The sequence below is a fragment of the Aquisalinus flavus genome (assembly GCF_014640095.1).
Lineage (GTDB): Bacteria > Pseudomonadota > Alphaproteobacteria > Caulobacterales > Parvularculaceae > Aquisalinus > Aquisalinus flavus.
Genome location: NZ_BMGH01000001.1, coordinates 393,252 through 450,922, shown reverse-complemented (window position 1 = coordinate 450,922; position 57,671 = coordinate 393,252). Strand labels below are relative to the sequence as shown.

At 61.9% G+C, this 57,671-nt stretch carries 36 protein-coding genes and 1 tRNA gene (2 of these 37 cut by a window edge); 16 read left to right on the top strand and 21 right to left on the bottom strand.

Annotated features, from left to right (window positions below; genetic code table 11):
* Positions 1 to 743, bottom strand: the beginning of a protein-coding gene (locus tag IEV88_RS02095; protein WP_188159637.1) for a hypothetical protein. Its footprint begins 820 nt before the window's first position; 743 of the gene's 1,563 nt are visible here — the first part of the coding sequence; the start codon lies at positions 741 to 743; its stop codon lies beyond the left edge, outside the window.
* Positions 744 to 895: 152 nt separating this feature from the next.
* Between IEV88_RS02095 and IEV88_RS02090 the strand changes: the two genes are divergently transcribed.
* From IEV88_RS02090 to IEV88_RS02080, 3 genes are all read left to right on the top strand, one after another.
* On the top strand, positions 896 to 1,624 hold the full coding sequence (locus tag IEV88_RS02090; protein WP_188159636.1) for an RDD family protein: 729 nt from the start codon (positions 896 to 898) through the stop codon (positions 1,622 to 1,624).
* A 138-nt stretch (positions 1,625 to 1,762) separates the two neighbouring features.
* On the top strand, positions 1,763 to 3,640 hold the full coding sequence (locus IEV88_RS02085; protein ID WP_188159635.1) for a M2 family metallopeptidase: 1,878 nt from the start codon (positions 1,763 to 1,765) through the stop codon (positions 3,638 to 3,640).
* A gap of 111 nt (positions 3,641 to 3,751) precedes the next feature.
* Positions 3,752 to 4,102 (top strand): hypothetical protein, encoded by a 351-nt coding sequence (locus IEV88_RS02080; RefSeq protein WP_188159634.1) that lies wholly within the window; start codon positions 3,752 to 3,754, stop codon positions 4,100 to 4,102.
* On the opposite strand, the gene IEV88_RS02075 is transcribed toward IEV88_RS02080, so the two are convergent.
* The 6 genes from IEV88_RS02075 to IEV88_RS02050 all read right to left on the bottom strand — a co-directional run bounded on the left by IEV88_RS02075 (position 4,075) and on the right by IEV88_RS02050 (position 15,752).
* The gene (locus IEV88_RS02075) at positions 4,075 to 4,641 is read right to left on the bottom strand and encodes an HNH endonuclease (protein ID WP_188159633.1); all 567 of its coding nucleotides are present in this window, start codon (positions 4,639 to 4,641) and stop codon (positions 4,075 to 4,077) included. The two genes, IEV88_RS02080 and IEV88_RS02075, sit on opposite strands and share 28 nt — an antisense overlap.
* A 367-nt stretch (positions 4,642 to 5,008) precedes the next feature.
* Positions 5,009 to 5,212, bottom strand: a complete 204-nt coding sequence (locus tag IEV88_RS02070; protein ID WP_188159632.1) for a cold-shock protein — start codon at positions 5,210 to 5,212, stop codon at positions 5,009 to 5,011.
* Positions 5,213 to 5,436: 224 nt separating this feature from the next.
* The gene (locus tag IEV88_RS02065) at positions 5,437 to 7,641 is read right to left on the bottom strand and encodes a hypothetical protein (RefSeq protein WP_188159631.1); all 2,205 of its coding nucleotides are present in this window, start codon (positions 7,639 to 7,641) and stop codon (positions 5,437 to 5,439) included.
* A gap of 66 nt (positions 7,642 to 7,707) precedes the next feature.
* Positions 7,708 to 8,388 carry a DsbA family oxidoreductase gene (locus IEV88_RS02060; RefSeq protein ID WP_188159630.1) on the bottom strand — a complete coding sequence of 227 codons (681 nt, stop codon included), beginning with the start codon at positions 8,386 to 8,388 and terminating at the stop codon, positions 7,708 to 7,710.
* Between the two features lie 40 nt (positions 8,389 to 8,428).
* Positions 8,429 to 10,216 carry a sulfite reductase subunit alpha gene (locus IEV88_RS02055; RefSeq protein ID WP_188159629.1) on the bottom strand — a complete coding sequence of 596 codons (1,788 nt, stop codon included), beginning with the start codon at positions 10,214 to 10,216 and terminating at the stop codon, positions 8,429 to 8,431.
* A gap of 10 nt (positions 10,217 to 10,226) precedes the next feature.
* On the bottom strand, positions 10,227 to 15,752 hold the full coding sequence (locus IEV88_RS02050) for a glutamate synthase-related protein (protein WP_188159628.1): 5,526 nt from the start codon (positions 15,750 to 15,752) through the stop codon (positions 10,227 to 10,229).
* Between the two features lie 430 nt (positions 15,753 to 16,182).
* Between IEV88_RS02050 and IEV88_RS02045 the strand changes: the two genes are divergently transcribed.
* A complete protein-coding gene (locus tag IEV88_RS02045; RefSeq protein WP_188159627.1) occupies positions 16,183 to 16,605 on the top strand; it encodes a Fur family transcriptional regulator in 423 nt (140 codons plus the stop codon).
* Between the two features lie 163 nt (positions 16,606 to 16,768).
* Here the strand turns inward: IEV88_RS02045 and IEV88_RS02040 are convergent, their stop codons facing one another.
* From IEV88_RS02040 to IEV88_RS02030, 3 genes are all read right to left on the bottom strand, one after another.
* On the bottom strand, positions 16,769 to 19,054 hold the full coding sequence (locus IEV88_RS02040; RefSeq protein ID WP_188159626.1) for a TonB-dependent receptor family protein: 2,286 nt from the start codon (positions 19,052 to 19,054) through the stop codon (positions 16,769 to 16,771).
* A gap of 123 nt (positions 19,055 to 19,177) precedes the next feature.
* Entirely contained in the window at positions 19,178 to 19,840 is a 663-nt protein-coding gene (locus tag IEV88_RS02035; RefSeq protein ID WP_188159625.1) for a glutathione S-transferase family protein, read from the bottom strand.
* A gap of 2 nt (positions 19,841 to 19,842) precedes the next feature.
* Complete coding sequence (locus tag IEV88_RS02030) at positions 19,843 to 20,556, bottom strand: type 1 glutamine amidotransferase (protein ID WP_188159624.1); 714 nt, start codon at positions 20,554 to 20,556, stop codon at positions 19,843 to 19,845.
* Positions 20,557 to 20,676: 120 nt separating this feature from the next.
* On the opposite strand from IEV88_RS02030, the gene IEV88_RS02025 reads away from it, so the two are divergent.
* A complete protein-coding gene (locus IEV88_RS02025) occupies positions 20,677 to 21,450 on the top strand; it encodes an enoyl-CoA hydratase (RefSeq protein ID WP_188159623.1) in 774 nt (257 codons plus the stop codon).
* A 172-nt stretch (positions 21,451 to 21,622) separates the two neighbouring features.
* Complete coding sequence (locus IEV88_RS02020) at positions 21,623 to 22,297, top strand: hypothetical protein (RefSeq protein ID WP_188159622.1); 675 nt, start codon at positions 21,623 to 21,625, stop codon at positions 22,295 to 22,297.
* 73 nt (positions 22,298 to 22,370) lie between these two features.
* Here the strand turns inward: IEV88_RS02020 and IEV88_RS02015 are convergent, their stop codons facing one another.
* Both IEV88_RS02015 and IEV88_RS02010 read right to left on the bottom strand, forming a co-directional pair.
* The gene (locus IEV88_RS02015; protein ID WP_188159621.1) at positions 22,371 to 24,563 is read right to left on the bottom strand and encodes a 3-hydroxyacyl-CoA dehydrogenase NAD-binding domain-containing protein; all 2,193 of its coding nucleotides are present in this window, start codon (positions 24,561 to 24,563) and stop codon (positions 22,371 to 22,373) included.
* A 21-nt stretch (positions 24,564 to 24,584) separates the two neighbouring features.
* Positions 24,585 to 25,793, bottom strand: a complete 1,209-nt coding sequence (locus tag IEV88_RS02010; protein WP_188159620.1) for an acetyl-CoA C-acetyltransferase — start codon at positions 25,791 to 25,793, stop codon at positions 24,585 to 24,587.
* A 243-nt stretch (positions 25,794 to 26,036) separates the two neighbouring features.
* Here IEV88_RS02010 and IEV88_RS02005 point away from each other — a divergent pair, with 243 nt between their 5' ends.
* The 3 genes from IEV88_RS02005 to IEV88_RS01995 all read left to right on the top strand — a co-directional run bounded on the left by IEV88_RS02005 (position 26,037) and on the right by IEV88_RS01995 (position 27,533).
* On the top strand, positions 26,037 to 26,822 hold the full coding sequence (locus IEV88_RS02005) for a BON domain-containing protein (protein WP_188159619.1): 786 nt from the start codon (positions 26,037 to 26,039) through the stop codon (positions 26,820 to 26,822).
* Between the two features lie 3 nt (positions 26,823 to 26,825).
* Entirely contained in the window at positions 26,826 to 27,338 is a 513-nt protein-coding gene (locus tag IEV88_RS02000) for a helix-hairpin-helix domain-containing protein (protein ID WP_188159618.1), read from the top strand.
* A 118-nt stretch (positions 27,339 to 27,456) separates the two neighbouring features.
* Positions 27,457 to 27,533: transfer RNA gene (locus IEV88_RS01995), tRNA-Ile, on the top strand.
* A gap of 153 nt (positions 27,534 to 27,686) precedes the next feature.
* Here IEV88_RS01995 and IEV88_RS01990 read toward each other — a convergent pair.
* The gene (locus IEV88_RS01990; protein WP_188159617.1) at positions 27,687 to 28,283 is read right to left on the bottom strand and encodes a TetR/AcrR family transcriptional regulator; all 597 of its coding nucleotides are present in this window, start codon (positions 28,281 to 28,283) and stop codon (positions 27,687 to 27,689) included.
* A 145-nt stretch (positions 28,284 to 28,428) separates the two neighbouring features.
* On the opposite strand from IEV88_RS01990, the gene IEV88_RS01985 reads away from it, so the two are divergent.
* From IEV88_RS01985 to IEV88_RS01975, 3 genes are read left to right on the top strand one after another with little or no spacing between them, the layout of a single operon-like run.
* Entirely contained in the window at positions 28,429 to 29,664 is a 1,236-nt protein-coding gene (locus IEV88_RS01985; RefSeq protein WP_188159616.1) for an efflux RND transporter periplasmic adaptor subunit, read from the top strand.
* 21 nt (positions 29,665 to 29,685) lie between these two features.
* On the top strand, positions 29,686 to 32,868 hold the full coding sequence (locus IEV88_RS01980) for an efflux RND transporter permease subunit (RefSeq protein ID WP_188159615.1): 3,183 nt from the start codon (positions 29,686 to 29,688) through the stop codon (positions 32,866 to 32,868).
* 18 nt (positions 32,869 to 32,886) lie between these two features.
* Positions 32,887 to 34,305: an efflux transporter outer membrane subunit gene (locus tag IEV88_RS01975; RefSeq protein ID WP_188159614.1), complete on the top strand. Its 1,419-nt coding sequence runs from the start codon at positions 32,887 to 32,889 to the stop codon at positions 34,303 to 34,305.
* Between the two features lie 110 nt (positions 34,306 to 34,415).
* Here IEV88_RS01975 and IEV88_RS01970 read toward each other — a convergent pair whose 3' ends face one another.
* The 4 genes from IEV88_RS01970 to IEV88_RS01955 all read right to left on the bottom strand — a co-directional run bounded on the left by IEV88_RS01970 (position 34,416) and on the right by IEV88_RS01955 (position 41,002).
* Positions 34,416 to 35,927: a tryptophan halogenase family protein gene (locus tag IEV88_RS01970; protein ID WP_188159613.1), complete on the bottom strand. Its 1,512-nt coding sequence runs from the start codon at positions 35,925 to 35,927 to the stop codon at positions 34,416 to 34,418.
* Positions 35,928 to 35,961: 34 nt separating this feature from the next.
* Positions 35,962 to 36,993: a cupin-like domain-containing protein gene (locus tag IEV88_RS01965; protein WP_188159612.1), complete on the bottom strand. Its 1,032-nt coding sequence runs from the start codon at positions 36,991 to 36,993 to the stop codon at positions 35,962 to 35,964.
* A gap of 25 nt (positions 36,994 to 37,018) precedes the next feature.
* The gene (locus IEV88_RS01960) at positions 37,019 to 37,750 is read right to left on the bottom strand and encodes a SapC family protein (protein WP_188159611.1); all 732 of its coding nucleotides are present in this window, start codon (positions 37,748 to 37,750) and stop codon (positions 37,019 to 37,021) included.
* 195 nt (positions 37,751 to 37,945) lie between these two features.
* On the bottom strand, positions 37,946 to 41,002 hold the full coding sequence (locus IEV88_RS01955; protein WP_206711317.1) for a TonB-dependent receptor: 3,057 nt from the start codon (positions 41,000 to 41,002) through the stop codon (positions 37,946 to 37,948).
* 634 nt (positions 41,003 to 41,636) lie between these two features.
* Here IEV88_RS01955 and IEV88_RS01950 point away from each other — a divergent pair.
* Positions 41,637 to 43,523: a glycoside hydrolase family 2 protein gene (locus IEV88_RS01950; protein ID WP_188159610.1), complete on the top strand. Its 1,887-nt coding sequence runs from the start codon at positions 41,637 to 41,639 to the stop codon at positions 43,521 to 43,523.
* A gap of 186 nt (positions 43,524 to 43,709) precedes the next feature.
* Positions 43,710 to 45,221, top strand: a complete 1,512-nt coding sequence (locus tag IEV88_RS01945) for a tryptophan halogenase family protein (protein WP_188160511.1) — start codon at positions 43,710 to 43,712, stop codon at positions 45,219 to 45,221.
* Here IEV88_RS01945 and IEV88_RS01940 read toward each other — a convergent pair.
* The 4 genes from IEV88_RS01940 to IEV88_RS01925 form a co-directional block, all read right to left on the bottom strand.
* The gene (locus IEV88_RS01940) at positions 45,218 to 46,732 is read right to left on the bottom strand and encodes a tryptophan halogenase family protein (RefSeq protein WP_188159609.1); all 1,515 of its coding nucleotides are present in this window, start codon (positions 46,730 to 46,732) and stop codon (positions 45,218 to 45,220) included. The two genes, IEV88_RS01945 and IEV88_RS01940, sit on opposite strands and share 4 nt — an antisense overlap.
* 131 nt (positions 46,733 to 46,863) lie before the next feature.
* Positions 46,864 to 49,620 (bottom strand): TonB-dependent receptor, encoded by a 2,757-nt coding sequence (locus IEV88_RS01935; protein WP_188159608.1) that lies wholly within the window; start codon positions 49,618 to 49,620, stop codon positions 46,864 to 46,866.
* A 301-nt stretch (positions 49,621 to 49,921) separates the two neighbouring features.
* Positions 49,922 to 52,330 (bottom strand): glucan 1,4-alpha-glucosidase, encoded by a 2,409-nt coding sequence (locus IEV88_RS01930; protein ID WP_188159607.1) that lies wholly within the window; start codon positions 52,328 to 52,330, stop codon positions 49,922 to 49,924.
* A gap of 70 nt (positions 52,331 to 52,400) precedes the next feature.
* Positions 52,401 to 54,491: a glycoside hydrolase family 97 protein gene (locus IEV88_RS01925; protein ID WP_188159606.1), complete on the bottom strand. Its 2,091-nt coding sequence runs from the start codon at positions 54,489 to 54,491 to the stop codon at positions 52,401 to 52,403.
* A gap of 439 nt (positions 54,492 to 54,930) precedes the next feature.
* Here IEV88_RS01925 and IEV88_RS01920 point away from each other — a divergent pair, with 439 nt between their 5' ends.
* Both IEV88_RS01920 and IEV88_RS01915 read left to right on the top strand, forming a co-directional pair.
* The gene (locus IEV88_RS01920; protein WP_188159605.1) at positions 54,931 to 56,796 is read left to right on the top strand and encodes an alpha-amylase family glycosyl hydrolase; all 1,866 of its coding nucleotides are present in this window, start codon (positions 54,931 to 54,933) and stop codon (positions 56,794 to 56,796) included.
* 69 nt (positions 56,797 to 56,865) lie between these two features.
* Positions 56,866 to 57,671: the 5' portion of an alpha-glucosidase gene (locus IEV88_RS01915; RefSeq protein ID WP_188160510.1), read on the top strand. Its footprint extends 787 nt past the window's final position; 806 of the gene's 1,593 nt are visible here — the first part of the coding sequence; the start codon lies at positions 56,866 to 56,868; its stop codon lies beyond the right edge, outside the window.

The window sequence follows — 57,671 nt, the reverse complement described above, 5'->3', positions numbered from 1 at the left end:
GTGATCGCGGGCATCGTCGAGGGGCCGACGCGCATGCCGCTCTGGGCGGTTGACACATCCAGCAAACCGCCACTCGCCGTCGCGGTGAAAAGAGTCGCGATCGTCGGTATCGTGATCACGGCAAGGGCGACCTTCAGGATCTGCTCCAGGCCGTCGATCGGCGCCTTGAGCATGGGGACCCAGCCGAGCAGGAGATCCTTGAACAGGACCAGCAGGGCGGCTGCGCACAAGGCGTAGAAAATTTCGTTCTTCATGAACCATGGCAGGCCTTCATCCTCGAGAATCCATCCGCACCGGGCACGCTTGACGACGTTGACCGCGAGGAAACCGAACATCGGCGACGCCGACAGCCCGAGCGTGCCGGCGAGGCTCTGGCCCAGGGCCTCGGAGCGGGCAATGTCAGCACCGCCGACGGCACTATCGCATTCGATCAGGTCCCGTCCGGTGATCAGCCCGCCCGCAAGCGCGGCCAGCGACGGATCAAGGCCGAGCCCGTCCACCACATCCTGCGTGATCATATCCGGCAAGCTCTGCTGATAGGAAACGCGTTGCAGCGGTGATTCCGCCGCTGCCGCGGACAGCGCCGCGCTTGGCGCAAGGCTCTGGAGAGCGGTGTGCTGGGCTCGGGTGACAACCAGGGCGATCATCGCCGCCACGGCCAGGAATGCCAGCAGGAGCACCACCATGCGGAGCACACCGGAACTGCCGGGCGCCTTTATTTGTGACACTTTTGTCAAATACATGATTGACCCTCCCCTGCCTGCGACCATTGTTGACCAATATTCGCCCGGCTTTCAATAAGGAAAACTGATCACGTCTTGCGTTGACATGTTGCCAGCCTGGGGAAACCGACCTAGTTTTGATGCAACGAGCGGATCGCATGGGGAGAGAAGTGATGTCCGAATCCTTGCAGCAAGTTGCTGATCAGCAAGGGAATGTCCGCTACGGCTATGGCGGGTTCTGGTGGCGAGCTCTCGCCTTCCTCATCGATTTCATCATCGTCACGATTGCAACGAGTATCGGCTCGGTCCTGTTTCTGATCGTGCCGATCCTGTTGCCACTGGCGCCGCTGATCATTGATGCCGCCTATTCCATCTTCATGGAGAGTTCTCCGACGCAGGGCACTGTCGGCAAGATGATTTGCAGGCTGAAGGTCGCCGACATGGGCGGGCAGCGTATTTCGGTGGGCAAGGCCGCCTTGCGCTATATCAGCAAATGGCTGTCGACCATTCTTCTGTTCATCGGCTTCCTGCTTGTGTTCTTCAACAAGAGAAAACAGGCCCTGCACGACATGATGGCAGGCACCGTCGTTCTGCGCGTGCAGGAGGACAGGACCTTCGCCGACCCGATTGCCGGATATCATGCGCAGCAGACGCAAGCGCGCGCCTATCAGCCTTCGCCAAATCCGGCTCCGCCAACGGCTCAGGCATCGGCGCCCGCAGCCATTGCGGTCCCGCCGCAGCCGCAGCAAGTGGCCGGTAGCACGCCGCAACAGCGGGCGCCGAGCGAGGATCCGGCAGGGCCGACGCCGGGCAATCATCCGCCTGAAGACGGTATCGCGCCGCAAGACGATCCCGCGCGCCAGGATCCATCGCCTGATGCCGGTCCCTCGAGGCCGGCATAATACCGGCTGGTTCAGGTCCCTCGTTACCGCGTCTTCTGCACCGGGCTTTTGCGCCGGTCAGCATATCGTGCTAGATTCGCGCGACATTCTGCGGGTCGGCATTCGGCCACCGCTGAAAAGCCATTCAGAGGACAGTCCATGATTTCAGGAAACAAGACACTGTACAAAGCACTGGCCGGGGTATCCGTGCTGGCGCTGATCGCCTGTTCCGAACCGGCGGTCGAGGATGATACGACGACTGACGCCGCCGAAACAGCGACCGAAGAAACGCGCGAAGCTGCTGGCGAACCGACCGTCGAAGAAGCCGAAGCCTTCGTCGCCGATGCTGAAGCGAAGCTGGCCGAGATGTCGGAGCGCGCCTCGGTCATCGCCTGGACCTATTCGACCGATATCACGCCCGAGCATGAGCAGGCCTATGCCGATATCGACGCGGCCTCGACCAAACTGTCGGTCGATCTCGCCAATGGCACGAAGCGCTTCCAGGATCTCGACCTGCCGCCGGTCCTGCAGCGCAAGATGAACATCCTGCGCGGCGGCATCACGATCCCCGCGCCGTCGCGCGATGGCGCGGCGCAGGAACTGGCGCAGCTGAACACCGCCCTGTCCTCTGCCTATTCCACCGGCAAGATCCAGTTCGAGGGTGAGACCGTGCCTCAGGCCGAAACGGAACTCCTGATGCGCAACCTGACCGATCCGGCCAAGCTGGAAGAGGTGTGGACCAAATGGCGCGAGCAGGCCAAGCCGTCGCGCGATGAATATGCGCAGATGGTCGAACTGGCCAATGCCGGCGCCCGCGAGCTCGGCTTTGACGATGTCGGCCAGATGTGGCGCTCGGGCTATGACATGGACGCCGATGCCTTCGCGGCGGAGGTCGACCGGCTGTGGGGCCAGGTCCGTCCGCTCTATGAAAACCTGCAATGCCATGTGAAATACAAGCTGAACGAGGAATATGGCGACGAGATCGTGCCGCTCGACCAGCCGATCCGCGCCGATCTGCTCGGCAATATGTGGGCCCAGCAATGGGGCTCGACCTATCCCCGCGTGAAACCCGAGACGCCGGCGACCATGACGTCGATCGATCTCGACGCCCTGCTGGTCGAGGCCGATTACACGCCGGTCTCGATGACCGAAACGGCGGAGGAATTCTTCACCTCGCTCGGCTTCGCACCACTGCCGGAGACATTCTGGGAGCGCTCGCAATTCGTCCAGCCCGAAGACAGGGAAGTGGTCTGCCACGCGTCGGCCTGGGACCTCGACAACCGCGAAGACCTGCGCATCAAGATGTGCATGACGGTGGGTGCGGAAGATTTCCGTACGGTCCATCACGAGCTGGGGCACAATTTCTATCAGCGCGCCTATATGGACCAGCCGCACCTGTTCAAGAACGGCGCCAATGACGGCTTCCACGAAGCGATCGGCGACATGATCGCCCTGTCGATCACGCCGGAATACATGCAGCAGATCGGCCTGCTCGACGACGTTCCGGGCACGGAAGGTGACCTCGAGCTGCTGATGCAGCAGGCGCTCGAGAAAGTCGCCTTCCTGCCCTTCGGCCTGCTGGTCGACAAATGGCGCTGGCAGGTTTTCGCCGGCGAACTGACACCGGAAACCTATAACCAGGGCTGGTGGGATCTGCGCGAGGAATATCAGGGCATCCGCCCGCCGAACGAGCGCCCGGCCGATGCGTTCGACCCCGGCTCGAAATATCACGTGCCGAACAACGTGCCCTATATGCGTTATTTCCTCGCCCATATCCTGCAGTTCCAGTTCTACAAGGCCGCCTGCGACCAGGTCGGCTGGGAAGGCCCGCTGCACCGCTGTTCGTTCTATGGCTCCGAGGAAGTCGGCGAGCGTTTCAACGCGATGATGGAAATGGGCCAGTCGCAGCCCTGGCCCGACACGCTGGAAATGTTCACCGGTACGCGCGAGATGGATGGCTCCGCCGTCATCGCCTATTTCGCGCCGCTGAACGAATGGCTGGAAGAGCAGAACGCCGATCGTACTTGCGGCTGGTAATCACGCTGTAAAACAGACGCCGAGACAAGCCCCGCCGGACCGGCGGGGCTTTTTTCATGAACCGGGACCCTGCGCTGGTGTTCATGACCGGTCAGCCAGAACGGAATGCACATGACGGAAAGCCTGCTTGAATGGAGCGCGACGATTACCGGTATCTTTGCCGCGGTTACGGTGTCGCTGAATCTCGGTGCCCGGATCACCGGTCTCGGCTTCATCGTGTTTACCGTTTCATCGGTATGCTGGGTTGTCGTCGCCCTGTTGTCGAGCGAGACGCCGCTGGCGATCCAGAACGGCGTGCTGTTCGTGATCAATTGCGTCGGGATTTACCGCTACCTGATCTTCAAGCCTGCCGGAGAGGATGATGGCGATAACGGTCATGACGTCCAGCATGGCCATGTCGCAAAAATGGCGGCCGTCGACGAGAAAGAGGCCGCCTACGGCTCCAGTTCGACATCCCAGTAGAGATAATCCTGCCAGCTCTCGTGCAGATAGTTCGGCGGAAAGGCGCGGCCCTTTTCATTGAGCTCATACATGCTTGGCTGCCGCGGCGCATGATAGGGATGCATCTTCGCCTGTACCGGCATGCGACCGCCCTTTCTCAGGTTACAGGGCGAACAGGCGGCAACGATATTGCTCCATGTCGTCTTGCCGCCGCGCGAGCGCGGGATGACATGGTCGAAGGTCAGCATGTCGCGATTGGTATCACCGCAATACTGGCACGAGAAGGCATCGCGCAGGAACACGTTGAACCGGGTGAAGGCCGGCGTGCGGGCATGATTGACATATTGCCGAAGCGCGATGACCGAGGGCAGCTTCATCTCGAAATTCGGCGAGCGCACCGTCGTTTCATATTCGGCGACGACGTCGACGCGGTCGAGGAACACCGCTTTCAGGGAATCCTGCCATGACCATAGCGACAGCGGAAAATAGCTCAGCGGTCTGAAATCGGCGTTCAGGACCAGGGCGGGACAGCCATCAGGTGCATGCCGGATCACCTGCATCTCAGCGTCTCCCTTCCCTGTTAAAACCATGTCTTGTGGTGTCAGGGAAAGGTCTCCCGCTCGGTCCCAGGCTCAATCCCCGTACAGGGGGCCGGACGCAATGGCGGCGACGCAAACTGGTGTCAGTTGAATAGCTGAACCCGAGCACTCCTCTGATCTGAAGGGTGAATTTACCCTTCTAACCCTGCATTCGCAACCTAGCTGATTCTATGCGAAGGATTTTTGACAAAGTGAGCAAAAAGATGGGGTTATGCAAAATTGCCACAGCCGCCTGGCGGATACGGCCATGCCCGATGCTCCAGACAAAACAAAAGCGCGGAAGAATTCTCCCGCGCCTTGCTTGCGTTTCGTCTGGCAGACGGTCGGCTTAGTCGGCAATCAGATTGCCAGCGGCCTGACGGCCACGGTTTTCGATGAGGTCGTAAGAAACCTTCTGACCCTCTTTCAGGGTCTGCATGCCGGCTTGCTGAACGGCGGAGATGTGGACGAATACGTCCTTGCCACCATCAGACGGTTCGATGAAGCCGAAGCCTTTTTCGGTGTTAAACCATTTTACGGTTCCAGATGCCATTTGAAGTCTCCTCAAGACTGGGGCGGCGAGCCCGATTTCAAGTCGCAAAATTGTCTTGGGTCGTCTTCAAGTCTGGCCGGTAGAACTGGTCTTCTTGGCAGGCGTGGCCAAAACAACACGGGGGCTTATTCCCGATTTGCCCTTTTCCTATGACCGAAAAGGCCGAAGGCTGCAAGGGATTTCTTGTAAAGCTTGTGTGTCGCACAGAGCCGATCCTGCAATACTTACCGCGTGTTAACCCTGTTTCCCGCAGCCGGATAAGTAATCAGGAATTGCGGCCGGGTATAGATGCCAGCAGCGTTGGACGGATCGAACAGCCGGCTGTCGCGTTGGGTAACCGCCAGCGCCTCCGCCGCGTCGAGGCTGACGCGGGAGCGGGTGACGGCATGGGTCATGGCCAGCGCCGCATAGGCACTGACCACATAGCCCGTGCCATCATCGGGAAAATTGTTCAGATAGGCAGGGTCAACGCTGGTCAACGCCATTGCGCGCATCCACGATCCGACAGGGGACTGGGTGCCCGGCTCGTTCAGCATATGGGCATAGGCGGCCCCTGCCGAGGGCGAGGCGCCGGTCGCGAGGAAGCGCCCGGCCTGATAGTTTTCCGCCCATCGAACGAGGGCGGCAGCATCGGCTGAGCCGCGCAGCGCCTCATGCGCCAGGACCATCACCATGAAATCATTCTGCCATGGCGGCACGGCGCCAGCGATGGAATAGGATGTATCCTCGAACCAGCCCTCTGTCTCCCCGGCGGCATCGAGGAAGCCGCTGTCGATATATTTGCGCTTCATATGGGTGAGCGAGATGTCACGCGCCGTGCGAAAATAGCCCTTCATCGGGTCGCCATCCGGCAGCAGGAAGGCGGCGGCAGAAACATCGCGCAAGGCCCAGGCGCGGCCGCGCAATTGCAATTCCTCGCCGACCATCGGCTCGCCGGGAGCGTTGACATTGCGCAGATCCGGCCAGATCGCGGCGATGACCCAGGCTGCCTCGTGGGCCAGCTCGCGGGCAAAATAGGCGTCGCCCGTTGCGAGATACGCGGTGTAGGTCATCAACGGCTTGTGGGCGGTGTCGAGCGACCAGCCGCCATCGGAGCCCATGAAATAAGCCGACGGGATCCGGTCATCGCCGCGCCATTCCTCGGTGCCGCGATCCTCGGCCCAGAACCATGGACGGCCTTCGACCTTGACCGGCAGGCCGGTCGCATCTTCCGCGTAATGCCACGGGATTGCCCCGGCCCGGCCCGCCATGGCGAGCATCAGCTGTTCGGCCCTGGCGCTCTGGCTCTTCAGCCACATCACGTCCCAGGCGGGCAGCGGGCCGATATCGGCGCGCCCGCCGGTCGATGGCATGTAAGGCTCAAGCAGGCCGGGCGTGAGCACATCCGTATCCTGAGCGAGGGCGGCGAGGTCCGCCGCGATCTTCGTCTCGGCGACGCCATAGCCGAGATCGAACGGCATGACCGCGCCCGCCGCGATCAGATAGGCGGGGTCCTGCTCGACCCGCCAGCCGGATCGCGCGGTGGTCTCGATCACCGTCGACCAGTTCGACCCGCGATAATGCTCGATATCGTCATACCGCGCGATGACCTGATCGCCATCATGGACAATGACCGTGTACGTCATGTCGCGCATGCCCGGGGCGAAGGTCTTGTGGTTCTCGAAGGTCAGCCGCGTGCGCGCCGCGCCGCCAGCATAGACGCGATGATCTGCGCGGACGCTCAGCAAGGGGCCGATCTGCTTGGTATGGCTTTGCTCACGCGCGAACGGCCCGGACAGCCAGGACGTGCCGCGCTGGGCGGACAGCGACAGGAGGTCGAGTTGGCCGGCGAACTCGCTGCGATCGGCGCGGCGCCCGACAATGCTGACGGTGAGCTGGCTGCGGTCGCTGGCGCTGTGCGGTGTGGCAGGCCCCGCAGGCACGCGCAGCAGCATCGCCTTGTGGCGGCCCCGGTCGAGGCCAGTGAGGTCGGCGGTCAGGACGGCGTGGCGCACCGAGCCATCGCCATGGGCCGCCTTCACATCGGCCTGCACCGGGAAAAGCCGGTCGCCGACGCGAATGGCGAGATGGTCGCCGGGGATCATGTCGCCTGCCGTGAAGACCTGGCCGAAGGTGAGATAGGGCAGATCGGCGTCGCGTGCCGTGCGATCGAGATTGAGGCCGGTAATCTCCCCTGCCCGCTGCGGCTTCAGGAAGTCGGGTGTCTTGAGGATGCGGCCCGCGGACGGCACGGCCTGTTCCGGCTGCGGGCGCAAGGACTGGGCGCCGTCGACCTGTTGCAGCTCGACGCCCTGCGCCTGCAGGCGTTCGACGGCGCGGCGCTGTTCGGGGGTGAGACCGGAGAGATCCTGCGCCGCGATGGGGGCAATGAGCAATCCTGTCAGAAGCAGGCAGGTGCCGAAAAGGCCGGTCAAGCGGATGCGCATCATCCCGCGTCTCCAATCGAGGAAAAATCCCATACTCGCCGGAGCGCTGCAAGCCTCATGCCGGGAGGGTTAATCCTCATCCTCAAGGTCCGGCGGCTCGGTTTCCGCGGCGACCTGGCGGATCGTCTCCAGCAGCTGGTCCGGCGGCAGGGCGCCGGCAAAGCCGGCCTGCTCGTTGACGATGAAAGTCGGCACGCCGGTAACGCCGCCGGCACGGAAGGCCTGCGCCTCCTCCTTCACATCGTTGACATCCTCGACCGACCCGAGACGGGCCAGCAATTCGGCCTTGTCCATGCCGGCCTCGGCGGCGACGGCGGCGAGCACCTCGTGACTGCCGAGATCGAGGCCGTGCTTCCAATAGGCATCGAACAGCGCCTCGACCACGTCGCGCTGGAGATTGTCCTCATGGGCCCAGCGGATGACGCGATGGGCATCGAGCGTGTTCGGCGCGATCTCCGGCAGCGACGGGTCAAGGTCGAGGCCGGCGACGCGGGCGGCCTCGAGCAGGGCGCTGTGCATCTGGTCGAGCTGCTCGGCGGAGAATTTGGCGGCGAGATAGTCCTTGCGGTTACGCCCCTCTTTCGGTGCGTCGGGCGCGAGCTGATAGGGCCGGTAGCGGACCATCAGATTGTTGGAAAAGGACAATGCCATCAGCGCGCGGTCGAGCGAGCGCTTGCCGACATAGCACCACGGGCAGACAGGATCGGAGACCATGTCGAGGATGAGAAGCGGTTTGGATGGTTCTGACATGAAAGCGGTCTAGCCGATAACCCGCCAGACCGGAAGCCCGTCAATAGACGTCGCGCAGATAGCGCTTGTCCTTCTTCATCTTGCCGACATAGTCCCAGGCCGCATCGTCATTGATGCCGGCTTCCTTCTCGATGATCTTCAGCAGCGCGGCGTCGACGTCTTTCGCCATGCGGGTCGCATCGCCGCAGACATAGAAATAGGCGCCCTCTTCCAGCCATTTGAACAGCTCAGGCCCGTTCTCCTTCATGCGCTGCTGGACATAGATCTTCTCTTCCTGGTCGCGCGAGAAAGCGAGGTCGAGCTTGGTCAGCACGCCCTTGTCGTGCCAGTCGAGCATTTCCTGCTCGTAGATGAAGTCCGCCTTGCGCTTCTGGTCGCCGAAGAACAGCCAGTTCCGGCCCTTGGCGCCCGCCGCCTCGCGGTCCTGCAGGAAGGCGCGGAAGGGTGCGATGCCGGTGCCGGGGCCGACCATGATGACCGGCGCATCGAGGTCGGATGGCAGGCGGAACGCCTTGTTCGGCGACAGGAAGATCCCCGCCGTGCCCTGATCGCCAATACGGTCGGCCATGAAGGTGGAACAGACGCCGCCATGCTGGCGGCCATGGCTGTCATAACGCACCGAGGCGACCGTGAGATGGATATGGTCCGGATCGGCCTTGGGCGAGGACGAGATCGAATAGGCCCGATGCTGCAGCGGCTTGAGCAGGTCGAGATATTGCTGGAGGTCCCAGGTCACGACCGGGTACAGATTGAGCAGGTCGAGCTGGTCCTTCGACCACAGGTAATCGTCGATCGCTTCCTTGTCGTTATTGTCGACGATGTGCGACAAGCGGCTGTCATCGGCCTGTGCGGCGACGGCAGTGAGGAAGTCGCGCGACGGCATGCAGATTTCATAGTCTGTGATCAGCGCATCGCGCAGGGACTTGCCATCGCCCGCATCGGCGTCCGGGTCAAACCCGAGCCGCTTGATCGTCGCGTCTGCCAGTTCCGGATTGTTGACCGGCATGACGCCAAGCGCGTCGCCTGCCTCATACTCGATCTCGCTGTCGCCAAGGGCGAATTCATAATGGCGGATTTCCTTGGCCGAGCCCTCGCCCGACAGGAGCCGGTTGGTGGCGAGTACCGAGGTGTACGGATTTTTCCGGTTCCACTTGGCGCGTTTGGATTTTGTCTCGCCGACCGGCACGTCCTTGGAGGCTTCCGGCACACCGGCTGCGGGTGCTTCCTTGCCGAATTTGGAGATCTCCGGCAAGGCGCTGGAGAACCATTCCTGCGCCTTGTCCTCGTAATCGACATCGCAATCGATACGGTCGGCGATGCGATAGGCACCGAGCTGCTCGAGACGCAGGTCGATCAGCTTGCCGGCCTGGCAGAACTCGTCATAGCTGGTATCACCGAGCGCGAGCACGGCATAATGCGTCTTCTCCAGGCGCGGCGCGGTCTGGGACAGGATCGCATCCCAGAACAGCTGCGCGTTATCGGGCATCTCGCCCTCGCCATAGGTGGAGACGCAGATCAGGACCCGTTCCATCTTCTTCAGGTCGGCGATCTCGATATCGTCGAGGGCCATGACATGGGGCGCGAGGCCGTACTGACTGGCGTTCTCCGCGACTTCCTCGGCGACGCTCTCGGCATTGCCGGTCTGGCTGCCATAGAGAATGTGGACCGGCTTCAGGGCTTGCGCCGGGGCGGCCTCGTCCATCTGTGCAAGGCGTGAGTTCAGCCCGGCGAAATAGCCATTAAGCCATGCCTTCTGATCCGGGGAGAACGGTGCCTCCTCCGGAAAGAACAGCGTGTTGGCGAAAAGCTTGTGGTTCTGTGCACCCATGACCGGCTCCCTAACTCGCCGCCCGGGCGATATCGACACTCGCCTCGCGCGCAAACAATTCCTCGAAGCCCGGCAGCGGCGACAGGCGCTCGCGGTTCTCCCGGTCCTTCAGCATAATCCAGCCATAGGTGCCGTGGGCATACATGGACAGGACGTTCCGCCGGCTGAGCGCTTCCTTGTAATCCTTCAGGCGCTTGTCGGAGACGAGCACGCCGAGCTGTTCGTCGGAATAATTGCCAAGCGCCGCGCGGGCATATTTCATCAATTGCTGCATCAGCGCGAAGTCTTCGGTCAGGATCAGCTTCTTCATCGCCTTTTGCACTTCCGGGTCCTGCGGCGCTGGCTGGCCCGGCAGGCGGGTCATGGCAAGGCGCGTCGCCATATGCATGACCGTGTAGGAATTGAGCAGCACATAGGTCTCGTTCGCCTCGGCAGACCCGAAAGCGGGCGTGAAGCCGGACATGACGTTCTGGCCGTCGCGCCAGGCGATCTTGAATTTGCGCAGCTGGTATTTGCACAGCGCCGTCGCCATTTCCTCGATCATCTGCTTGCGCGAATGATGGCGCAGGATGTCATAGGTGTTCTGGCTGCCGGCAAGCGCGCGCGGCAGGAGGTAGCGGAAATGGCGTGCCTCGGTATCCCAGTTCTTCAGGATGCGTTTGGCGCGGGAAGAGTTCGTCAGCTTGACATGCTCTTCCAGCAGCATCACCACGCTTTCGCGCATGATGGCGGCTTCCTCGGTCGCATCGCCGAGGTTCAGCAGCAGGACGGAGTCAGCGCTGTAGCTATGCTCCAGCAGGCCTTCCGGGTCGTACTGGAAGGCGAAGCCGCCGGACATGCCATTGCACATCCCCTTGCCGAAATGGCTGAGATTGATGACCGTGCCGTTGGTCATGTATTCACAGGCGAAGTCGCCAACGCCCTCGACCACGGCAACGGCGCCGGAGTTCCTGACGGCGAAGCGGTCGCCCGCCTCGCCATTGACGAACAGCTTGCCGCCGGTCGCACCGAACAGGGCGAAATTGCCGATAAGAACGTTGCCGCCCTGCTCTTCCCAATTGCCGCCACCGGGCGAGGACATGGCGAGCGTACCGCCGGAAAGCCCCTTGCCGACGCCGTCATTGGCCGTGCCGGTGTGGATCATCAGGACGCCGTCATTGACGAAGGCGCCGTAGGACTGGCCGGCCGATCCGGTCGTCTCGATACGGATCGTGTCCGGTTCGAGGAAGCGGCGGCCGCGGTCGTCGGTCTTGACCGCAGGCAGCCTGTCGGCGGTTTCCTGATCCATCTGGTGCTGCAGGATGCGCTCCAGGTCGATCGACATCTGCCCGCCGACGGTCTTGTTCGGGTTGGACAGGACGAATTCCGGTCCCTTGAGAGTGATGCTCTCCTCGCCATCCCGGAACAGCGCCTGCTCGATACGCTCGATCATCATGTCATCGACGTCGAAATTGGCCTCGAGATAGACCGGCTTTTCGACGCGCACTTCCTCGACCGGGTGCAGCATGGCCCTGAGGTCAAGCTGGCCGACCGTGGACGGATGGCTGAGCAGATGCAGGAGGTCCGAGCGGCCCCGAGCCTCGCGCAGCGAGCGCAGGCCGAGACGGCCGAGATGCTCGCGCACCTCATGGGCAAGGTTGATCAGATATTGCGCCAGGGCACGCGGGTCGCCGTCGAACACTTCCGGATTGGTGGTCAGGCCCGCCGGGCATTTGACGTTGCAGTTCTTGGCCATGACGCATTTCAGCATCATCAGCGCTGTCGTGCCGAATTCGAAGGAATCCGCGCCAAGGAGTGCCGACTTTACCACGTCCGAACCGGTCTGGTGGGCACCGGAGGCACGCAGGATGACTTTTTGACGGATGCCATTGACGCACAGCGCCTGGTGCACCTCGGCAATGCCGATCTCTGCCGCGCGGCCGGTATTTTTCAGCGAGGTCACGGCAGCAGCGCCGGTACCGCCGGTATTGCCGGCGACGTTGATGACATCGGCACCCGCCTTGGCGACGCCGACGGCAATCGTGCCGATACCTTCGGACGAGACCAGCTTGACGATGACGCGGACGCGGGCGGCCTTGGCATCGTGGATCAGCTGGGCGAGATCCTCGATCGAGTATGTGTCGTGGTGCGGCGGCGGCGAGACGAGCTCGACCCCGGGCGTGCCGCCACGGGCCGCGGCGATCTCGACGGTGACTTTCTGGGCCGGCAATTGCCCGCCCTCGCCGGGCTTGGCGCCCTGGGCGATCTTGATTTCGAGTTCCTTCAGATTCGGATCGGCGAGATAGCCGGCCCAGACGCCGAAGCGGCCAGAGGCAAGCTGCTTGATCGCGCTGGCGCGGATCGTTCCGTAGCGGGAGAAATGCTCCCCGCCCTCGCCCGAGTTCGACAGCCCGCCGGCGATGTTCGTACCGTGGGCGACCGCCTCGTGCGCCGTGGCGACGAGCGCGCCATGGCTCATCGCGCCGGAGGCGAGCGTCCTGGTGATTTCAGACGCCGGCTGGACCTCGTCCAACGCAACGGTACCGGGCGCGGAATAGAGATGAGTGAAATAATACAGCGCTGACCCCTGTGCCTGCAACTCGACATAGTCGTCGACATGCTTGGCATAGAGGATGTCATCGCCAAAGCGGTTGCGGATCGCATGGGCAAGCACGGTCAGCCGGGCATAGTCCGTCGACAGCTGGCCAGTGAGCTTCAGCTCGAAGACGCCGTCACTTTCGGGGCGGCAGTCAAGACCGCGCACGAGGAAGCTCTCATTGCCCTTGACGTCATGTCTGGAGAGCTCGTCCTCGAACTCTTCTTCGGTGGTGCAAAAGCGCATGTCGGCCGGGAAGCCGAGCACATCCCGCAGGGCGGCAGGGCGCTTGTTGCGCTCTTCAGTCAGGATACGGATGAACTCGCGATAGCGCGGGGTGATGTCCTGGGCGTTGATCTCATCCGGCGTGCGGCGGCCGAAACCGGAAAATTTATAGCTTTCGGCGTCCATCCCGAAGGAATCATTCAGGCCCTGCAGGGTGAGAAGCCGCATGGAATCGGCATCTTCGTCATTGGCAGGTTCGAGCGTGTCGTCCTCCGGCTCGCGCCTGGCGGGGATGGCAATTGCCTCTTCCGTCATCTCGACGAAGCCGCGCACGGCGGTCGTGCCGTAAGAGTGGCCCGCGCCCTCGGCGCGCTCCTTGAACAGGCCGAGCAGCGGAATCTCGTCTTCATTGCGCACGCGCCGGGCACGCTCGTGCCAGTCGGCAGAGGACCGCACGATCGTCTCGAAGCCGACGCCGCCGACGGGCGAGACCATATTCGGGAAGAATTCCTTCAGCACAGGATCGCTGGTGTCGAGGAAGTTCGGCTCGAAGAATTCACCGCCGATATAGCTTTCCGCCGTACACAGACCGACCTTGCCCATGGTCTTCATCAGCGCCTTGTTGGCGGCCTTGACGAAGCGGTTGATCGCGCGTTCGACATCGTCGGGGAATTTCTGCTGGGCGCGCCAGAAGACACTGACAGGGCAGATCGCCGATGCGCCGAAACCGAGCGCCACAGCGACATGGTGGGACGAGGCGAACTGGCCGGATTCCAGCACGAGGGAGGCCGAGAACCGCAGGCCCTTCTGGATCAGGCGCTGATTGGCCCCGGCAACGGCGAGCAGCCCCGGCAGCGGCGCCAGTCTGGCGCTCATGCACAAATCGCTGAGCACGATAATGCCGGCCCCGGCGCGGACTTTTTCCTCGACCTGGTCAAAGACCTTTTCCATGGCGCCGAGGATCGCCGCGGCGTTCTTCGTGGTGTCGCCATAGACCGGCTCGTAACAGATATCGATCTGCTCGACGGTGACATCCTTCTGCATGCGGATCCTGGCAAGGTCGCCGGACTTGAGGATCGGTGTCTCGACAACGATCTGCTTGGTATCGAAGACGTTGAAGGACGGCTTGGGGCCGAGCGCGACGCGCAGGGTCATGCCATCGGCCTCGCGCATGGAATCGAGCGGCGGGTTGGTGACCTGGGCAAAGCGCTGGGAGATGAATTTGGCAACGCCGCCTTCCTGGTCGGACAGGGCATTGATCGCCGCGCCATAGCCCATGGCGGAGACTTTTTCCGAGCCTGACTGCAGCATCGGGTCGAGCATGAACTTGAAGCTCTCCTGGTTCAGGGCGCAGGAGACGAAACGCTGGGCAATGGTGAAATCCGGATCGTCCGCATAGGCCTCTTCCGGGGCCGGCGGCAGGTCGATCAGATTGGTGCGGCTGCGTGCCAGAAGCTCGGCATAGTTTTCGCGCGTGGCCAGCATTTCCAGGGTTTCGAACGAGTTGTAGGCACGCTTTTCGGCATGGCTGTACCAGAGCATGCCGCCGGATTCGATTCGGCCGCGGCGGATCACATCATGGGGCGGGAAATCGATCTGGCCGGCCTCCGACGTCACGCAGAGATAGTCTTGCGTTTCCACGGAGCGCAGCGGGCGCAGGCCAAGACGGTCGAGACGCGCGCCGACAACCTTGCCATTGCCGAAGATCAGCGCCGCCGGGCCGTCATTCTTTTCCTCATAGAGAGAGAAATATTCCAGCATGGCGCGCACTTCCGGTGAATAGCGGGAATCGTTTTCCCACGCCGGCGGCATCATCGCGACGACGGCAGTGACGAGGTCGAGACCGTCCTCGATGGTGCGGCGGTAAAGCGTCTGGTCGAGGCGGGCGGAGTCCGACTGGCCTTTCGGCGAGATGATGCGGCGGCCCTTCATCCGGGCGATGGCATCCTCCGACAGGCGGTTTTTCTTGTCGGTGTTGAGCTCGCCATTATGGGCCATCAGCCGGAACGGCTGGGCCATGATCGGATGCGGCGCGGTGTTGGTCGAGAACCGCGTGTGGAAGAAGATCGTATTGATCTCGTGATCGCTGTCGGCGAGATCGTCGAAATAGGGAATGATCTCGTGCGAGTTGAAGCGGCCTTTCAGCACCTGCGTGCGGGCGCTCATCGACAGGGGATAGAGACCGGCGAAGCGCGTGTCTGTATAGGCGACCTGTTCGATCTCGAGCAGCGCCTGGTAGATCAGCGCATCGAAAGCATGACCATCCTCATCCTTCGCCGCCTCCGGGCAGCGGAAGATCCACTGGCGGATATTGAGCTGGTGATGACGGGCAGCCGGGCGCAGCGCGGCCATGTTCGCCGGCAGATCGCGAATGGTGATGACCTCGATGTTCTGACGGGCAAGCGCCTCGTCGATCAGGGCAGCCGCCTCCTCGTGCATGGTCCGGTCATCGGGCATGAAGAAATTGCCGACGCCGAAATCGCCAAGACACATCTCCGGCTCGCCGGCGATCTTGCGGAAGAATTTCTCCGACAGGTCGATGGAGACACCGGCCCCGTCGCCGACGCCCTCGGAACTCATGCCGCCGCGATGGGGAATCGAACACAGGGCCTGGTGCGCCTTGACGAGAACGTCATTGCTCTGAACGCTGTCCTTGCGAGTCAGGAAGCCGACGCCACAGGCGCTATGGTCCGCATCCGCATCATAAAGTCCGATAAAATTCCGTTTGTCAGTCACGTATTACTCTATCCAGTTAGGCCGCTCTGTTACGATCAGTCTCGGGTCGTCATATATCTTTTTTATGGGCGCAAAAAACCGCCAGAAGCGCGCCAGCACACAATCTGTTTGTGTGAGACGGTCATCGTGCGGTGTAGTGATGTCGCCTGTTTTCGTTACGGCAGCCATAGCCTCAGGGTCAGCAAGGAGAGCCCGTCAGGCTGAACATACCGCCGTGGTTGGCTTCTAGTTATAGATTATGCCAAAATCCGTCAAGAAAAATGCATGTTTTCGCTACGCCGAATGGTCGCACCGCGACGCTCGGCCAAAAGCGCCGGAAAGATAGTTTTCCCCATAGACGGGATTTTTTGTGTCCTCCCCTCTTATGGCGCGACCCCAACCATGATATAACATTGATATAACATGAGGAAACAGACACGGGGACACACTGATGGCACATGACCACCACGACGACGATTTCATGGGTTCGCTCACCAAGAACGAGGCGCTGGTCTACAGCGCGCTGAAGTCGGCCGGGCAGCCGCTGAAGGCCTATGACCTTCTGGACATCCTGAAATCCAAGGGCGTGCGCGCGCCGATGACCATCTACCGCGCGCTCGAAGGGCTCGAGGGCAAGGGCCTCGTCCACAAGCTCGATGCGCTGAACGCCTATGTCCTGTGCAATCACGATCAGCCGCACCAGATCCAGTCATTTCTCGTCTGCGAGAGCTGTTCCAACGTGGAGGAGATCGACACCGGCGTGTCCGCCACGCCGTCGGTCGAATCGAACATCAAGGCGGTGGTTGCCGAAAAAGGCTTCCGCATGGAAGCGGCAAGGCTGGAGATCAAGGGCCGCTGCTCGCGCTGCGCGTGAGCGTGATACCGGCGTCGCTCATGGTGCCGGTTCCCGCTCCGCAACCGGCATGTTCATTGGGCGTCATTCTGTGACCGCGCTTGATCGCCATGGCATGAAAGTAGCGACGCGTTTGTAGCGCATCGCTGCCATGTTGTTGACGATCCCTGTCAGGGACGGTCCGTCAGAAGGTGAATTTCACGCCCGCAAACGCCGTGCGCGGCTTGCCGGGACGGGCACCGGCCGGTGCGAAGGATACGAGATAGGTCTCGTCGGTCAGGTTCTCGACGCTGCCAAACAGAGAGGCCCATTCGGTCAGAATGACTTCGCCGGAAAGGTCGAACAGCGTCCGGGCATCGATTGCCTGCGACGCCGGAATGGCGCCCTGGCCGGCAACGGCGCGGGCCTCGCCGACATGGTTCATGGCAAGCGTGCCACGCCATTTTGCGGTTTCGATCCCCGCCGACAGCGTAAGTTGGCTGCCGGGCAGATAGGGCAATTCGTCGCCCTGCGTCACATCTCCCCAGGGTTCGAAATCGGAGGCGAAGCCGGTTTTGAACTCGGCGTCGGTATAAGTGTAGTTCACCGAGAGCGGCACCGACACGGGAAGCTCGAAGAATTGTCCCGCATCATATCCGGCGGTCAGTTCGAAGCCCTTGATGTCGACTTCACCGCCATCGAACTGATCACCGATCGTACAGCCGCCGCCGGTCGAGGCGGTGCAGGTGCCCAGAAGATTGGAGTAATCGCTGAAGAAGCCGAGAAGCTGGAAATAGGCCGGGTCGGCGTTGAAGCGCATACCGCCTTCGTAGTTCCAGGAACTTTCCTCATCCGCCGTCGAACCGGGCGACGGGTTCGAAAAGCCCTTATGGGCGCCGGCAAAAAGCTGCCATTTGTCGGTGACGCTATAAAGAAGGCTGGCACCGGGGATGACGACGTCGATGCTGCTCTCGCGAACCCTCGTGGGTGTGGTGCGGTCAGGATCATCGCCAGCCCAGTCTGTGCGCATCAGATCGATCTTTTCATAGCGCAGGCCGGGCGTGAAGGTGAAACGGCCCCAGTCGATCGTATCCCTGATGAAGACCGCCAGCGCCTCGGCTTCGCCGAGCCGGTTGGCCTGACTGCCCGGCGCCGCATCCGTGGTCAGCACCATGGCGCCATTGTCCATCCGGTAGCCGTCCTGCTGCTGGAACCGGTCTTCCTCGTCTTCATGATAGCGTACCGAGATTTCCACCTGGTGGTCCGCACCGGCGAAACTGCCGCTCAGTCCGAGCACGGATTGAATGCCTCGTGCCTCATAGGCGCGGTTGTTGTTGCGGACCCGCAAGGCGTCGTCCGGGCTGACATATCCCGCTGCACCGACGAGATTGTCATAGGCCTCGGCGTTGGCGCCGGTCGGGTCGCCGAGCACGCCCGCTATGGACTTGTAGCTCCCGTCGCCGCCGAGAACGTCCTGCAGCTTGTACCAGGCGCGTTGCGTTTCGGTCTTGTAGGCGATCGTTGTCAGGTCGATACTATCTGAGAAGGCAATGCGGTGCGAAGCCTGCCAGGTCTTGTGATCGACCATGATCTGGTCGAGCTGGCTGCCGCTATAGCGGCGATAGGGATCGGCGTTGAAGTCCGCCAGGGTCAGGCCGAGATAGGTCTCGTCGGAGACCTGGTCGGAATTCTGGATTTTCAGCTCCAGCGATTGCGGCATGGCCACGCCTTCGCCTGAGCGGAGCGCCAGCTTGGCCACATAGTCGTCGATCTCGAAGCCTGTCGGGCCGCCGGAATCGAGCGTCTTGAAGCCATCGCTCTCGTCGCGGATATACTCAAGCGAGGCGCCGACTTCCAGGGCCTCGCCGGCAGGCATCCATCCGCCGGCCTGTCCGTGGACCCGCATGAAGCCGTCCTCCCCGGCAAAGGCATTGACGAATCCACCCAGCCCCTGCTCGCGCTCCGGGATCGGCGTCGAGAAGAGGTTGATTGCGCCGCCCACGGTCTGCGGACCGTATTTGATTGCGCCCGGGCCCTTCACAACTTCCACGGAATGGACGCGCGCCATGGTCGGGAAGTAATAGGCCGCCGCCGCAGAATAGGGGGCCGGCGCGATCGGCACGCCGTCTTCCATAAGGGCAACTTTCGACGTGCGGTCATTACCCGATCCGCGGATGCCGATATTCGGCCGCAGGCCGAAGCCCTCTTCTTCCTGGATGTAGACGCCCGGCACCTGCCGCAATATCCGGTTGATGTCGCCATAGCTGAATTTGGCGAGTGTCTCGGCGTCGATGAATGTTGCCGAGCCGGCAATGTTCGCTGCGTCGCTGCGCGAGCCGACAACGATGATTCGGTCGATAATCTGCGTCGTATCCTCGGTCTCGGCGCCTGTCGCCGCAGCAACCGCTTCTTCGGCGAACGCTGCAACCGGCGCCGCGAGAAGCGCGCTGGCGCACGTAGCAATGAATAATCCGGATTTGTAGAACCGCATGACGTCGCCCCTTAAAACACTTCGTGCTGAATCGAGGTGACGTCATGCAGGATAAAAAATGAGAATGCAAGCGATTATCAATTGCACTTTTCCGGGTGCAAATCTGCCGCAGGGCGGGCTGTGTCAGCCCCTGTACCAGCCGGCGTCCGCTTCCTTTTTGGCGCCCTCGCCCCATTCCTGCATCGCCGGCAGGGTCCACATCGCTTCGAGATAATTGGCGATTGGCTCTGACACCCTGAGCGGACCATAGGTGCGGAAGCGCGAGACGACCGGTGCATACATGGCGTCGGCGATGGAAAACCGCCCGAACAGGAACGGCCCGCCCAGCGATGCGCCATGGCGCTCCAGCGCGTCCTCCCACAGGGTGACGATGCGGGTGATGTCTTTCCTCACGCCAGGCCCGCCCCACAGGCCCTTGCCTTCCTTGACGAAATCCATCGGCCAGGTGCCGCGAAGGCTGGAAAAGCCTGAATGCATTTCTGCAGCGAGGCAGCGGGCCAGTGCGCGTGCCTTCTGTCCGCGAGGCCACAAATGCTTGTCTGGGTAAAGTTCGGCCAGATATTCGGCGATGGCGAGCGAGTCCCAGATATAAGTGTCCTCGTGGATGAGGCATGGCACGAGACCGGAGGGCGACACATCCTTGATCGTCGCGCGGCTGTCCGGCTGGTCGAGGCGGATCATCTTTTCGGTAAAGGGGATCTCGAAATGGGTCATCAGCACCCATGGCCGTAGCGACCAGGAAGACAGGTTCTTGTTGCCAATGATGAGGGTGAAATTTTCGGCCATGGTCAGGCTCCCGTGTTGAAGAAAGTGGCGATCCAGCGGGCGATGGTCTCCCGGTCCGAGCCGTGGGCAAGGCCAGGTCTGGCCAGCGAGCGGACCTCGTCCGGGATTCGGTCGGAACGAAGCTCCAGCAGCGCGAGCGCGTAATCATGGGTGAACTCCGGATGCATCTGGAAGGACAGCCCCCTGCCGCCGGCATAGGAGAGTATGCCATTGGGGCAGAAGGCCGAGCCGCCGAGCCGCACGGCGTTCGCCGGGGCGTCGATCACCTGGTCCTGGTGGGAGACGGCGCAGGCAATTCGCGGCAACGCCTCCCCGACCATGTACGGGGCTGTTTCGATCATCTCATAGGTGTGGATGCCCGCGCCCCAGCCCTTCTCGGACTTGCGCACCGTGCCGCCGAAAGCATGGGCCATGATCTGGTGGCCGAAGCAGATGCCCGCGACCGGCGTCTCCGCCGCGATCGCGGTGCGGATGAAGGCCGCCAGAGGCTCTATCCAGTCATGATCCTCATACACCCCGGCGGGTGAGCCGGTGATGAGGAAGCCATCGGCAGCGCCAGGATCGGGCAGATCGCCAGTCCTGTAGACGGGATAATCCGTCGTTTCGAGGGCGGGGAAATACGGCGCGAGCATGGCGCGGAACATGTCCGCATAGGTGCCATGCGCCTCGTCGAGGCCTTCCGGCGGCATGCCCGTCTCGATAATCGCGATCTTCATGCGCCGCCGCCCTCTCCCGTGCTGCCAACTGCCACAAAGCCTTGCCTCCACCTGCCCCACTGCGTCAAGTAGGGACGGACCAGACACGACCTGAAGGAGACCCCTTGCGGGGACATTGCCATGAGCGAGCAGATCGATATCACGACCCAGGACGGCATCCTGCGGATCGCCTTCAACCGCCCGGAAAAGAAAAATGCGATCCTGCCCGAGATGTACAGGGCGCTCGCCGATGCCTTCGAACGATTCGAAAAAGATGACCGCCTGCGCGTGCTGCTTCTGGAAGGCCGCGGCGACACCTTCACCGCCGGGAACGACATGGCATCATTCTTTGCGCCGGAACCGGACGACCTGGAATCCTTTCCGACCTTCCGCCTGATGATGTCGGCAGCGCGCTGCGACAAGCCGCTGGTTGCCGCCGTCAACGGCCCGGCAGTCGGCATCGGCGTGACGCTGCTGTTGCATTTCGATTTCATCCTTGCCGCCGACGGCGCGACCTTCCAGACCCCTTTCGTCAATCTCGGCGCGGTACCGGAGGCCGGCTCCTCGCAGCTCTTCCCGGCGGCGATAGGCTGGCGCGGCGCGGCGGAATTCCTGATCGCCGGCGACCGGATGACGGCGACCCGCGCCGAGCAGCTCGGCCTGATCAACCGCGTCGTCTCTCCCGGCGCCCTGACCGACCAGGCGCTGGCGGTCGCAAGGCGCATTGCCGAACGCCCGCCCGAAGCGGTGCGCCAGACCAAGCGCCTGATGAAGGGCGATCACATGCCGGGCATGGAAGCGCTGATGCGCGAAGAGATCGTGAAATTCGGTGAACGGATCAAGTCGGCCGAAATGCGCGAGGCGGTGTCGGCTTTCCTGCAGAAGCGCAAGCCGGATTTCTCGAAACCGGGCTGACGCAAAAGTTCCCGTATTGCTGCTTTTTAACGGGCCTTGAAATGCCCCTCATGGGGCAGCAATACCCTCGTATCGGCACAATCCTGCCTTAGTTGGCTCCAATCTGTATTGCATCGGAACGAACGCCGTTTTGGCATGTTTGCTCTGTATTCTGATTAGACAGGAGACCATCATGACCAAGTTTATGAAATACGCCACTGCCTTCACATCCGCTTCCATTCTCAGCCTGACCGGTGCCATGGGCGCTGCAATGGCGCAGGAGGTTCAGGACGGGACGGCACTGACCACCGAGACTGAAGCTGCCGTCGAAGCGCAGGTTGAAACGCAAGCTGCGAGCGAAACCGAAGTTGACGGCCTCACCCGGGACGAACTGACGGAAATCACCGAAAACCAGTTTGCCGCCGCTGACGAAAATGCCGACGAATTGCTGGACGAAGCCGAGTTCGAGACTTTCACCCGCGGTGTCTCCAACACCATGGTCGATGACTATGCCGTCAATCTCGACATGTCGATCGCTTCAGCCGGCACGCGCATGGGTGTCGATATCTCCTCTTCCGGCGCCGTCGCCGACATGATGGAGCGCGACACCAGCGACTTCTACGAGGACGCCGACAGCGAGGATAAGGTTGCGGCGGCTGCCAGCGCCCGCTTCGCTGAACTCAACACAGACGGCGCCGTCGATGCGACGGTGCTGGTGTCCGAAGGCACCACAGCCTTCAACCAGGCTGACGCCGATGGCGATGAGCTACTCATCGACAGCGAGCTTGACGCTTTCGCCGAGAGCTTTACCGGCCTTGATGTGTCCGCCGAGCAGGAAATCGAGACTGATACCGACGCTGCCGGCTAACGCTCGCTCGCACTAACCAAAAAAGCCCCGCCAGACCGGCGGGGCTTTTCTGTTGTCAGTTGTTGTGGGGCGGTTACGCAGCGGCGTAGAACTTGCCACCCTCTTCCGCCTTTTTACGGAACGATGCCGGCGGGGCATAACGCTCGCCATGCTGCTGGGCGAGGGCCTCCGCCTTGCGCACATATTCCTCGACGCCGATCGTGTCGATATGGCTCATCGGACCGCCGGTCCATGGCGCAAAGCCCCAGCCGAAGATCGCACCGAGATCGGCAGACTGCGGATCATGGACGACATCGTCACTGTAGCATTTGGCAACGGCGGCAAGCTGTATGAACAAGAGGCGTTCTTCCACTTCCTCAGCACTTGGCTGGGTGTCGGCGAGCGGGAAATGCTCGGTCAGGCCCGGCCAGATATATTTCTTGCCGCCATCTTCCGGGTACTCGTAGAAGCCACCGCCGGACTTGCGGCCCTTGCGGCCGAGCTCGACGACGAATTTCTCCAGGAGGTCATCGACGCCGGTCGGCTGATAGGCATCGCCCATCTCCTCGCGGGCCGACATCATGATCTTGTAGCCGAGTTCCTGGCTGGTCTCGTCCATCAGGGCGAGCGGGCCGACCGGCATGCCGAGATTGCGGGCGCAATTGTCGATGAGAGCCGGGTTGATCCCCTCCTTCACCATGCGCGCCGCCTCGTTGAGGTAGGGCACGACGACGGAGTTGCAGTAGAAGCCGCGCGTGTCGGAGACGACGATCGGCGTCTTCTTGATCGCCTTGACATAGTCGAGGGCGGCGGCCAGCGGCAGGTCGCCGGAGGCGTCGCCGGGAATGATCTCGACGAGCGGCATCTTGTCGACCGGCGAGAAGAAGTGGATGCCGATGAACTGGGTCGGGCGTTCGGAATTCTTCGCCAGCGAGGTGATCGGGATGGTCGAGGTGTTCGACGCGAAGACGACATCCTTGCCGATCACGGCTTCGGTCTTCTTGATCACATCGGCCTTGACCTTCGGGTCCTCGAAAACGGCCTCGATGATCAGGTCCACGTCCTTCAGATCGTCATAGTCCGCCGTGGTCTTGATCCGGGCCAGCATTTCCTCGGACTTGTCCTTGGTCATCTTGCCCTTGGAGATGCCCTTGTCGTTGAGCTTGCGGGAATAGTCCTTGCCCTTTTCCGCCGCATCGACATCGCGGTCGAGCAACACGACCTCCATGCCGGAGCGGGCCGTGACATAGGCAATGCCTGCGCCCATCATGCCGGCGCCGAGAACGCCGACCTTTTGCAGCTTGACCGGTTCGACCGATTTCGGCCTGGCCATGCCCTTTTCCGCTGCCTGCTTGTTGATGAACAGGGTACGGATCATGTTCTGGGTCTGGTCGGACAACAGGAGCGAGGTGAAATACTTGCTCTCGATGCGCAGCGCGACATCGATCGGCACGATCGAGCCCTCATAGATGCAGGACAGTATCTTGTCGACCTGCGGCATGTTGTGGAAGGTCTGCTTCTGGGCCATCGCCGCAGAGCCTGCAAAGATCGGCACGACGCGCGGGTCCATGGCACCCTGCCCGCCGGGGAACTTGAACCTGGCCTCGTCCCAGGGCTGGCGCACTTTCGGATTGGCCCTGACCCATTCCTTCGCTTTCGCGATCAGCTCGTCATGAGGAACAATGTCGTGGATCAGGTTCTGCGACTTCGCCTGCTCGGCCTTCATCGACGACCCGGTCGTGCACATCTGCATGGCGTTCTGGATACCGGCAAGGCGCGGCACGCGCTGGGTGCCACCGGCGCCGGGCAACAGGCCGACGAGGACTTCCGGCAGGCCGATCTGGACCTTGGGGCTGTCCGACGCGACACGGTAATGCGAGGCGAGACAGACCTCCAGCCCGCCGCCGAGGGCGAGGCCGTTGATCGCCGCCGCGAACGGCTTGGTATAGGCGCCCTTGGACAGGTCTTTCGAGGCCTTGCCGCCCGTCTCCATCTTGCGGAACAGCTTATTCAAGCGGGTCGCGCCTTCATATACTTCCTGCACGGACGGGTTCTCCGAGGAATCGCCAAGCATGCGCAAATCGGCGCCGGCCATGAAGCCGCTATCCTTGCCGGACGCGATGACCGCACCCTTGATGTCGTCATTGGACAGGACTTCATCGACCGCCTTCTCGAAATCCTCGATCAGCTGAGCATTCCAGACATTCATGGACTGGTCCGGCAGATCGATGGTGATCAGGGCGATGCCGTCGCTGTCAACGTCGAATTTGATGGTTTCATATGACATGATATATCTCCGTACCCTGAATTAAATGCGTTCGATGACGGTTGCCGTGCCCATGCCGCCGCCGATGCACAGCGTGACAAGCGCGGTTTCCTTGCCGGAGCGCTCCAGCTCGTCGAGCGCGGTCGACAGGATCATCGCGCCGGTCGCGCCCATCGGGTGGCCCATGGCGATCGCGCCGCCGCAGACATTGATCTCGCTATGATCGAGGTCCATCGCCTGCATGTAGCGCAGGACGACCGAGGCGAACGCCTCGTTCAGCTCCCACAGGTCGATGTCCTTCTTGTCCATGCCGGCGCGCTTGAGCAGTTTCTGGGTCACGAATTCCGGCCCGGTCAGCATGATCGTCGGCTCCGAACCTACGGAGGCCATGGCGCGGATCTTCGCGCGCGGCTTCAGGCCCAGCTTCTCGCCGATCTCCTTCGAGCCGATGAGGATCGCCGCGGCACCGTCGACGATGCCGGACGAGTTGCCGGCATGATGGATGTGGTTGATCTTCTCAAGTTCGGGGTATTTCTGGATCGCCACATAATCGAAGCCCGGCATCTCGCCGAGCATGGCAAAGGACGGGTTGAGCGCGCCCAGCGTCTGCATGTCGGTGTCCGGACGCACGGTCTCGTCACGGTCGAGCACGGACAGGCCGAGCACGTCTTTCACCGGGACGATCGAGCCCTTGAAGCGGCCCTCTTCCCACGATCTGGCGGCGCGCTTCTGGCTTTCGACCGCATAGGCGTCGGCATCGTCGCGGGAGATACCGTATTTGGTCGCGATGATATCGGCCGAGATACCCTGCGGCACGATGTAGTTCTTGATCGCCACCGCCGGGTCGGACACCATGGCGCCGCCATCGGAGCCCATCGGCACGCGCGACATGGATTCAACGCCGCCGCCGATCGCCATGTCGGCCTCACCGGACATGACCTTGGCCGCGGCCATATTGGTCGCTTCCAGCGCCGAGGCGCAGAAGCGGTTGACCTGAACGCCCGCGGTTGTCTGGGCGTAGTCGGCCTGCAACACGGCGGTCCGGGCGATGTTCGCGCCCTGCTCGCCGACCGGCATCACGCAGCCGAGAATGACATCGTCGACATTCTCCGTGTCGAGATCGTTGCGGTCGCGGAGCGCCTCCAGCACCTGGGCGGCAAGCTGGACCGGGGTGATTTCATGCAGGGCGCCATCGGGCTTTCCCTTGCCGCGCGGCGTGCGGACGGCGTCGTAAATATAAGCGTCAGCCATGACGGATATGTCCTTTCCTGGAGCTGTTCTGGACGTGGGGCGCGGACGCCTTGTGGCAAGCCCGTCCCGTATTTGCCAGAAACCTAGGCAAGCCGGTACCGGCTTGCAATGCTGCGATGCAGTTGGCCTGCAGTCGGCATCGCCCCCGGGGACAGGCAGCTGGCCTTTGGGCACAAGGGCTTACGCAGGATCGCCGCCTATTGTATAGGAAGCCCCGCAACCCCTGGAGGACGTGACAGGCTGATGACGCTGAAGATACTGGCAGGCACGGCGCTTTTCCTGCTGCTCGGCTATGGTGGCATCCACAGCCAGTGGCCTGCGCGGCTCGGCCTTGACGGGACGGGAGTCGAGACCGCCGAGCAGGCCCTGCGCGAGGCGGCGCTGGCGCGCCTTTCCGATGCCGGCATCGCCTGGGCAAATGTCACCATGAATGGCCAGAAGGCGGTGCTTTCCGGCACCGCGCCGGATGCAGCAGCCGCCGAGCAGGCCGCGGCCGTGGTGCGCAGGTCGGTCTGGGCCGGCGGCTATGTCGGTGGCGGCATCACATCGGTCGATATCTCCCGTGTGCGCTTCGAGACCATGCAGGACGCCGCCCCGCCGGTCGCCGCACCCTTTACCTGGTCAGCGAGCGTCATCGATGGCGAGGCGGTGACGCTGGTCGGCTTCGTGCCCGACGACCGGGTAAGGCTGGCGCTGGTGGCAGAAGCTGAAAGCCTGTTCGGGGAACCGGTCGAAGACCTGATGCAGGTTGCCCGCGGCGCGCCGGAGGGCGACTGGACCCGCGCCGCCAGCCTGTCGCTCGCCGCCCTGAGCCAGCTGGAAACCGGCCAGGTCGACGCCACAGATGCCAGGTTCAGCCTGAGCGGGCTGGCTGTCGATGACGCCGCCGCAGAGCGGGCCCGCGAGCCGCTCGCCGCCTACCCCGCCGGATTGACCATTACCGTGGCGATCAATCTGGTGCCCGATGGGCTGGTGGAAGGCCAGCCTGCCCGCGACCGCGAAGCAGATGAACCAGTGGCAGGAGAATAGACGATGATCTGGCTTGCCTGGCACATGTGGATCCTGCTCGCCCTTGCCTTCCTGCTCGGGCTGTTCATGGGCTGGTGGCTGTTCTGGAAGCGGGAGCACCGCCCGGATGAGACGACCGAGGCCAATCCCAGCCGGATGGCGCCGGAACACTCGGCGCCTCGGACAAAAGTCCCGCCGCCGCCGGCGCCAACGCCGGTCATGATGAGCCCGGCCATGCCGGTGCTCTACGACCGGCCGGACAAGGGCGACCCGGACAATCTGCAACGGATCAGCGGCATCGGGCCACGCTACGAAAAGCTGCTCAACGAGCTTGGCGTCTTTTACTATGCGCAGATCGCCCACTGGACGCAGCAGGAGATCGCCTGGCTCGACAACCGGCTCGGCTTCCCCGGCCGCATCGCCCGGGACAAATGGCAGGAACAGGCGCGGCTCCTGCTGCTCGGCGCCAGCGTCGGCCCGACACGCCGCACGCCCGCCAACAAGGCCGACAAGGATCCGCCGCACGAGCCGGTTTAGGCGCCAGTCGAGGCGGCTTTCAGGCTTTCCTTTCAGGCTTTCAAGGGCGGAGCGAAGCTGCTATAGGGCAGAATTCTCCGGGACCGGCGGCCACGCTCTCCGCCGGGCCACACTAAGGGGGTCTGTAGCTCAATTGGTTAGAGCTGGCGGCTCATAACCGCTAGGTTGGGGGTTCGAGTCCCTCCGGACCCACCACTGTCACTGGCGCGAAGCCGCCCGCCAACCGCGCTAGTCGGGTGGCTAGGATGTCCCTCCGGCCGCTACCATCCCGAGATGATCTGCAAGACGCAGGAGAGATCGTCAGACGCAACAGGAACCAGCAGCGAGTGCCCGCCAACGCCTTGGCTGTCACTTGTCGCTGAGGATTTGCCCGATCACGCTTTCAAGCACCGGCAACACCGCCTTGTGGTCGAAACCAGGATTGCGGAGGATGCGGATGGCAAGGCCATTGAGGACGGAAAACAGTACCTCGACCCGCGCCTCGGCATTGTCGAGGCCCATGCGTTCCCCGATAAGCTCCACGAAACCGTTTCGCATATAGGCGTCGAGTTCGTGAACGATGCGGGCGATCTCGGGATTGCGCGCGGCTTCTGCGAGGATCTCCAGCATCAGGACGGAGTGAAACGTATCGGCCAGGTGACACGCCGCTTCGTCGATCTTCGAGATCAGGGCCGAATGCAGCTCATCGGCGGTAAGACTGCGGAAATAGGCGAGCTTTTCGTTCGCCTTGATCTCCTCCTCGCGCACGATGGCGGCGATGATCTCGTCCTTACTCGCGAAATAGTGATAGATGTGGCCGACGCTCATCTTCGCCGACTTGGCGATGCGCGACATGCTCGATCCGTGAAAGCCCTCTTCCACGAAACACCGTGCAGCAGCCTGTAAGGCCTGATCTTTTTTGGAGACTGGTGCGGCTTCTGCGGCCTGATCGTCTGTTATTACCATGATTTCTGCCTATATGCCGTCGCGTCAACGGTCAATTTTTTTGCACTGCAGCGATTGACAATCGCAAGGAAATATTTAGATCGAATGTTCATTCTAGACCGAATATCTGATTATCCGGTGCAATTTCAAGCGGGAATAACATTACATGCCAGCCAGCTACGCTCTCCCCGTCCAAAAACATTCTGTCAAAGCCGGCGTCGCAGCCGTGCTCTCCCTCGCCCTTCTCGGCGCAGGCCTGAGCGGTTGCGGCGACCCGCAATCCATGGCTCAGGCACAGGAAGGACCACCGGCGCAGCAGGCCACGCCGGTGGAGACGGTCATGCTCGAGGAGGCGAGCGTCGAACTCGCGCAGACCCTGTCGGGCCGGGCGAGCGCCTATCGTATCGCCGAGATCCGGCCGCAGGTGACCGGCCTGATCGAGGAGCGCATCTTCACCGAGGGTGAGGAAGTCACGGCTGGCGATCCGCTTTACCGCATCGAGAACACTGATTATCGCGCCGCCCTCGACAGCGCTGCCGCGTCCCTAGCCCGGGCACAGGCCACGGCGGACGTCACCCGCCAGCAGGCCGCCCGGTTCGAGCGCCTCGTCGAGAACAACGCCGTCAGCCAGCAGCAATATGACGAGGCCGTCGCCGCCGCGCGGCAGGCAGAGGCCGATGTCGCCATGCAGCAGGCGGCCCTGAAGACCGCCCGCACCAATCTCGACCGCGCCATCATCCGCGCCCCGATCGACGGTCAGATCGGCCGCTCGACCGTGACGGAAGGGGCGCTGGTCACCCAGAACCAGGCGCAGGCACTGGCGACCGTCCACCAGCTCGATCCGGTCTATGTCGACCTGACCACCTCCTCATCCGACCTTCTTGCCTGGCGCCGGCAGATGGCCGAGGGGCGCATGGCCGCGACCGGCGAGGGCAAGATACCGGTGACGATCACGCTGGAAGACGGCACCGTCTACGATCGCGAGGGCGAACTGGAATTTACCGAGGTCAGCATCGATGATCGCGCCGGCACCGTCGTGATCCGCGCGACTGTGCCGAACCCGGACAATTACATCCTGCCCGGCTCTTTCGTCCGCGCCAGCCTGCCGGTCGGTGAATACGAGAACGCAATACTGGCGCCCCAGGCTGCGGTACAGCGCACGCCAAAAGGTGAAGCCTTCGCCTATGTCGTCAGCCCCGAGGGCACGGCGGAGCAGCGCATGCTGACCGTCGAGGCCGCCCGCACCGGCGACTGGATCGTCACCAGCGGCCTTTCCGAAGGTGAAGAACTGATCGTCAGCGGCCTGATGATGCTGCGCCCCGGCGCCCCGGTCGCCGTGGCCAGTGACGCGGCGCCGCAACAGGGTGGCCCGTCCGGCGCCGGCCCGAACGCCGCAAACTAGGCAGAGCAAGGAAGATACATCATGGCCAAGTTTTTCATCGACAGGCCCGTGTTCGCCTGGGTCATCGCGCTCGTCATCATGCTGGCGGGGATCATCTCCCTGCGCCTCCTGCCGGTCGCGCAATATCCCGATATCGCGCCGCCGAGCGTCAGCGTCTCCGCTGTCTATCCGGGCGCGTCCGCCAAGGCGGTCGAGGACTCCGTCACCCAGATCATCGAACAGCAGATGACCGGCCTCGACGGGCTGGAATATTTCTCCTCCTCCTCGTCATCGTCCGGTGCGTCGAATGTGACCCTCACCTTTGCTGGCGGGACAGACCCGGACATTGCGCAGGTCCAGGTGCAGAACAAGCTCGCCCGCGCCACGCCGCTGCTGCCCGAACAGGTCCAGCGCCAGGGCATCACCGTGGCCAAGGCCAATGCCGGCTTCCTGATCATCGTCGGGCTCGTCGCAAACGATGAGAGCTATGGCTATACCGAGGCTGACCTCGCCGACTATGCCTCCTCAACGCTGATCGACCCGGTCAGCCGCATCGATGGGGTCGGCAATATCCAGCGCTTCGGCGCGGAATATGCCATGCGCGTCTGGCTCGATACCGACAAGCTGACCCAGTTCAACCTGGCGCCATCAGACGTCGTGCAGGCGATCCGTGAACAGAACACGCAGGTTTCTTCCGGCGCCATCGGCGCGGCCCCCTTCGTCGAAGGCCAGCAGATCACCGCGACAATCACCCTGCAATCGCTTCTGCAGACGCCGCAGCAATTTCGCGACATCACCCTGCTGACGACGGACGACGGCGCAAGCGTTCGGCTGGAAGATGTCGCCCGCGTCGAGGTCGGTGCAGCCGAATACAGCCGCATCGCCAAGTGGAACGGCAAGGTCGCGACCGGCTTCGCCGTACAGCTCGCGACCGGCGCCAACGCGCTGGAGACGGCGGAAGCGGTGCGCGAGCGCGTCGCCGAACTGACCGAGAACACGCTGCCGCCCGGCGTCGAGATCATCTATCCGGTTGACTCCACGCCGTTCATCGACAAGTCGATCCACGAAGTCGAGAAGACGCTCTACGAAGCGGTCTTCCTCGTCTTTCTCGTCATGCTCGTCTTCCTGCAATCCTTCCGCGCCACGCTGGTGCCGATGATCGCCGTGCCGGTCGTGCTGCTCGGCACCTTCGCGATCATGCTCGCCTTCGGCTTTTCCATCAACACGCTGACCATGTTCGCCATGGTGCTCGCGATTGGCCTGCTCGTCGACGATGCCATCGTCGTCGTGGAGAACGTCGAACGGGTGATGGCGGAGGAAGGCCTGTCGCCGCGAGAGGCGACGCGCAAGTCTATGGACCAGATCACCGGCGCCCTGGTCGGCATCGCCGTGGTGCTGTCGGCCGTTTTCGTGCCGATGGCCTTCTTTCCGGGCAGTACCGGGATCATCTATCGCCAGTTCTCGATTACCATCGTCTCAGCGATGATCCTGTCTGTCGTCGTCGCCATCGTTCTGTCGCCGGCGCTGTGCGCGAATCTCTTGAAGCATAAGGATGCCACGCATGAACCCGGCCAGAAAAAAGGCTGGCGCGGCGTCGCCGCCCGTCCCGCCGACTGGTTCAACCGGTCCTTTGCCGGCCTGACCGACTGGTATGCGGCGACCGTCGCCCGCATTCTGCGGCGCCGCTGGCTGTTCGTCGGTGTCTTCGTGCTGTTGCTGGCTGGCGCCGGTCTTCTCGCAACCCGCATCCCGACCTCCTTCCTGCCGGAAGAGGACCAGGGCAGCGCCATCGCGCTGGTGCAACTGCCGCCATCCGCTTCCATGGAGCGTACGGAGGAAGTGATGGAGGAGATCCGCACCTATATCCTCGAAGACCAGGGCGACGCAGTGATGGGGCTCTTCACCGCCTCCGGCTTCTCCTTTGCCGGCCAGTCACAGAATATGGGGCTCGCCTTTATCCGTCTGAAGGACTGGGAAGACCGCGATATCAGTGCCCAGGAACTGGCAGCCCAATCCATGGGACGGTTTTCGCAGATTACCGAGGGCATGGTCTTCACCATCGTGCCGCCGCCGATCAGCGAGCTTGGCAACTCCTCCGGCTTCGATCTGTATCTTCAGGATGTCGGCGGCGTCGGCCACGACGCCCTGCTCGATGCCCGCAACCAGCTGCTCGGCATGGCCGGACAGAATCCGACGCTGATGGGCGTGCGTCCCAATGGCCAGGAAGACAACCCGCAATACAATATCAGCGTCGATTTCGAGAAGGCGCAGTCGCTGGGCCTCAATATCGCCCAGGTCAACTCGACCCTGTCGGTCGCGATCGGCGGTCTCTATGTCAATGACTATATCGATCGTGGACGGATCAAGCGGGTCTATGTACAGGCGGATGCGCCGCATCGCATGATGCCGGAAGATATCGCCGACCTGCGCGTGCGCAATAATGATGGCGAGATGATCCCGCTCAGCGCGTTCACGACAGCGGAATGGACCTATGGCTCGCCGCAGCTGCAACGCTATAACGGCGTGCCGGCCCTGAACATTCAGGGCCAGGCCGCCCCCGGCTATTCCTCGGGCGAGGCCATGGACGAGATTGAGAATATCATCGCCCAGCTGCCGCAAGGCATCGGCTATGAGTGGACCGGCCTGTCCCTGCAGGAACAGACGTCCGGCAACCAGGCGCCCCTGCTCTATGCGCTGTCGATCCTCGTCGTCTTCCTCTGCCTTGCCGCGCTTTATGAAAGCTGGACGGTGCCGATTTCGGTTCTCCTGATCATGCCGCTGGGCATTATCGGCGCGCTGGTCGCCGCCTCGTTCCGCGGCCTGTCCAACGACATCTTCTTCCAGGTCGGCCTGTTGACCACGATCGGCCTTGCGTCGAAGAACGCGATCCTGATCGTGGAATTTGCCAAGCTGCTGGAAGAGGAAGGCAAGGAGCTGATCGAGGCGACTCTCGAAGCCGTCCGCATGCGTTTCCGGCCGATCCTGATGACCTCCCTCGCCTTCGGCTTCGGTGTCATCCCGCTTGCCCTGTCGACAGGTGCAGGTGCAGCGGGCCGGGTCGCCATCGGTTCCGCCGTGCTCGGCGGCATGATTGCCGCGACGGTGCTCGGCGTCTTCTTCGCGCCGCTGTTCTACGTGATCATCCGCAAGCTGACAGGTGCCAAGCCGCTGAAAAAGCCGGGCGCGGAAGATGAACCCGCCGCCGCGCTGCAGCCGGCAGAATGATTGAGAGGATATCAACCCATGAACAAGATCCTTGCCCTTGCCGCCGTCAGCGCGATTGCCCTGTCGGGCTGCGTCAGCCTCGCGCCTGACTATGAGCGCCCGGACGCACCCGTGCCGGCATCCCTGCCTGTCGGCGAAACCGGTGCCGCCCCTCAGGGAAGCCTTGCCATCGCCGGGGCCGAGTGGCGCACCGTCTTCACCGATCCGGCCCTTCAGGACGTGATCGAGACGGCGCTCGTCAATAATCGCGACCTGCGCGTGGCGACGCTGAACGTGCAGGCCGCCCGCGCCCGCTATGGCATTACCGGCGCGGCGCGCTATCCGTCTTTATCGGCCAGTGCCAGCGCAACGGAACGCGAGGTGTTCGATGATGGCGGCTCTGCGCAAGACCCGTCCATCGCCTTCCAGCAGGTCGATCAGGCCTCGGCGCAACTGGCGACGACGGCCTATGAACTCGACCTGTTCGGGCGGGTCAACTCCCTCAACCAGCAGGCGCTGCAGCAATATTTTGCCGCCGAGGAAAACCGCCGCAATGCAGAGCTGACCCTGATCAGCACCGTTGCCAATGCCTGGATCAGCCTCGCCACCAATGAGCGCCTGCTGGCCCTCGCCATCGACACCGCCGATGCACAGGAAGAATCGCTCGAGCTGACACAGCAATTATTCGACGCCGGTGCTGCCAATGAACTCGATTACAGCCGGGCGCTCGGTAGCGTCGAGACCTCCCGCGCCGATATTGCCCGCTTTGAAGCGCTGGTCGCCCAGGCCCGCAATGCGCTGGTTCTGCTGACCGGCGCGCCGGTGCCGGAAACGGTGATGGACGAGGCGGCCTTGCTGCCGGCCCCGGTCAATACCGACCTTGCCGTCACGCGCTCGTCGGATGTGTTGCTGGCACGGCCCGATGTCCTCGCCGCCGAACGCACGCTGGAAGCGGCCAATGCCAATATCGGCGCGGCACGCGCGGCGTTCTTCCCGCGCATCACCCTGACCGGCAGCGCCGGCTATGCGTCGACCGAGCTGGACGGACTTTTCAGCGACGGCACCGGTGTGTGGAGCTTCACGCCCTCCGTCAGTGTGCCGATCTTTACCGGCGGCGCCAACCGGGCCAATTTGAAGCTAGCCACGGCGCAACGCGACATCGCCCTCGCCCGGTATGAGCAGGCGATCCAGTCTGCCTTCCGCGAAACAGCCGACGCCCTTGCCGTCTCGCAGACGATCGACCGGCGCATCGCATCGCTGGAAAAATTCGTCAGTGCCAATGAGCGGGCGCTGGAGCTGTCGGAACTGCGCCTGCGCGAGGGGATCGATTCCTATCTCTCCGTCCTCGATGCTCAGCGCACGGTCTATCAGGCTCGCCAGGCCCTGATCGCAGCACAGCAGGAGCGCGCCGCCAATGCCGTGGCGCTCTATCTTGCCCTCGGCGGTACCGGGCAATAGATCGCGACAACCGCGCCATGGGCCGGCAGTTTCGCCACGGCATCGGCGATCTGGAAAGACAGTGGAAACAGGAAAACCAAGAAAGAGGCCGGGGCATGTCCCCGGCTTCTTTATGCGCGCTGCATGACGGCGTCGTTGGTACTACCGTTGGCGCAATAGCGTTCGATAAAGGCCTGGTGGGTCGGCATCTGACCAACCGCCCTGGTAATGTTTTCTTTCATCCGCACCAGTGTGCCGCGCAGCTGGTCGTCCGTCATCAGCGCGCCCATGCGGTGCCAAGCTTGCGGCATCATCCGCTGGCCCATCATCACCTGCAGCCATGAATCGACGCGGAACAAGTCGTGCGGGTCCGGATGTACGAGAGCTGATTGCCTGAACAGCTCGATGCGATGGGCAAGACTATCCGGAATAGCCATGTCCCGGCACCGCTGCCAGAACGGGCTGTCATCGCGCTCGGTTGCCTTGTAATGCAATACGATGAAATCGCGAATGCACTCAAGTTCCTTGATCATCAGCTCGTTGAAGTGATCGCGGGTCGGCTCGCTGATCCCGCCAAACGGGAAGCATTTGAGTAATCGCGTAATGCCGATCTGGATCAAATGGATCGAGGTGGATTCCAACGGCTCGATGAACCCGGAGGACAGACCGAGGGCAACGCAGTTCCGGGTCCACATGCTTTTGCGCCGGCCGGTTCGATAGCGGATCATTCGCGGCTCCGTCAGTTGCTCGCCCTCGATATTTCCGGCAAGCCTGTCCCTCGCGGCATCGTCGGACAGGTACTCGCTGCAAAAAACGAGACCGTTGCCAACACGATGCTGCAGCGGGATGCGCCATTGCCAGCCAGCATCGTGTGCCATGGCGCGGGTATAGGTCAGCGGCTCTGCGACGGACTGCGTCTGCACCGCCAGCGCGCTATCCGTCGGCAACCAGTGGGTCCAGTCTTCGTACCCGGTCTTCAGTGCGTCCTCGATCAGCAGGCCGCGAAAGCCGGTACAGTCGATGAAAAGATCGCCCTCGATCCGCTCCCCGCTCTCAAGCACCAAGGCAGCAATATCACCGCTCTCGCCATCGAGATCGACCGTCGCGATCTTTCCCTCCTGACGTCTGACGCCGTACTGTTCGCTGAAGCGCCGCAGAAATTGTCCGTAGGCGGTTGCATCGAGATGAAAGGCATAGCTCGTCGGCGCTTTCTCACCGGTGTAAAACCGGCCGGCCTCTGCGGCCTGCAGTTCGAAGCAATACTCCCCGAACTCACCGGCAAACCCCTTCTCTCTCGCTTCGAGCCAGAGATTCTGGAAATCGCCCATCCAGTTACCGCGCCCGACCGTCCCGAAGGAGTGGATATAGCGGTCACCGACTTCGCCCCAGTTCTCGAACGCGATACCGAGCTTGAAGGTCGCGTTGGTCTCACGCATGAAATCGCGCTCGTCGATACCCAACAGGTGATGGAAGGTCCGCATCGTCGGGATCGTTGCCTCACCCACGCCGACCGTGCCGATATCGTCGGACTCGACCAGGGTCACGTCGAGCAGCGTGCCGAGAACTTTGCCGAGTGCTGCTGCGACCGTCCATCCGGCGGTTCCCCCGCCGGCAATGACCACTTTTCTTACTCGATGTTCCACGCCATTCTCCTGCCTCGATCTTTCCCCTTAAGGACTACCTGTTCATTTTTTGCAAAAGCATGGCCCTCAGGCGCCGTGCCTTCATGTCGTCCATCGGCCCGAGATTGCCTTGGGCCTCTTCGGGCAGATGCGCCGCAGGCCGATCTGCCGGCCCGAAAACATAATAATCGAACACCGCCTGCCAGCCGCGCTTTTCATGCACCGGCCGGTCGCGCAGACTGAGCAGCGCGTGCAGCATTGTGTTTTGCGGCGTATCCATAAAGGCTGGTGAGGTGTTCCACCAGTAATTGACCATGGCGTTGAAGTCGGACAAGGCCTCGACATGGTGCCACCACATGGAGGGATAGAACAGGACATCGCCCGGTTCCATTTCAGCCACTTGCCCGGCGGCCTCTGCCTTGGAGAAATCGGGGAAACGGTCATGATCGGGGTTGCGGAAATCGACCATTGAAACCACTTGCCCGCCGGGGGTCGGCTCGAGCGGCCCGGGATACAGATTGGCAATCTGGTCCGGCGGGAACAGGGTGAAGCGCCGATTGCCGACCATGCAGCAGGCCATGTTGTTGGACATGTCATAATGGCATGTCGCTGTCGTGTGGTTGCCGAGCCAGATGCTGACGGTCAGCGTGTTCTGCTCGAACATCTCATCGTTCAGTACCAGGCCATTTTCATCACGAAGGCCAGGCAAATAGGTCTCGAGATCGGTCGAGCCGATATACAGATGGTCGGCATCCTCCTGCCCCAGCGTTTCCAGCACATCGCCCAGGAACTGTCCCAGATCCTCGCGCCTGGCCGTGAAGTTCAGGCGCGTTGCGGTCTCGTCATAGAAGAACCTGCCGCCTTCGGCCGCGGGCTGCCGCGCCCCGACAACAGGCTTGCCGGAATAAAACCGCATCAGGTAATCGACGGCAGCAGCGGCGGAGTCCCTTCCCGCCTGCACCAGCGGCACATCGCGCAGGACGCCCTTGAGAAGCGCCGGTTTGCCTGCCGCCATCAGATCGCGATAGGGAATGGTTTCGGCCGTCAGGCCGGTTATCTCTTCGGTGCGCTTGTCGATCTTGACCATTTCAAATCGCTCCGCTTGCGGATAATCAGGACATACCCTGGGCACGCAGGGCGTTCTTCATCTCGATCAGCCGGTTTATATTCGGCAGGGAACTCAGCACCATATAGGCAAGGCGCAGGGCGCCGGACCTGTGCAGCTTCTCAAGCGCCTGCGCATCGAGCGATGTCAGCTTGTCCTCATCGATAGTGTGGAAATCGGGAATGGTGTAAGCCGTCTCGCGATCAAGGCGCACTTCGATGTTTATCGGCTCGATCAGTCCAGCTTCCTCGAACGCGGCAAACATTTGCGGCAGGTATCCAATACCGCGATCAATTGCCTGCAACATGGTGCTGACACGCTCCAGGTAAGGCGAATTGCCGCCATGCACGAGAAATACGGGCTGGCCCTCGGTTTTACTGACACGCCGGCTGTCGAGATCCACATGGATCATCGGCTCCGACGGCTCACCGGATGGCGCCTTGCTATAGCCGATCATGAAGGGCCCGCGCTGATGGATCAGCGGCACGTGGCGGGCATCCCAGCTTCCATTCTCCCTGAGAAAAAGGTTCTCGTTCCTGTCAAGCCCCAGCAGGGCGATGGCTTGCCACTGATCCTCGGCATCCTTGCGGAAGAGGATCGGATAATCGCGCTGGATCTCGACGAATTCAGTCGGGAAAACCGGCGCAATATTGACGCTGTCGCCGTACTCGGCGCCATAGCGGGTGATCACCTTCAGGTCTTTATGGTCGATATTGTTCAATAATGCCGTGTTGGGCATAAGAGCATCTCTCTGTGCATTCTGTTGCGGCCAGGACGTTCACGGGTCACTCCCCGCGACTGCGATGTCATACCGACAGTATAGAGAAACTGGCGATAACTGTATATGCGGCGAAAAAGGCCGCTGCAAGCAGCGGCCTTTCCCGATTCGTGAAGAATGTCCCAGCACCGGCATTCCGGTGCCGGATCATCCGGATTAGAAGTTGTAGCGGGCACCGACAACATAGCGCGGGGACAGTTCATAACCATACCAGAACTGATCCGGATAGCGGTGATACTGACGCTGGTCCTCACCAGTAATGTTGATCCCTTCGAAGGACACAGCGAGTTGCTCGGTTACGTCATAATTGACGCTGAAGTCGAACTGACCGTAATCCTCCGTGTAGATCGCAGAACGGTCACCACCCTCGTTCGTGGCACTCAGGAAGGTATCACGCCAGTTATAGGCGAGACGAGCCGACCAGCCATAGTTTTCGTAGATCGCCGTGAAGTTGGCCGTATCGGACAGGCCGATAAGAGCAAACTGGTTGATGTTCTTCGGAGCTGCCGGATCTGCCGTGATGTCGCCATCCACGATGGTATAGTTGGCCTGGAGGCCGAACCCGGTATCTCCGAAGAAATGCTGCCAGGCAAGTTCCCAGCCATCGATCACGCCTTCATCAGCGTTCAGCGGTTGTTCGACCGAATAGACAGCCAGCGGATCATTGCTGTCCGAGCGAACGTCGAAGGCGGCGAGAATGTCATCGACATAGCCTTGCGGCAATGTACCACCGTCAAGGTTGGCTTCGAACTCGGCCCGGGCCGCAGCCACGGATGCACGGTTGTCGATCAACGCTGTCAGAGTGAACAGGTTCGCCTCTGACTGATCGGCACCAAGCTCCTGGATAATCGCCAGGGCTTCGCCCGACCGGCTGCCGGCACCGCCGGCCGTCTGGTCGCGAATACCGAAGAGGTTGCGCTCAACCACACCGGTACCGACGAAGTTCTTGGTGTCTTTCTTGAAGTAACCCGCCGAGATGTAGCTGGTATCGTCATAGTACCACTCGAGCGAGACGTCGAAATTGTCCGACTCAAGCGGGAGCAGACCCGGGTTCTGCGACGTACCGGTCAGCTGACCGCCGAGAACTGTCGGCCGGTTCGGTGCAGCAGCACCAACCGAGGCGTACAGGTTCGTGTAAGACGGGCGACCGATGGTCTTGCTGTAGGAGGCTCGCAATACCACGTCGTCCCGCACATCCATCTGGAAGTCGACGTTTGGCAGCAGGTGATCGTAGGATCCGTCACCGGACACGTTCTGGGTGTCGCCAGTCTGCTCGACGAGGAAGTCGTTGTCAGCCTGCCAGTTGAAGCCTGACGGAACAGCCTGGACCGTCGCCGAGGAGACTTCCGTTTCCTCGTACCGGATACCGGCACTGATCCGCGCCGGACGGTCGAGCAATTCAGCTTCCATCGCAAACTGGGCAAACATGGAGAAGATCGTCTCTTCAACCTCATCGAAACCCGGTGTTTGGTTGATACGGAACCGATTAGGATTGTCAGCAGGCGGCGTCATGGCCTCGTAGATCGGGACCAGAGCGTTCCACAGATCAACCGCGTCTGCCTTGAATGCCGTTTCGGCCTGACCGACCGGCAGATCGTCGAACTTGCACGACAGGCAATATTCTTCCAGAAGGCCTGGAGCGTATTGTTCGACATCACCCGGGAAGGCAAGGCCCCAGGAGCCGAGGTCCTGTTGCGTGTTCAACGTGTCCACGGTCATGACCGTGTCACGATAATTCGTGCCGACTGTCAGGCTGGAATTGTCGAAATCCCAAACGAAGCGCAGGTCGAGTTCGTCAACCTCATGCTCCATGGCCGTGGATGTGGACCGGAAGACCTGGGAGGCGACGTCGCCGGCGTCAAGAACGCCATTGCCGTTGCCGCGTTGGCTATCGTCGATCGTATAGGTCTGGATCGGATATCCGCTGCGATAATCGACAGAGTGCTCCTGAATAACCGGTGCACCGATGCCGGTGAAGGTGGCGAGGTGGCCAAGCGGATTATTGCCGCCGGATTCACCCTTGGACGTATGCGCATCGAGAACGACACTCATCCGTTCGTTCAGTTCCCAGTCCGCATTGAAGCCGAAGGAATTCAGCGTGTCTTTCGTGGCGCGGTTGGTCTGCTCGAAACCGATATCCTTCGTGCCACCGTTGAATTCATAGGCATAAACGGCTGCGGCAACCGCATCGGAGTTGAAGATCAACTCGTCCATCGGTGTGGCGAACCAGTTGGTCTGCTCATAGCGAAGCTCATCGGACTCGTTCACCGCGAAGGTGTAGTCGGCCGTCAGTGACAGCGTCTCGATCGGGCGGAACTGAGCGACCAGCTGACCATTGATGCGCTCGCGCGTTATGTCGGAAAAGTCGTAACGGCTGTCCTGTGCAATGGCATAGGCCTGATCCGCAGCAGGCGGATTGCCGACGGGCGTCGTACCCGGATTACGAACATAGGAACCGTTCGAGCTGAGCGGCGAATCGCCCAGCGTCGGGTCGAAGACGAGCCAGTCATTGACTTGCTGGGTCGGCGCCCCGGAATCACGTCTCGAATAGGAGCCGAACAGGCCGATACCGAAATTGCCGGTATCGTTGACCCAGTTGACCAGACCGGACAGTTCAGGAGTCAGCTCGTCACCATCGTCGACACTCGTGTCGTTGATGAGCTTGCCCTGAACGGTCGCCATGGTGCCGTTGCCGTCAAGCGGGCGGCGCGTGTTGATATTGACCGTCGCGCCAATGCCGCCGGTCGGAAGAACGGCCTGGCCGGTCTTGTAGACTTCCAGCGAAGACACGCCTTCGGAGGCGAGGTTCGAGAAGTCGAAAGAGCGGCTGCCACCGCCATTGTAGTTGCCGCGTGCACCGATGACGCCGACTTCAGCGGTCGGCAGGGTGCGGCCATTCAGGGTGATCAGGTTGAAGCCCGGCCCGAAGCCGCGCACCGTGACGGCGGAGCCTTCGCCGTTGACCCGGTCGATGGAAACACCGGTGATCCGCTGAAGGGATTCGGCGAGGTTGGTGTCCGGAAACTTGCCGATGTCTTCGGCAGAGATAGCGTCGACGACACCGTCGGAATTACGCTTGATGTCCATTGCCCGCTCGAGCGAGGCGCGGATACCGGTCACGACGATGACGTCATCGCCTTCTGCCTGGTCATCGTCCTGAGCCATGGCCATTGGCGAAAACGCGCCCATGACCATCATGGATGCCCCAGCCATCAGCGCTGTACGACGCAGACGATTTTTTTGTTCTAATTCTTTCACTTTCAGTCCTCCCTTGGTTGCTTCCCAGCGTTCCCCGACGGGGAAATCGCAAAGATACAAAAACACTACCGATCCGGATCATTCCGGCTATCGGCACAATACTTTCCCGCCCTGCAAAACAACTTTTGCAGAAAGGAAACCCCCGCCTTGCGGCGGTATATGAGCGGTAAGCGCTTGGCGTTTACTTCCCTTGCGAGAGGTTCATGCGATCGGCCGTCACGGAAAGCCGGAGAGCGCACTCCTCCCTTGTTATCCTGTTAGCGTTAGCAGCCTTCGCAGGCCCGTGCAATGCCCCTGACCCCCACAGAGGTCAAATTTGCAGGATTGTTGCTTTCATGCAGCATATCAATGCGATCATCTGCAAACAGAGCTTTATGCCAAGGCAGGATACAGTGTGTTATATGCTGATAACCATACCGGTTTAAATCACTATAAACCACGTCGATCGGGCCGAACAAGTTTGTGTGCGGCGCAATATAACTCCGGCACACGCAAGGCAGATCGCAGTCTGGCGAGTTGACAGCTGAATCCATCTGCCGCCAAGGTGATTGCCTGATCTGACCAAGGGGCGACAAGAATGATAAGAAGAATGACAGGCGTAATTATCACCGGGGCGCTCTCCGGGCTGTTCTTCGGCCTGGCGGCATTTCCGGCTGGCGCAGCGGGCGACCTGCCGGGTCCGGACCTTGTTCTGACGAATTCAGCCAGCCGCGACCATATCGACCTCACGGGCGCCTGGACCTATTCGATCGACCCGTACCGCGACGGGCTGAAAAGCTTTCACGGGAACGGACCGGGCCTCGGCCACCGGCGCTATGAGACCACCGATGTCGAGGCGGTGACGCGCGAAAACCCGACCGCGCGCTATGAATATGACATGCGGCGCGAAAAGATCGTCACCCTTCCCGGCTCATGGATCAATCATGCACCCGAATTGCGCCATTATGACGGGCTGATGTGGTATGCCCGCGAATTCGATGCGGCGCCCGAAGGCGACGAACGCGCCTTTCTGCGATTCGGCGCGGCGAATTACACGGCGCACGTCTGGTTCAATGGCGAGTTTGTCGGCCGGCACGATGGCGGCTTTACCCCGTTCGCGTTTGAAGTGACCGACCTGCTGGAGGACGGCGAAAACCTGCTGGTCGTCGGCGTCGATGCCCAGCGCACCGACCAGACCGTGCCGCCGCCCGTCACCGACTGGGAGACCTATGGCGGCCTCACGCGCCCCATCCGCCTGGTCTATACATCCGAAACCTTCATAGACGAGGCACGCACCTGGCTCGGCAGGGACGGGCGGATCATGGCCGAACTCGCTCTCGACGGGCCCGGTGCCGCCGGACAGGCAGTGAGCGTGACCATCGAGTCTCTCGGCCTGACACTTGACGGCCGCACTGATCGCAACGGCATGTGGCAAGGCAGCATCGCGGCACCCGACACCCTGTCGCTCTGGTCGCCCGACAATCCGACCCTTTATGATGTCACCTTCGCGGCGGGCGACGACACCCTGCCGGAACGAATCGGGTTTCGCACGATCGAGGTGCGCGGCACCGATATCCTGCTCAACGGCGAGCCAATCTACCTGCGCGGTATCAGCATGCATGAAGAGGAGCTCGGGTCGGATCCAGGGCGAATCATGACCGAGCCGGCAATACGGGCACTCCTGTCCGAGATAAAGGACGGGCTGAACGGCAATTTCGTGCGCCTCGCCCATTATCCTCATTCCGAATTGACGACGCGCCTTGCCGATGAGATGGGCCTGCTCGTGTGGAGCGAGATCCCCGTCTACTGGCTGATAGACTGGAACAATGACGACACGCTGGCCGAAGCGCGGATGATGCTGGCAGAGAACATGATGCGCGACATGAACCGCGCTTCCATCATCATCTGGAGCGTGGCCAACGAGACGCCCGTCGGCGATGCCCGCAACAGCTTCCTGCGCAAGCTCATTGCCGATGTGCGCCAGAGGGATGACACCCGTCTTGTCAGCGCCGCCCTGTTGACCGAGAGCACGACTGACAATGGCACGATGCGCAGCTGGATCGACGATCCTCTCGCGGACGATCTCGATATCCTCGCGGTCAACACGTATAATGGCTGGTATGGCGGCCCGGATCTCGACGGCGTCGACGACATCGTCTGGGAAGCGCGCCATGAAAAGCCCATGATCTTTTCGGAATTCGGCGCCGGCGCCCTTGCCGGCTTCGCCGATGAGGAAGCCCGCCGAAAGTTCTCGGAAAGTTTCCAGGCTGACTATTACCGTGCGACACTGGCAATGAGCGAGAACATCCCGTTCCTGAAGGGGATGTCGCCATGGATCCTCAAGGATTTCCGCTCGCCGCGCCGTCAGCACCCGGTGTATCAGCAGGGCTGGAACCGCAAGGGGCTTATCTCCGAAACCGGCCAGCGCAAGCAGGCTTTTCATGTCCTGTCCGACTTCTACCGCGAGATGCAGACCGCCGGAACGACACAGGACTAGGCGATCTGCGATCGACGTTCGGGCAGGCTTGCTCGCGACTGTCAAGGGACAGATCGACGAAGGCCTCGAGACTGTCCCTCAGTACCCGGTTCTTGTTGCTGCCAACAGGGCGATATCTGTCAAAAGGCCTTGCTCCAGCATCTGCACAGGATCATCATGGACGCGTTCTGATACAAGGCTTTCATGATGACTGCAGCCGCAACACCGCTCGACCACATCGCCATTATCGGGGGCGGCTCGGCCGGCTGGATGACGGCGGCGGCGCTCGCCAATGCGGTGCGCGGCGGCTGCCGGATATCGCTGGTAGAATCCGAACAGATCGGCACGGTCGGCGTCGGCGAAGCGACGATCCCGCCGATAAAGCGCTTCAACCAGACACTCGGGATCAGCGAGGCGGAATTCGTCGCCAGCACGCAAGGCTCCTTCAAGCTCGGCATCGAATTCGTCGACTGGTCGCGCAAGGGTCATGCCTATTTCCATCCCTTCGGTCCCTATGGCGCCGACTTCGATGCCGTGCCGATCCATCATTATTTCCTGCAGGCCCGGGCCGGCGGCGACACCCGTGACATGGGCGAGTATTCCATGGCCTGGGCCGCGGCACGGCGCCACCGCTTCGCCCCGCCCTCCCGCGACCGGCGCCAGGTCCAGTCGACATTCGACTATGCCTATCATTTCGATGCCGGTCTCTATGCATCATTTCTGCGGACCTATGCCGAGCAGCGCGGTGTCGTCCGCCACGAGGGCAAGGTGGTCGACGTCACCCGCGACGGCGAGAGTGGCAGGATTGACAGTGTCAGCCTCGACAAGGGCACCGAGATCGCCGCCGATTTCTTCGTCGACTGTTCCGGCTTTCGCGGCCTGCTGATCGAAGGGGCGCTGGAAACCGGCTATGACGACTGGACCCGCTGGCTGCCCTGCGACCGGGCCGTGGCAGTGCCCTGCGCGCGGACAGATCCGCTCATTCCGTATACGCGCTCGACCGCCCGGACGGCGGGCTGGCAATGGCGCATTCCGCTGCAGCACCGCACCGGCAATGGCCATGTCTATTGCTCGGAGCATATCAGCGATGATGAAGCGACAGGTACGCTGTTGGCCAATCTCGATGGTGCGCCCGCTGGCGATCCACGCCTGTTGCGGTTCACCACGGGCTGCCGGAAGAAATTCTGGAATGGCAATTGCGTCGCCATCGGCCTTGCCGCAGGGTTCATGGAGCCGCTTGAATCGACCAGCCTGCATCTGATCCAGACCGGCATTACCCGGCTGATCGCCCTCTTGCCCGGCAAGGATGACAACCCTCTGCTGGCGGAGGAATATAACCGCCTGACCAGGCGCGAATATGAGTATATCCGCGACTTCCTGATCCTGCATTACAAGGCCACCAGCAGGGACGACACGCCGTTCTGGCGTCACTGCGCCGCAATGGATATTCCCGGGACGCTTGCCTACAAGATCAACCATTTCCGGAAGTCGGGGCGGCTCGTCTCTGACGGGCTGGAGCTGTTCCAGAATGCCAGCTGGTTCGCGGTCCTGACCGGGCAGGACATCTGGCCGGAGAGCTATGATACGCTGGCCGATTTGCGCGCCGTCGACGCCGCAACGCGTCTCGCCGGCCTGAGGCAGGTCATGGCCGAGGCGGCAGAGGCGATGCCAAGCCATGCCGACTTCATCGAGCAGCATTGCAAGGCATCCCCGCCCTAAAGCGCCGCCATGCCGGGTGCAGCACAATGCTGCGCGATATATTCCCTGTGCGGTGGCAAGCCGGCGACCGCCTGCGCGATGATGCTGTCGAGATTGTTCCTGAACTCGTCGAGCTGCGCCGACGAAAGACTGCCCGCCAAAGGATGATAGGTGTCGGGCATCACCCCCTGCCCGATCATCACCTGCACCCAGCCATCCAGCGTGAACAGCTCCTCATCCTCGCGGAAGAACCTGCCGGCGTGGCGAAAGAGGTCATATTTGCGCTGCAGGCTTTCCGGTATCTGCATCGCGCGGCAGCGATCCCAGAACGCTTCCCCGCAACGCCCATTGGCATGATAATGCAGGATCAGGAAGTCGCGGATATGCCGATATTCCTCGACCGTCTGCCGGTTATACTCCGCGACGTCGGCCGCCTCGATCGTCTCTGTCGGGAATATGTTGATCAGCCTGCTGATGCCTGACTGGACAAGATGGATGGAGGTCGATTCCAGCGGCTCCATGAACCCTGCGGCGAGCCCCAGCGCGATGCAATTCCCTTTCCAGAAGGTCTCCCGGTGTCCCGTGGTGAAGGCAAGCTGGCGCGGATCGCCCAGCGCTTCGGTTTCCAGATTGGCGATCAGTGTCGCCGCAGCCTCGTCATCGCTGAGAAAATCCGAGCAATAGACATGGCCGTTGCCGGTACGGTGCTGCAGCGGGATACGCCATTGCCAGCCGGCCCTTTGCGCCTGTGCCCGGGTATAGGGCGGCAGGTCCGGCAGCGGCGCTGATGGCACGGCGACGGCGCGGTCGCACGGCAGCCAGTGCGTCCAGTCGACATAATCTGCGCCAAGCGCCTGCCCGATCAGCACCGCACGAAAGCCGGTGCAGTCGATGAACAGATCGCCGCCAATCTCCTCGCCGCTATCGAGCCTGAGTGCCGCGATATGTCCGCCCTCGCCCAATGGCACATCAATGATCCTGCCTTCCTTGCGGCTGACCCCCCGATCCTCCGCATACTGGCGCAGCGTGCAGGCATAGCGAGCGGCATCGAAATGGAAAGCGTAGGCCAGGCCCTGCAGAGGCGTCGTGCCGACCCGATCCAGCCTGGAAAAGCTGTTCCGATACGCGGCGCGGGCGTTGAGCGAATAGCGCCAGAGATCATCGTCGCGCCCCTCTCTGTGCGCCCGCAGCCAGTACTGATGAAAGGTGGTCATGCCGAGGCTCATGCCGATACCGCCAAAGGCATGCATGTAACGGGCGCCCGGCGCGCCCCAGCCATCGAACTCGATGCCGAGCTTCATCGTGCCATGCGTCGCTCTCAGGAACTCGTTTTCGTCGAGACCAAGGACAGCGTTGAACAGCTTGATCTGCGGGATCGTCGCCTCGCCGACGCCGACCGTACCGATATCTTCGGATTCGACCAGCGTGATTTCGGCGATGCCGCCGAGCGCCCGGGCGAGCGCAGCCGCGGCCATCCAGCCGGCGGTGCCGCCACCGGCAATGACGATTTTCCTCTTCGGCTTGTCGATCATGCTCGCCCTTTCCGGCCCCAGCCTATGCCAACTTTCCGCTCCCGGCCAATGCGCAAGGCAGACGCGTCCTCCACATATGAAAAAACCCCGCCGGACGAACCGGCGGGGCATAGGTCAGAGAGGTAAGGGATTTAGTTGAACTTATAGTCGATACCGAACAGATAAGTCCGACCGTATTGCTGGAAGTCGCGGACCTGGCGCTCGTCCTCATTGTAGAATGTGACGAACTCCTGGTCGGTCAGGTTCTGCACCTGGAACAGGAGGCCCAGTCCAGCAAGCGGACCATCCTGGAAGTCATAGCCAAGCTGGGCATCGATGACCGATTCAGCTTCGACCGTCGTATAGTCGCGGCCATTGCCGAAGCCGGAAACCTCGCCGAGGAAGTCAGACCGGTAACGATCCGAGATCCGGGCCTGGAAGCCGTTCTTCTCATAGTAGAGCGTCAGGTTGGCGACCGTTTCGGACAGACCCGGCAGGGAGGAATCCGTGCCCGGACCGTTCGGCTCGATCTCGCTTTCCGTGAAAGAAGCGGATGCAATGACACCGAAGCCGTCAAGGACCGGATGGATCATTTCACCGGTGATCGAGCCGGCAATTTCCAAACCGTAGATCGAGCCGCCCTCGCCATTGGCCGGACGCGTGATCAGACCGAGTGTGGTCGCGGGCTCTTCATCCGTACCCGGCGGCAACCCACCGAAGTCGAATACCTCGCCCTGGTCATAGATGTAGTTCTCCAGGTCCTTGTAAAACAGGGCAGCCGAGACATAGCCGCTGGTGCCGAAATAGCGCTCCAGAGACAGGTCGTATGCCCATGCGGTCCACGGCTCCAGCTGCGGGTTGCCGCCAAAGGCGCTCCAGAACGCGTTATTCGGGTCGGTGCTGTCGATATTGCCTTCGTTGCGGCTGACCTCGACCGAGGCACGCATCTGGTCCATCCGTGGACGGGCGACGGTGCGGGCGACAGCCGTGCGCAGGAAGGTGTTGTCGGTCAGTTCGAACTGGAAGTTCGCACTTGGATAGAATTCCGTGTACTCAGTGCCATCCTCGACCGTCTCGATAAAGACGTTCGGCTCGAACCCCGCCGCCTGTGCCCCGGTGGAGCTTTGCTCCGCCTGGATGACCTGGACGCCGAAATTGCCGCTGAGCGGGAACGGGCCGGCCATCGTGTCGACATTGGCCATGGCATAGACGGTCAGCAATTGCTCCTCGACCGTCCAGCTCTTGGTCACGACATCGGCATTGGTGTTGGGGTCGAGGTCATAGATGCCGCTGTTGAGCGCCGCCAGCGGATCGAAGCTGACCATCGGGCCGAGGCCGAGATAGTCGAGATCCGTCGGCTCGAGCAGCAGGTTGGACGGGATCGTCAGTTCCGCCGCGCCATTGGCGAGCAGGATGAACAATTCGTCCGCGACCTTTTCCTTCGACCGGTCGGAATAGTTCACGCCGAATTCGACCGATGAAATCGGCCCGGTCATCTCGCGGGTCATACTGGCGCGCAGCGACGTCAGCTCGTCCTCGATCGACGGCATGTTGAGGAAGCCCGCCTGCCCGTTTGGACGGCCGGCCGCCGCGTCTGTGCCCCAGCCTTGCGGGCTGGTCAGCACGATCAGGTTCGGATCGGAATAGTCGAGAATGCTGTCGAAGACCGTACCGCTGGAGCTGGTGACGAAGCCCAGCGTGTCGCGCGGACCGGACAGGTTGTAGCCGGTACCGGCATAGGTCTCGAGGATCATGTCGGTGCGGTCGACGGTGGACCGGGCGATGTCCGTTTCCAGCGCCCAGTTATCAGACAGCTGGGTCTGCGTGTTCCAGCCGATGGAGAACAGCTCGGCATCGCGCTGGTTCAGGTCGTTGCGGACGACGCCGACAACGCCATCGAACGTGCCGGAGGTGACGAGGCCATCCTCGACCGTATAGCCCGGGTCCGGATTAATCCCGCCCCAGAACAGCGGCAGCTCGATGCCGCGCAGGGTCTGGGTTTCCTCGAACTCGGAATAATAGGCGTCGAGGGTCGAGGAGAAGGTCTCGCTCGGCTCGTATTGCAGAACGCCGATCAGGCCGTCGCGCTTGAGCTCGTTCGACTGCACGTAAGGCTTGGCACCACCAAGGATCAGCGGCGTGCTCGCATCGAAATCAGCCGGCAGGTTTGGATAGCCCCAGGCATTGTAGCGCTCGCCCTGGGACGGGGACTTCGTCGAGGCATAGCCAAGCGCCCAGCCCCATTCACCATTGGCCGACTGATCGAAATAGGCCGCACTGAAGCGATAGCCGGTATCTTCCGTGCCGGAATTCAGGGCGCCGTACTCGTTGGTCTCGCCGCGCAGGTTGAAGGCAATGGTACGGCCATTTTGTTCCAGCGGCCGGACCGTGCGCAGGTCGGCGGTGCCGGCCAGGCCCTGACCGATCAGGGCGGCGTCGGGCGTCTTGTAGATGACGACCTGCTGAATCAGTTCCGACGGATACTGATCGAACTCGACAGAGCGGTTGTCGGATGTCGACAGCTGTTCGCGGCCGTTTAGGAGGGCCGTTGTGAAGTCGGGTGCGAGACCGCGAACTGAAATGACCTGCCCGCGGCCATTGAGGCGCTGGGCAGTCAGACCCGGCAGGCGGGCAAGCGATTCGGCAATGGAGACGTCCGGCAGCTTGCCGATATCCTCGGCGGAGACCGCCTCGACGATCGACGAGCTGTTTTTCTTGGCAGCGATGGAATCGGTGAGTGACCGGCGGATACCGGTGACGATGATGGTATCTTCGGAAGCCTGCTCTTCCTGAGCTTCGGCGGTGTTGTCATCATCCTGCGCATAGGCGCCCGGTGCAGCCATGAGCATCAGCGCCAGACCGGTCCCGGTCATCAGGCCTGCCCGGCCAAATTTGAATTTCGTTTCCATAATGTCCTCCCGTATGGATCACCGCATTTCTGACAGAGCGGGTAAGGATGTTTTTGCAAATTTATGTAATTTTGTCAATAAAGGCGACAGTATAGGAACTGCATAAAGCTCTGGACGAGCGTTGTACGTTACATAAATGCTACAACAGCGCATCAGTTTTAGCGCTACCAAAGTCTCTTGCTCCAAATTGCCGCGCTTTATTGGAGTTTTGTGTTTATGTAATTTTTTGCAAAAGTTGTTACAAGACAGGCGCGGTTGCGCAAACGGGGCGCGGGGCCCGCCCCTGATAGCGCTATCGCCGCTACTCTTCCGTCCGGTACCGATCCGCTACGATATCGTAGCGGTCCCAGACCGCCTGATCTGCGGCGGACCGCAGCAGCTTGATATATTCCGCATGCGTCCAGGCCAGCGGTGTTGCCGAATCGGTGCCCTCACCCATCACGTAATCATGGCGGGTGCGGTCGCCGACACCGTCCCAGACCTGCTCGGGCAGCATCAGGCCTTCATTGGCGAACAGCTCCATGCCGCGCACATAGGTCGCGCGAATCTCGTCAGTCGCCGCCCCGGCGGCCAGCTCGTAATGGCCGCGCTCACCGGTGAAGAACGGCCAGACCCGTCCGCGTTGCCCGGCGCGCATCTGCCCGCCCTCGCCATAGTTGATGCCCGTCACGGTCTCGCCATAGCCGTCATTGCCATAGCGCCGCCAGCCGGGATAGGTGCCGGGCTCGCCCTCGAAGGTGAAATCATATCTGACGCGGTAATGGTCATCGCGGGTCTGGTCGTCCAGTTCCGGCAAGCTGTCGACGATGGATGGCGCATCGGCGCTGCGCACGCCATAACGCACCAGCTCCAGGAAGCCGCCATCGACCATCAGGTCCTCGGCCACGCCCTCCTGACCATTGGCACCGCCGGTTGCGGCCTTGTCATTGGGATTGTCATTGCGGGTGATACGGATGAAATAACGCCCATCAGCCTCGCCCTCGTTCCAGGCGCCATTGGTGGTGAACATCGTCTCCTCGATCGACGCCTCATAGGCATCGGCGGCGGCGAGATATCTCTGCGCATCTTGCGGGCGCTCGAGCGCCTCCGCCATGTCGGCGGCGGCGACGAGCCCGGTGATGATGGCTGCGGTCGTCGAGGGCGAATAGCCAGCCTGTTCTTCCCAGCGCTCCTGCTGGGTCGCCGGCGGGGTGATCGTCTCGTTGTTCCAGTCGAGCCCGACCGTGCCGCCATCGACAAGGAAATCGGCGGCTGGCTTCAGCATGCCGTCATAATAGCCGGCAAGCTGGTCATCGGCGATCACGCCTGCCTGCCACAGCTTCCAGCCGAGCATGACCGGCATCGCCGTCTGGTCGAGCTGGACCGACACCCATTCGCGCGTGCCGTTGACATGGGTCTTCTGCAGGAACCATCCGCCTGCGCCGGTATTGCCTTCCATCTCGTCATCGACCTGGATCTGGTCGAAATAATCGAATGCGACCTTGGCCGTCTCCGGATCGCCCATGGCAAGAAACGCCATCGCCACCTGATAAAAGTCGCGCGGCCACACGGCCTTGTAGCCCGTCGACGATGTCGCGGCGGGCGTCGTGTCGCCCCACGGATTGGACAAGGACGCGATCAGTGCCCCGGCATGGGTTTTGTCTTCCTGTGCCTTGAGGACGAGCGCGCTGGCATAGGCAAGATCACCGCCGTCGCGGGCCATGGTCGCAAGGCGCGGCAGGGCGTCGAGGGAAGCGATATAGTCCTCCCAGCCGACGGCGTCGCCTTCGCCATTGTATCGCGCAAGGATCGTGTCATAGCCATCAGCGAGGGTCGCCTCGGCTGCGGCCATGCTCGCTTCCCTGTCAGCACCGAAGCCGACGGCAAGGTCATAGACAGCCTCGCCGGAGACGGGGTCGAACGCTGCCGCCAAAGCGACATTCCCCGGCGTGTCGCCGGTCGACTGATAGGGTTCGAGGGCGCCCGTCTCCGCAAGCTGCGTTTCGCCGGCTGACGAGCCGACAAACCCTGCGGAGGTGGCAGCAAACGCGCCGCCCGTCAGCACGCTGACAGCACCCTTGTCGTCCCACGCCTGCAGCGCATCGGCCGTAACCGCCGCCATGTCATCATCGCCAGTGTTGGAGACATGCGGATTGACCAGCAGGTAAGGCGTCACGGCGCCATCGAGCGCGCGCACCACAGCCCGCACGAACAGGGTGTCGCGGCCCGGATCGGTGAAGATGTGCTTCTCGATTTCAAATTTGCCGTCTCGGTCTCGGGTGACCACACGATAGGCAAGCGACAATGGCCGGCCTTCAGCATCCGTATGCAGATAGGAAATGTCGAAATCCGTGTCCGCACCCTCAATGTCGACATAGCCGCCGTCCGCACCCTCGCCCGCAATGGCGAATTTCATATCCTTCAGCTGCGCCTCATGGATCAGCCCGGCCATGGTCTCGGTGATGATGCCTTCGGCCAGTGAAAACCAGACTTTCGATATCGCGCCGGTTTCGCCGCCATCGCTATAGGCGCCATCGGTATAGGCCTCATAGGAGGTGCCAATCCCCGTCTTGCCGGAATAGGCCCAGACCGACGCTCTTCCCGGCGCGCCAGGCGCGACCGACGCCGCATTCCGGTCAACGGCGTCACTGGCAGCGCCGTCACTCCCCTCTTCAGCGGAACAGGCAGCGACAAGGGCAATCAGGGAAACGGCAAGCAGGGTTGTTTTCATGGTCTCTCTCTCCTTCGAAATTTCTGAGCCGGTGCGGGAGTGGGAGCCGCCCCGCACCGGCTGCACCGGACTATTCGTCGTTCATCGGATAAAAACGCACCGCCGCACCGCCACCCGGAGCGAGCGGCAGCTCCATCACCGTCTCTGATGTCACCGCGCGCGAACCGATATCCATGGCATAGGGATTGGTTTCCCAGTCGGCATCGTCCGCATCGAGATAATATTCAGCCCTGTAGGTCACCCCGTCGGTCAGGAAGCTCAGGGGTTGGCTGATATTGCGCGCCTCCTCGTCGGTAACGGCGCCGAGGAACCAGTCATCACTGCCGCGCTCCTGCCGGGCGATGACGAGGTAATCGCCGACCGCGCCAGCCAGCGCGATGGACTCTTCCCAGTCGGCCGGCACATCCCTGATGAACTGGAACGGTTCCGGCCGCGCCTCGTAATTCTCCGGCAGGTCGGCGGCCATCTGGATCGGGCTGTAGATCGTCACATATAGCGCCAGCTGCTTGGCCAGCGTCGTTTCGACCCGCGAGGCGGTCGAATGCCTCGGCGCGGCACCCTCCAGCTGCGGGCGCTCGTTCGGCATCAGGTCGAAAATGCCCGGCGTGAAGTCCATCGGCCCGGACAGCATGCGCGTATAGGGCAGGATCGCCGTATGCTCCGGCGGGTTCGGCGGCTGGCCCCAGGCATTGTATTCCTGCCCGCGCGCGCCTTCCCGCGTGATCCAGTTCGGATATGTCCGGCGCAGGCCGGTATCCTTGATCGGCTCATGGGTATTGATGGAGATCTTGCGCTTGGCCGCTTCGGTCACGGAATGAATGTAATGGTTCACCATTTTCTGGCCGTCATGCCATTCATAATGGGCGACCCCCGTGTCGTCGACCCATTTGGCATCGCCGCCATCGGCGACATAGCCGGTCTTGACCTGACGCACGCCATGATCCTCATACAGATCATAGGCGTCGGCCATCTGCCTTTCGTAATTGGTGATATTGCCGGACGTCTCGTGGTGCCCGACGAGGCGGACACCTTTCGACAGGGCGTAGTCGGCCACTTCCCTGAGGTCGAAATCCGGATAGGTCTCGGTGAAGCTGAAGACATCGCCATTGTTGAACCAGTCACCATCCCAGCCGGTATTCCAGCCCTCGACCAGCACGCCGTCAAAGCCGTTCTCGGCGGCAAAATCGATATAGCGTTTGGTCTCGTCCGTCGTTGCGCCATGGATGAAGTCAGTGCCCCACGAGCGGTCATTGATATGCATCGCCCACCAGATGCCGACATATTTTCCGGGCTCGACCCAGGAGACGTCGCCCAGCCTGTTCGGCTCGTTGAGATTCAGGATCAGATCGGAATTGACGAGACCGGCGGCGTCCGGCGCGACCTGGATGGTCCGCCATGGCGTCGTGAATGGTCCCTTCTTCACCACGCCAGCGGCCGTTGCGGACGGCGCGAGATCGGCGGCGAAGATACCCGGCCGGTATTGCTTCAGCGACATCGCCGCATAATCGACCAGCGCCGCCTCGTGGACGGACAGATGAATGCCCGACGGCATGCGGAAGGTTACCGGCGTATGGACGATGTCCATTTCCTCAAGCCCGGTCGTCTCATAGAGATATTCGTACCGGTTCCAGCCGCGCGAGGGGATCCACCACGCAGTGCTCGCCTCGGCCACGCGGAACTCGGTCAGCTCATCGACGATGGTGACAGCGTCATAGCCCTGTTGCGCCGGCACTTCGTAACGGAAGCCGATGCCGTCATCGAAGGCGCGGAAGCGGACATTGAAACTGCGCCCGTCATCGGCGGCGAAGTTGACAACCAGCTCGTTGTGATGATCGCGCACGAAGCGCCGCTCGCCCCACGGCTGTTCCCATGTCTCGTCCGCGCTGCCGGCGCTGGAACCGACGATGGCAAAACCCTCATCGAAACCCTTCATCGCCGCGAAGCGCATGCCGAGGCGCGATGGCGCAATCACCATCTCCCCGCCATAGGCAACGCCATATTGCGGCACGCCCTCGCCAGTTACGTCGACGGCAACGACGAGCCTCCCGTCAGGCGATGAAACGGAACGGCCGGCCTCGTCACCCTGCATAGCAAGGACAGCAGAGGGCAGGCACAGGAGCGCGGCTATCGTCGCAAGCAGAACTCTGGCAGAAAAGATCATGATTGCATCCAGTCGGTTACAGCGTCGATGGAGGATGCTCGTGACAGGGCCTCGCTTTCCAGGGCCCGTCTTCCAGACCCCCGAATGGCAGTGCCCGGCCATCCCTTGCGTTTCCTCCGGGGATTATCCCCACCTTATTCTTGCGGCAATCGCCATTTTTCCCAACAGTATACGACCCTACAATTTTTTGCAATATTTGGACAGTATTTTTCCGTACGACTCCTGTGTGCGGCGGACCCGCCGAGGCAATCCTACCCTGATAGCGCACGAAATTGAGCGTATGTTAGCGCTAATCTCCGTTTTCTCGGCGAGTGGCGCCGCGTATTTTTCTTGCCATTTCTTGTAATTTTTTGCAATTTTCTTGCTGTCATGATAGTGTCGAGAAAGAACAACACGCCGCACGCATGACGCAGCGCGGCACAGGCCCGGGAGGCGCCCGATGAGATTCCTGCCATACACAGCGATCGCCCTGATGTCGCTCGCACCAGCGCCGCTGACCGTGGCGCTACCCGCCGCAGCGGAGAACATCCAGCCTTGGCAGGAGCGTCTGCCGCAAGACGAGATCATCTATTTCGTGCTGCCCGACCGGTTCGAGAATGCCGACCCTTCGAATGACGAGGGCGGACTTTCCGGCGGCAGGCTGGCGACCGGCTTCGACCCGACCCACAAGGGCATGTTCCATGGCGGCGACCTGAAGGGGCTGACAGCCCGGCTCGATTACATCGAGGGTCTTGGCGCCACCGCGATCTGGCTCGGCCCGATCTACAAGAACAAGGTCGTGCAGGGTCCGCCGGGACAGGAATCGGCCGGCTATCACGGCTACTGGATCACCGACTTCACACAGATCGACCCGCATTTCGGCACCAATGACGACATGAAGGCCCTCGTCGATGCCGCCCATGCGCGCGGGATGAAAGTCTATCTCGATATCATCGTCAATCATACCGCCGATGTCATTCAGTACCGGGAGTGTCACGACCCGGATTTCGCGGGAGAGCGCGAGCCGGACAGCTTCTGTCCCTATCGCGACAAGGCGACTTACCCGTTCACAACCCGCGGACTGGCCGATGGCGCGGCGATCAATGATGGTTTCATGGGCGACCAGCCGCCATGGCAGATGGCGGAGAATTTCGAGCGGCTGACAGATCAGACCTTTGCCTACACGCCTTTCGTGCCGGACAGCGAGAAAGACATCAAGGTCCCGGCCTGGCTGAACGATCTGTCTGTTTATCACAATCGCGGCAATTCCTATTTCTCCGGCGAAAGCTCGCTCTATGGCGACTTCTTCGGCCTTGATGACCTGAATACCGAAGACCCTCGCGTCGTCGCCGGCATGATTGAGATCTTCAGCTGGTGGATCAGCGAGTTCGATATCGACGGCTATCGTGTCGACACGGCGCGCCATGTCGCGCCGGAATTCTGGCATGCCTTCATCCCGGCGATCCTCGATCACGCCGCCAAGGAGGGCAAACCCAATTTCCATATTTTCGGCGAGGTCGCGTTGCATACCCCGGGCGAGCTTGCGGTCTATACGCGTCGTGACGGTTACCCCGCCGTTCTCGACTTCGGTTTCCAGCAGGCGGTGCGCGACGTGCTCGCCGACGGCAAGGCGCCCCTCGCCTTCGCAGACCTGTTCATGCAGGATGCTCTTTACAAGCATGGGCCCGATACCGCCTTGCAGCTGCCTGTCTTCACCGGCAATCACGACATGGGCCGGTTCGGGCGTTTCCTCAGCGAATCCCTGCCGCAAGCAAGCGAGGAGGAGCTGCTCGCCCGCCTCAAGCTCGGCCACGCGATGATGTTCTTCGCCCGCGGCGTACCCACCATTTACTATGGCGACGAGCAGGGTTTCACCGGCGATGATGGCGACCAGGATGCGCGCGAGGACATGTTCCCGTCCCGGGTCGAGATCTACAATGACAACAATCTGATCGGCACCGACGCGACGACAGCCATCGGGAATTTCGACACCACCCATCCGCTCTATCGTGCCACGGCCGGGATGGCCGCGCTCCACCAGGCGCACCCTGCCCTGCGCCGCGGCGCGCAGGTGCTGCGCCTCGCCGAAAGCGAGCCCGGCGGCCTCCTCGCCCTGTCGCGCCTCGACGCGGAAACGGGGGCGGAATATCTCGTCACCTTCAACACCGGCACCAACGCGCGCACGCGCCAGGTAGAGGTCGATCCGGCCTCGAACAACTGGACGTCGCTTTCCGGCACATGCGCGCCGGCATCGACGACGACCGCGAGCTATCGCGTGACTGTGCCCCCTCTTGATTATACTATCTGCGTTTCAGGAAAGAACTGACCGACCATGAGCATTACCGATACTCTCGCCGACAGAACCCCGCGACGGGACGCTGCGCCTCAAGCCGGGATGGCTGACACGTGGTGGCGCGGCGCGGTCATCTACCAGATATATCCGCGCAGTTTCCTCGACACGACCGGCGACGGCATCGGCGACCTGCGCGGCTGCATCGAGAAACTCGGCTACATCGCCTCGCTCGGCGTCGATGCGATCTGGCTGTCGCCTTTCTTCACCTCGCCCATGGACGATTTCGGCTATGACGTGGCGGACTATCGCGATGTCGATCCGATGTTCGGCAGCCTCGCCGATTTCGACGAACTGGTCGAAAAGGCTCATGGCCATGGCCTGAAGGTCATTATCGACCAGGTTTATTCGCATACGTCCGATGAACATGCCTGGTTCAGGGAGAGCCGCCAGTCGCGCGACAATGACAAGGCCGACTGGTATGTCTGGGCCGATCCCAAGCCAGACGGCTCGCCGCCCAACAACTGGCAGTCGGTCTTCGGTGGCGTCGCATGGGAATGGGATGCGCGGCGCCGGCAATATTACCTGCACAATTTTCTCAAATCGCAGCCGGACCTCAACCTGCACAATCCTGTCGTCCAGGACGCGCTTCTGGATGTGGCCCGCTACTGGCTCGATCGCGGCGTCGACGGGTTCCGCCTCGACGCGCTGAATTTCGGCATGCATGACCGGCAGCTGCGCGACAACCCGCCCGCGCGCGTGTTCCACCGCCCGCCGACACGCCCTTTCGATTTCCAGGATCATATCTTTTCCAAGTCGCAACCGGAGATCACGGGCTTTCTCGAGCGTATCCGCACGCTCACCGATGAATATAACGGCGTCTTCACGGTGGCCGAGATCGGCGGCGATGA

Bases quoted from the DNA above. Each gene is read 5' to 3' on its own strand.
- IEV88_RS02015 (WP_188159621.1), bottom strand. From the start codon at position 24,563: ATGTCATATGAAACCATCAAATTCGACGTTGACAGCGACGGCATCGCC.
- IEV88_RS02065 (WP_188159631.1), bottom strand. From the start codon at position 7,641: ATGATGCGCATCCGCTTGACCGGCCTTTTCGGCACCTGCCTGCTTCTG.
- IEV88_RS01920 (WP_188159605.1), top strand. From the start codon at position 54,931: ATGAGATTCCTGCCATACACAGCGATCGCCCTGATGTCGCTCGCACCA.
- IEV88_RS01930 (WP_188159607.1), bottom strand. From the start codon at position 52,330: ATGAAAACAACCCTGCTTGCCGTTTCCCTGATTGCCCTTGTCGCTGCC.
- IEV88_RS01985 (WP_188159616.1), top strand. From the start codon at position 28,429: ATGCCAGCCAGCTACGCTCTCCCCGTCCAAAAACATTCTGTCAAAGCC.
- IEV88_RS01990 (WP_188159617.1), bottom strand. From the start codon at position 28,283: ATGGTAATAACAGACGATCAGGCCGCAGAAGCCGCACCAGTCTCCAAA.
- IEV88_RS01980 (WP_188159615.1), top strand. From the start codon at position 29,686: ATGGCCAAGTTTTTCATCGACAGGCCCGTGTTCGCCTGGGTCATCGCG.
- IEV88_RS01975 (WP_188159614.1), top strand. From the start codon at position 32,887: ATGAACAAGATCCTTGCCCTTGCCGCCGTCAGCGCGATTGCCCTGTCG.
- IEV88_RS01945 (WP_188160511.1), top strand. From the start codon at position 43,710: ATGACTGCAGCCGCAACACCGCTCGACCACATCGCCATTATCGGGGGC.
- IEV88_RS01955 (WP_206711317.1), bottom strand. From the start codon at position 41,002: ATGGCTGGGGCATCCATGATGGTCATGGGCGCGTTTTCGCCAATGGCC.
- IEV88_RS02035 (WP_188159625.1), bottom strand. From the start codon at position 19,840: ATGGCCGAAAATTTCACCCTCATCATTGGCAACAAGAACCTGTCTTCC.
- IEV88_RS02010 (WP_188159620.1), bottom strand. From the start codon at position 25,793: ATGGCTGACGCTTATATTTACGACGCCGTCCGCACGCCGCGCGGCAAG.
- IEV88_RS01925 (WP_188159606.1), bottom strand. From the start codon at position 54,491: ATGATCTTTTCTGCCAGAGTTCTGCTTGCGACGATAGCCGCGCTCCTG.
- IEV88_RS02030 (WP_188159624.1), bottom strand. From the start codon at position 20,556: ATGAAGATCGCGATTATCGAGACGGGCATGCCGCCGGAAGGCCTCGAC.
- IEV88_RS02005 (WP_188159619.1), top strand. From the start codon at position 26,037: ATGACGCTGAAGATACTGGCAGGCACGGCGCTTTTCCTGCTGCTCGGC.
- IEV88_RS01950 (WP_188159610.1), top strand. From the start codon at position 41,637: ATGACAGGCGTAATTATCACCGGGGCGCTCTCCGGGCTGTTCTTCGGC.
- IEV88_RS02060 (WP_188159630.1), bottom strand. From the start codon at position 8,388: ATGTCAGAACCATCCAAACCGCTTCTCATCCTCGACATGGTCTCCGAT.
- IEV88_RS02055 (WP_188159629.1), bottom strand. From the start codon at position 10,216: ATGGGTGCACAGAACCACAAGCTTTTCGCCAACACGCTGTTCTTTCCG.
- IEV88_RS02025 (WP_188159623.1), top strand. From the start codon at position 20,677: ATGAGCGAGCAGATCGATATCACGACCCAGGACGGCATCCTGCGGATC.
- IEV88_RS02070 (WP_188159632.1), bottom strand. From the start codon at position 5,212: ATGGCATCTGGAACCGTAAAATGGTTTAACACCGAAAAAGGCTTCGGC.
- IEV88_RS01965 (WP_188159612.1), bottom strand. From the start codon at position 36,993: ATGGTCAAGATCGACAAGCGCACCGAAGAGATAACCGGCCTGACGGCC.
- IEV88_RS01960 (WP_188159611.1), bottom strand. From the start codon at position 37,750: ATGCCCAACACGGCATTATTGAACAATATCGACCATAAAGACCTGAAG.
- IEV88_RS02090 (WP_188159636.1), top strand. From the start codon at position 896: ATGTCCGAATCCTTGCAGCAAGTTGCTGATCAGCAAGGGAATGTCCGC.
- IEV88_RS01940 (WP_188159609.1), bottom strand. From the start codon at position 46,732: ATGATCGACAAGCCGAAGAGGAAAATCGTCATTGCCGGTGGCGGCACC.
- IEV88_RS02040 (WP_188159626.1), bottom strand. From the start codon at position 19,054: ATGCGGTTCTACAAATCCGGATTATTCATTGCTACGTGCGCCAGCGCG.
- IEV88_RS01935 (WP_188159608.1), bottom strand. From the start codon at position 49,620: ATGGAAACGAAATTCAAATTTGGCCGGGCAGGCCTGATGACCGGGACC.
- IEV88_RS02075 (WP_188159633.1), bottom strand. From the start codon at position 4,641: ATGCAGGTGATCCGGCATGCACCTGATGGCTGTCCCGCCCTGGTCCTG.
- IEV88_RS02000 (WP_188159618.1), top strand. From the start codon at position 26,826: ATGATCTGGCTTGCCTGGCACATGTGGATCCTGCTCGCCCTTGCCTTC.
- IEV88_RS02085 (WP_188159635.1), top strand. From the start codon at position 1,763: ATGATTTCAGGAAACAAGACACTGTACAAAGCACTGGCCGGGGTATCC.
- IEV88_RS02020 (WP_188159622.1), top strand. From the start codon at position 21,623: ATGACCAAGTTTATGAAATACGCCACTGCCTTCACATCCGCTTCCATT.
- IEV88_RS02080 (WP_188159634.1), top strand. From the start codon at position 3,752: ATGACGGAAAGCCTGCTTGAATGGAGCGCGACGATTACCGGTATCTTT.
- IEV88_RS02045 (WP_188159627.1), top strand. From the start codon at position 16,183: ATGGCACATGACCACCACGACGACGATTTCATGGGTTCGCTCACCAAG.